Origin of the sequence: Streptomyces sp. NPDC008313 (assembly GCF_042956125.1) — a bacterium.
Lineage (GTDB): Bacteria > Actinomycetota > Actinomycetes > Streptomycetales > Streptomycetaceae > Streptomyces.
The window spans coordinates 1-56,398 of record NZ_JBIBFR010000004.1; the positions used below are offsets into that span (position 1 = coordinate 1).

Consider the following 56,398-nt stretch of genomic DNA (forward strand, 5'->3'; position numbering starts at 1 on the left):
CGGCGAACTCACCCTCACCCAGCACACCGCCAACCGGGCCCTGGCCGCAGCCCGGGCACCGGTCGAACGCGGCATGGCACGGCTGAAGTCCTGGCAGATCTTCCGCAGATCCCGCATCAGCCCCAACCGCATGACCGTCATCGCCAAAGCCGTCCTCACCCTGGAGAGGCAACGCTGAAAGACCTCATTGTCCGCCTCGACCTTCAGAGGGGACACGGCGCTGCCGGTCAGATGCAGATATTTGGTGTGTCCGGTGAGGAACACCCGGCCGCCGGTTCCCTGCTCGAGGGCGATGTCGCCGACCTTGCCAGAAGCCAGCGTTGACGGCGTGCCGTGCCCAGTCCACAGCTTCGCACGGGCGGTGTCGCCGGTGCGGTCGAGGAACGCTACTCCGTCAGAGGCGGGGCGTATCTGGAACGGAACACTGCCTGCCGAGGCCAGGGTGCGGGCTTTGCCGGCAGAGCCGAGGTGAATGAGGTTCCTTCCTCGTGCGGCGACAATGCCGTCGTCGACGGGTACAGCGGAGGTCACCTGCCCGTCCACGGTGGTGTCCGCGGTCGTCCTGCCGCTGGTGGAAACGGTGACCAGCCGACTCTTGTTGTCACGGAACGCTGTGAACGCGGCGGTAGCGGTCTCGGGGTTGCAGGTGGGATCGAAGTAGGCCAGCGATGCCGTGAACGGCAGTTTCGCCACCGTGCCGGTCTTCACGTCGACAACGGCAGTGAACGCGCCACCCTGCATGAGATCGGGCTTGTTGGTGAACGTGCGCGGCGCGTAGACGGCGGCCACGTGGTCGCGGTCCATCGCGCAGGCATTCCCGATCCATGCGTCTGCGGGCATGGCGGGTTCCGCGAGGGTGGCGACCGTCCTCCATTCGTACGCGTCCTTGCTGTCCGCGACGAGGATCTTCAGCCCTCCGGCATCCGCCGCAGTGGTCACCGCCCGGTCGGCGGACTTCTTCCAGTTTTTACCGAGTCTCTTGCCTGGGTTCTCCACACGAGCAGGCGGCACCGACGACTGCTCACTGCCGGAACTGGGCGCAGGTGGCGTGGGCGCTGCCATGGCCGGCACAGCCGCCTGTAAGAGGCCTGTCAGGACCGCGGCGGCCGCCAGACCGGCCACCCCTTTCCCAGCGCATCTCAGTACTCTCAAATGCTCGCTCCCGTCTTGTTTTTGAGCATGGCTACGCAGCCGCAGGACCTGGATAATGGCGTCACCCACATCGCCACGTTGGAAGCTGGCGTTGTCATACCTCCGCCTGAAAGTCACGACGTTGCCAACAGACGGGGGCATTCGGAATGGAGGCCGATTTCGGAGATATCGTGTCCCTCCCGCACTCCGGAGGGTTGGAGGCAACCGGCCGGCCGCGCGGCGTAGAAGCGCACACGGGCAGACCGGCGTTCGTGCAGATCACGCCAAGGGGATCCTCGTCACCATGAGAGTGACCTTGAGGCTCTCGACGTCCCCGCCACCGATGGCTATTCCTCGGGCCTCGAAATCTTGGTGTTCTTCGGTCCGACCGTGTCACCGCTGGGCGCGCTCTTGGCGCGCCTTTTGGTCTCGTCCTTTATGAGGGCCTCGTTCTGCTGGACCAGAGTCCCGCCGTGTGGGCCGTCGTCGCGTGAAGGCGCTGCGGGATCCTCGGCTGCCGTGGTGGAAGCCTTGAGGGTTGACGCACCAGCCGGGCTGGATGCCGGCTGCGCACCACAACCGACCAGCGTGTAGGCGGCGATGAGGCAGACGCCGCCGAATATCACCCGGCTTCCGGCCGACGTCCTGTCAGCCACAGGGGAACAGCCGTTCACTCGTGTACGTGAAATAGAGGCTCGACGAACTCGTCCCCATCTTGGCCGTTACTGGCGCGCAGGCGAAGCTGTTGACGTAGTTGGGGCCAGCGTAGGAGGTGAAGTTCCCCGAGTCCGTGTCGCAGTTGGTGCCGCCAACCTCGCAGATCTTCAGGTACATGTACTTCGCGCCACTGGTGTTGTTGTCCATGATGGCGCAGCCTGAGCCCCCGTTCTCGTAGACGAACAGGGTGCCCAAGCGGTTGGTGGCGCTGGGCAGGGCTACGGCGTTCCGGAACGCGTAACCTGAACCGCAGACGGTCGCCGCAGCCGAGACCGCAGCTGTGTTCTTTCCGGCGAAAGCTCGCGCCGACGGGCTGGCACTGTCGGCTGTGCGGAGTTCCGGCTTTTCGGCAGCGACAGCCTGAGGCCCGGACGGGGCCTCAATGGCGAGTACGGCACCGGTGACCGCTGTGCGTAACGGCGTCGTGGTTCTGGCCATGAGTAACTACCCTTTCCGCAAAAGGCATTCAGTGTTCACGGTCATGGAGAAGCGCAGTTGCGAGCCCGTCTGAGGAGTGGCGGTACAGCGCTCTCTCCGGGCCACCGTCCCGCAGATCGAGAGCACCATAGGTCATCGTCTAGTCCGGAGATTGCGTCCACTTCGTTCCGTCGAGCAGCAGTGGCCTGAAGCAACCCACTGGTGGAACCCAGGATTCCGGCGTCGTAACTGCTCGCGGCAGAGGAGAGGTTGTGTGGCAATGTAGAAGCGGAAGTATGAATGCCCTCTTCCGGTTCGAACGGATTGGCTAGTTTTCGTCAGCCGACAGTCGGCTCACGCTCGGCCGTGCGCCCCTCCCCCTCGAGACGGGCAGCCATGCATCCGACCCAGCCCTTCCTATGCAGGATTACTGCAGTACGCGGTGCCATCAGACCGCCCACCGGCAGCGTCCCGCCGCGGCCCCGCCCGATACTGAGGAGTTCAACCAGGCTGCGTAGGCCGGTGGTCGGCTGCCAACGCGATGCGTCGGTCTGCCTCCACCTCACCGATCATGTTGCCGCGTGCGGCGAACCAGGCGCTGGCGCGGACGGCAAGGGCCTGAAGCACTGAGTAGTGATTTCACACTGCACGCGCGACGCTCCGTCCAAAGCGCGCAGCAAACGATCCCGCTCGTCAGCAGGGAGATGCTCCAGCATCTGGACCATCTCCCTGCGCTCGTCCGCGGTCACCGCTCCCCCGCGAGGTCGAGATCGCCCTTGCTCGTCCCAGCCAGGCCTTCGACGATCCGGGGACGGCGCCACGGGTGCGCGATAGGACCGGAGACCGCCCGCCACCACGCCTCGCCCGGCAGTGCCCCCGCCGGCTCGAACGGCTCCCCCGGCCGCGGGAACGCCACCGCCTGCCCGACCTCCTCGGCCGCATCCTTCGTCCACTCCCCCGGCTCCACCCACGGGTGGGGCGCCAGGTTGAAGGTGGCCCAGTGGATCGGCAGCATCACGCCGTCGGCGCGGTCGCCCTGGAGGTCCAGGTGGGCGCGCACGCCCTCCTCGGGAGTCATGTGGATGTCGGGCCAGTACTCGGAGTAGGCGCCGATCTGGATCATCGTGGCGTCGAACGGCCCGTGCTGCGCACCGATCTCCGCGAACCCCTCGAAGTAGCCGGTGTCGCCGCTGTGGTAGATCCGGTGCTCGTCACCGGCGACGGCCCAGGAGGCCCAGAGGGTGTGCTGGGTGTTGCGCAGACCCCGGCCGCAGAAGTGCCGGGCGGGCGTGGCGGTGAGCCGGAGGCCGCCGACCTTCGTCGACTCGTGCCAGTCCAGCTCGCGCAGCCGGTCCGCGGGGACGCCCCAGCGCTCCAGGTGGGCGCCGACGCCGAGCGGCACCGCGAACACCGTGTCCGTACCGGCCAGCGCCTTGATCGTGGGCATGTCCAGGTGGTCGTAGTGGTCGTGCGAGATGACGACCACGTCCACCGGCCCCAGCGCGGCCAGCGGCAGGGGCACGGGGTGCAGCCGCTTGGGTCCCGCGAAGTCGAACGGGGAGCAGCGGTCGCCCCAGACCGGGTCGAAGAGCACGCGGTGCCCGTCGATCTCGGCGAGGACGCTGGAATGTCCCATCCAGGTCAGCCGCAGCCCGCCGGCCGGAGGCCTGGCGAGATCGGCGAACGTCGTGGGGTGCACCGGGACCGTGCCCACCGGGGTGCGGTGGACACGCTCCTCCTTGCGGAAGTAGACCTTCGCGAACTCGATCATCGAGCCGTCGGGTCTGATCCGGGCGCTCACGGGATTCTGGAAGACCCCGTCGGCGAAGTGGGGCGACCTGCGTATGCGCTCCAGACGCTCACCTCCCGGGTCCGCGCCGAAGGCGGCGGGCCGCAGCGCGCGGAGCCCGGAGCTCAGGGAACGGAAACCGGTCACAGTGCCTCCTGAAGGAGTCGTCGGACATCTCATTATGGTCGTCCCCGCGACATCCCCGGGCACGGCCTGCGCGGGGCCCGGGCCGCGTGGGCCCGGGCCGCGTGGGCCCGGGCCGCGTGGGCCCGGGCCGCGTGGGCCCGGGCCGCGAAGGCTTGTCGGTCCGCGGGACGGCCCCGATGTCACGTCTCGGCCGCCCGGTCCGTCGTACCTGTGAAAGGCGCGAGAACCAGGCGCCCGCTACGACGCACCGGAGGTGGCCCCGATGGCCCGTGTTTCCTCAACCCAGCCGCGCACGTTCTTCTTCCGCTTCGTGGAGTGGTACTCGAAGCGGACGTACGGAAAGGTCCTGGAACCCGCCAGGGTGCTCGCCCACAACCCGCGCGTCCTGCGGACCGACCTGCGCTTCGAGCAGGCGGTGGCCAAGTGGGACAAGCTCGACCCGGAGCTGAGGAAACTCGCCGAGATGGCGTCGGCCGCCTCGATCGGCTGCGCCTGGTGCATGGACTTCGGCTACTGGGTCGGCCGGGAGAGCGGCATGGCGCGGGAGAAGCTGCTCGACGTCCCGCGGTGGCGCGAGAGCGACGTGTACACGCCACTGGAGCGCGACGTGCTGGAGTACGCGGAGGCGATGACGGCCACCCCGCCGACGGTCGGGGACGAGCTGGCCGGCCGGCTGCGCGACCGGCTGGGCGAGCCCGCGTTCGTGGAACTCACGGCGATGGTCGCGGTGGAGAACTTCCGCTCGCGCGTCAACTCCGCGCTGGGGCTGACCAGTCAGGGGTTCAAGGACTCCTGCGACCTCCGGGACGCCCGGGCGGCCGGGAGCACCGGCACGGCGGCACGATGAACCCGCCTCGCCGGACCCCGTCGGCGTCCCTGCCACCGCTGGAGGGTTTTCCGCGTGTCCAGAGCGCGGTTGAGTGGACCGGCGGTGGAAGGCCGCGATCACCGAGGTGATCGCGGAGGGCGTGGCGGCGGGGGAGTTCGCCTGCCCCGATCCGGCGGGGGCGGCGCTGCGGCTGACAGCGCTGCCGGACGGGCCGGCCGTGCGGATGAGGGCATATCCCGGGGCGGTGTCGCGAGCGCGCACCCGGGAGTGGGTGGACCTGGCGCCGACGCGCGAACTGGGGCTGGAGCAGGCGGAGTTGTCCGGGGTGACGGGTCAGCCGCACGGCGGTGCGGAAATCCCCCCAACCCCGGACCCGTCCGGACCCCTTCGGCCCCGACCCGGTCTCGCCCCGGACCTGCTCCCCCCGCCCCTGACCTACGCCGTCGGTCCGATGCGGAGGCGGATGTCGCTCGGGGAGAGGGGGCCCTTGGCGGTGACGTGGTCGCCCGAGGACTCCCCTCGCAGGCGGCGGCCGATCCAGGGCACCAGGTATTCGCGGGCCCACTGGATGTCGTCGCGCCGGACGTCGAGGGTGCCGCGCGGCGGCAGCGGGGGCCACGGCTGGTCCGGGTCGGCCGGGACCTCGATGCCGAGAAGCTGGCCGGCCCGCAGGGCGACCCGGGTGTGCCCCTCGGGCGAGAGGTGCAGCCGGTCGTGGTCCCAGGCGCGCCGGTCCTGGATCGTCTTCAGCGACCAGAGGTCGAGCACGGGGCAGCCGTAGCGGTCGGCGATGGCCCGCACATGCCCGTTGTACGTGGCGATCTTGCCACGCAGCCGCTGGAGCACCGGGATGCCGCGGGTGTCGAACCCCGTGGTCACCATGACGGTCCCGACGGCGGAGGTCAGGTCGGCGACCGCGCGCTCGAATCGCTCCGCGACCTCGTCGGGGTCGGTGCCCGGCCGGATGATGTCGTTGCCGCCCGCGCAGAAGGAGACCATGTCCGGGGCGAGTTCCCTGGCGCGCGGGAGCTGGTCCGCGACCACCTGGTCGAGGAGCTTTCCGCGCACGGCCAGATTGATGTAGGTGAAGTCCCCCTCGGGACGCCGGTCCGCGAGGAGTACCGCGAACCGGTCGGCCCAGCCCAGGTAGGACCCGTCGGGGCCCGGATCGCCGACGCCCTCGGTGAAGCTGTCCCCCACCGCCACGTACGACCCGATCACCGCTGTGCTGTCACTCTTCGAATCGTCTGCCACGTCGGTCCATGATTCACCTTCCGATGTGAGCTACGCGACCGTAGGGAGGGGTTGACGGACGGTGAGATAAGCCACGCGTCAAGTGTTGGTCAACTCGGAATAAGGCCCCCACGGCCGATGGCGGCCGACCGGCTCCCGGCCACCGCGGGTTCAGGTGCGGGTGCGGGATGGGGGTACGGCTGCGGGTACGGGGTGAGCGGACGACGGAAGGCCGAAGGCCGGACCCCGGGCGGGGGTCCGGCCTTCGGCCGTGTCACCGACGCGTCAGCCGACGGTGACGCCGTGGGAGCGCAGGTACGCCACCGGGTCCACGTCCGAGCCGTAGCTCGGCGTGGTGCGGATCTCGAAGTGCAGGTGGGGGCCCGTGACGTTGCCGGTCGCACCGGAGAGGCCGAGCTGCTGCCCCTCGGTCACGGTCTGGCCGGCCGAGACGGACAACTGCGACAGGTGGGCGTACTGCGAGTACTTGCCGTCCGCGTGCTGGACGATGACCTCGTTGCCGTACGCGCCGCCCCAGCCGGCCGAGACGACGGTGCCCGCCGCGATCGACTTGATGGTGGTGCCGGTCGGAACCACGAAGTCGACGCCGGTGTGGTAGCCGCTGGACCACATGCTGCCCGCGGTCTTGTAGGCGGTGCCGACGGAGGAGCTCTGGACCGGCAGGGTGTAGCCGGAGTCGGTGGCCGTGTCGGCGGCGGGGGCGGGCTTCGCGGCGGGGGCCGGGGCCGAGGTCTTCTCGGCGGGCTGAGCGGCCTTGCTCGGCGCCGCCGCCTTCTTGCCGAGCGTCAGCTTCAGACCCGGGTGGATCAGCGACGGGTCGTCGCCGACGGCCGCGCGGTTGTCCGAGTACAGCTTCTTCCAGCCGCCGTCGACGTTCTGCTCGTCGGCGATCTTCGACAGGTAGTCGCCTGCCTCGACCGTGTACGTCTTCGTCCCGGCCTTGTGAGCGGCGGCGGGGGCGGCGGCGACCTTCCCCGTGACCGAGGAGACGGCCGCCGAGGGGGTCGCGGCGTGAGCGCCGGCGGCACCCATCAGCGGCAGCGCGAGCGCCGCGCCACCGGTGGTGGCGACTGCGATCGAGCGGGTGAAGAAGGCGGACTTGGGACGGCGGTGCTTACCCTTCGCGGGCATGGCGAATTCCTCTCCGGCGCCTGCGAGGTGAGCTGTCGGGTTCGGACTGGAGATGTCCGGCCACGTATGCCACGCGGCTTTACCCCTAGCCGTTCCGGGAACCGGAACAGGCGTTTTACCTGTGGGTCCCCCGCTCCTGCCGTGTACGGGTGAGTGTGCGGATTCCGGGCGGCGGCAGGATTGGGCGTCCGTCCGGATTGAGGCTGAACGTAAGCGAACGGGACGCGCCGCGACAAGCAGCGGATTTCCCCGGGGCCCATTTCTCTTGATCCATCGGCCAATTCGCGGTCACCCTGCGTGGATCAGTGATCTTTCCCTTTCCCTGAAAGGCTGGAGAACAAAGGGGAATTACGCACGGGCGGCCACGACGCACCGTCACGGTTATGACGCTGCTCACGCGCAACGGGATCACGGGGCCTTATCCCAGGGCCAGTTGTGACCAATCCTGCTATTTAGGATCAGTCAGCATAAAAGCGCTAATCAGAAGAGAAGTACCAGTGCGGCCATACCGGACAGATCACCCGTAACGGAGCGACCTGGACTCCGTCGGCGGCGCCACCGCCACCCCTGCCGCCGCCACTGCCGTCACCGCCACCGCCACTGCCCGCGATGGTCCCGTGGACAACTGATTGCCCCGGGAACCCATGTCGTATCGTCGGGAGGCACCCGTCGGCGAGCGATGCCGAGCAGCGTCGGCGGCCGATTGGGAGGAGCCCCCATGACGCAGCAGGTCCCGTCGACCGAGCCCGAGCTGGCCGGCGTGCGCAACTTCCGTGACGTGGGCGGACTGCCGACCGTGGACGGTCGCCGGATACGCCACGGGCGGCTGTTCCGCAGCGGTCATCTCGCGCACGCGACGCGGGAGGACGCGGCGTTCCTCGCCTCCCTCGGCCTGCACACGATCTTCGACTTCCGCAACGCGGCCGACCGCAAGCTGGACGGCCTGGACGTCGAGCTGCCGGGCGTGCGCAACGTGAACCTGCCGCTGAGCGACCCGGCGCACGGTGTCGAGTTCTGGAAGATGGTCCGCGAGGGCGATCTCGGCCGGCTGCGCTCCCTGCTGGCGGACGGCAAGGGCGCGGACCGGATGATCAACTCGTACCGCTCCATCATCACGGACCGCACCGCCGAGCACTCCCAGGTGCTGCGGGCACTCGCCGAGGACAGCGTGCCCGCGCTGATGCACTGCGCGGCCGGCAAGGACCGCGCGGGCCTGTCGGTCGCCGTGACGCTTCTCGCCGTAGGAGTGGAGCGGGACGCCATCGTCACGGACTACCTGCAGTCCAACGCCACGCACCGCCGGTACAAGGTACGGCGCAGCAACACGTCGCCCGACGCGTACTCGCCCGAGGTGATGGAGCTGCTCAGCCCGCTCTTCGACGCGCGCGCCGAGTACCTCGCGGCGGCCTTCGACACGATCGAGGGGACCTGGGGCGGTGTCGACACCTATCTGCGGGAGGGCCTGAAGCTCACCCCCGAGGTGCGGGAACAGCTGCGCGCGCGCCTGCTGGACTGAAGCGGGCGCGCGCGGAGGGGCCGGTCGTGAGGGCCGGCACCGGACGGCTACTGGTTCTGTGCTCCCAGAGTGAACAGCAGGTAGACGAAGGCGGCGAAGAGGTGGCCGACGGCGACGTAGATGACCAGCCGCACCCACAGCGACCTCGGGAACTTCTCTTCCATGGACCTGCGGCGGGGGGCGGGTTCCGGCGGCTGTGTCATGACGTCTCTCCGTGGGTGTGATGGCCCGCCGCCGGGCCGAGGCACAGGGCGGCGGTGGGGCTCTGCAGCAGGGTGTGGACGAAGAGGAGGTCGGCTCCGTCCTGGTCCGCGGCGGCGATGCGGTGCGGGGTGAGCGAGTCGAAGTGCGCGCTGTCGCCGGGCGCGAGCAGGTGCGCGGTGTCCCCGAGCCGTAGTCGCAGCCGCCCGCGCAGGACGTGCAGCCACTCCTCCCCGGGGTGGACGCGCACGATGTCGCCCTGCGCGCCGTACGGGACGTGCACCCGCAGGGCCTGCATCCCGCGTCCCGGCGAGCCGGCCTGCCAGTAGGTCCAGCCGCCCGCGCGGGTCGGTTCCATGCCGGCGGCGCGGACGACCGCGTCCCGTTCGGCGGCCGTCTCGCCGAGCAGGTCCGAGACGGTGGTGCCGTAGACCCGGGCCAGCGTGAGCAGCATCGGCAGGGAGGGCTGGCGCTGTCCCGTCTCCAGGCGGGAGAGGTGCGCGGGCGAGAGGCCGGCGGAGCGGGCGGCGGCCTCCAGGGTCAGCGAGGCGTGCCGGCGCAGGTCGCGCAGGCGGGGGGCGACGGCGGGGAGCGTCCCGGCACCGCGCTCACCGGCGTCCGGTTCCGCCGGGGCGGGCGGCCCGGCAGGCGGCGAGGGCGCGGGGCGCGTCGGCGGCGGCTCGGCCGGCGAGGCGTCCTCGGACGACGGCTCGGGCGGGACAGGGCTCATACCCTCGATTCAGCCAGCGCCTTTCCTCTGAGGCAAATTACTTGCCCCAGAGGCAAAAGGCGCCGGGCCGCAGGCGAGGCCGGTCCGGCCGGGCGTCTCAGCGGTTGGCCACCGCCTGCTTGACCAGTGTCCTGCCGAAGTCCCACACGAGGCCACCCCCGCTGTGCGCGTCGTCCATCACAGCGGCGAACGCCTCCACGAACCGGTCGACGTCGCCCTCGTCGACGACCAGCGGGGGAATCAGCTTGATCACCTCCAGGTGGTCGCCGGAGACCTGGGTGAGGATGCGGTGCCGCTGCAGCAGCGGGACGACGACCATCTGGGCGAACAGTCCCTTGCGGGCCGCCTGGAGCATCGTCCAGCGGCTGCGCAGCTTCAGCGACCTGGGCCTGCCGAACTCGATGCCGATCATCAGCCCCCGGCCGCGTACGTCGCTCAGCAGCTCGTACCGGTCGACGAGGGCCGCGAGCCGGGACTTCAACCGCTCCCCCATGGCCCGGGCGTGCTCGACGGTCCGCTCGTTCTCCATGACGGACAGGACCGCCAGCCCCGCCGCCATGGCCTGCGCGTTCGCACCGAAGCTCGCCGAGTGCACGAGGACCCGGTCCATCGACGAGTAGACCTTCTTGAAGATCCAGTCCCTGCCGAGGGTCGCGCCGACCGGGACGTAGCCGCCGGAGAGGGCCTTCGCCACACAGACCAGGTCCGGCTCCACCCCGTCCTCGTGCTGGTAGGCGTAGAAGTCCCCGGTCCGGCCGAGGCCGGTCTGCACCTCGTCGGCGATGAGCAGCGCCTTGTGCCGGCGCAGCAGGTCCTGGGCGGCGCGCAGATAGCCGGGCGGGGGCTCGTGCACCCCCTTGCCCTGGATGGGCTCGACGATGAGTGCGGCGACGTCCCCCTTCCTCAGCTCGCGCGCCAGGGCGTCGAGGTCCCCCAGCGGCACGGCCGTGTCGGGCAGCAGCGGGGCGAATCCGTCACGGAACCCGTCCTCACCGTTGACGGAGAGCGATCCGGTGGTCAGTCCGTGGAAGGCGTGCGCGCAGTAGAGGACGCGCGGTCTCCCGGTGGCGTAGCGGGCGAACTTCAGCGCGGTCTCCACTGCCTCGGTGCCGCTGTTGCCGAAGAACACCCGGTCCAGGTGCGGGCTGTGGGTCAGCAGCTTCTCGGCGAGCAGGCCGGGCAGCGGCTGGCAGTCGAAGCGGGTGAGGTCGGCGAGCCGGGCGTCGAGGACGTCGTGCAGCGCCTGCCGGACGACGGGGTGGTGGCGGCCCAGGCCCATCACGCCGAACCCGGCGAGCATGTCCAGGTAGTCGTTGCCGTCCGCGTCCCAGAAGTGGGCCCCCTCGGCCCGCTCGTAGACCTTGTCGAAGCCGATGGTGTGCAGCATGCGCGGGAGCTGGTGGTTCAGGTGCTTCGCGTGCAGGTCGTAGCGCTCGGCCCCCCGCTCGGCCAGGAGCGCGCGGAGGTCGAAGTCACGCCTGCCGGTGCCGGCGCGCGCTCCCGCGGCGGGGGTGTCCTCGGCGGGGCGCACGGAGGAGGTCTCCTCGCACGGTGCCTGCCCTGAAGGGATGGTCATTCCTGCGTCTCCTCGGGCACGGGCTGCCGGGTGGCGAGGCCGGCGCTGATCCGCCCGGCGATCTCGACGGGCGTGAGACCGATGTCGGCGAGCACCTCGGCGCGTCTGGCGTGCGCGAGGAACTGCTCCGGGATGCCGAAGCGCCGTACGGGCACGTCGACGTCGGCGTCACCGAGCGCCAGCGCGACCGCCGCGCCGACCCCGGCGGCCCTGCTGTTGTCCTCCACGACCGCGACGAGTCGGTGTCCGGCGGCGAGCTCCGGGAGCGCCGGGTCCACGGGCTTGACCCAGCGCGGGTCCACCACGGTGCAGCCGATGCCGCGGGCCTCCAGCAGCTCGGCGGCCCGCAGGCAGACCGAGGCCATCACACCGACGGCGACCAGCAGCACCCGGGGCCGCTCGGCGCGGTGCAGGACGTCCATGCCGCCGACGTGGTCCACGGCCGGGAGGACGGGCCCGACCGACTCCTTGGGGAAGCGGATCAGGGTCGGCGCGTCGTCGACGGCGACCGCCTCGCGCAGCTGGGCTCGCAACTGGTCGGCGTCGCGCGGCGCGGCGATTCTCAGGCCGGGCACGACCTGGAGGATCGACATGTCCCACATGCCGTTGTGGGACGCGCCGTCGACACCCGTGACCCCGGCCCGGTCGAGGACGAAGGTGACCCCGCAGCGGTGCAGGGCGACGTCCATCAGGAGCTGGTCGAAGGCCCGGTTGAGGAAGGTGGCGTAGACGGCGACGACCGGGTGGAGGCCGCCGGTCGCGAGTCCGGCCGCCGACACCGCGGCGTGCTGTTCGGCGATCCCGACGTCCCAGACCCGGCCGGGGAAGCGCTCGGCGAATCCGGCCAGCCCCACCGGGTGGAGCATGGCCGCGGTGATCGCCACGACGTCGTCGCGCTCCTCGCCGATCCGGACCATCTCGTCGCCGAACACGGAGGTCCACGAGGGGCCGCCGGGCGGGGCGAGGGGTGCGCAGGTGAGCGGGTCCATCACGCCGACCGTGTGGAAGTGGTCCTCCTCGTGCGCGAGGGCGGGCTCGTATCCGCGGCCCTTCTCGGTGAGGCAGTGGACCAGTACGGGTCCGTGGAAGCGTTTCGCGCGTCGCAGCGCCGACTCGACGGCCGCCGTGTCGTGCCCGTCGATCGGCCCCACGTACTTCAGGCCCAGGTCCTCGAACATGCCCTGCGGGGCGAAGGCGTCCTTGAAGCCCTTCTTCGCCCCGTGCAGCGACTCGTACAGGGTGCTGCCGACGACCGGGGTCCGCAGCAGCGCGTCCTTGCCCCAGGCGAGGACCTTCTCGTAGCCGTCGGTGGTGCGCAGGGCCGCCAGGTGGTTGGCGAGGCCGCCTGTCGTCGGCGCGTAGGAGCGTTCGTTGTCGTTGACGACGATGATCAGCGGCCGGTCCCTGGCGGCCGCGATGTTGTTCAGCGCCTCCCAGGCCATGCCGCCGGTGAGCGCGCCGTCGCCGACGACCGCGACGACGTGGCCCTCCTCCCCCCGGACCTGCCGGGCCTTGGCCAGCCCGTCCGCCCAGCCGAGCGCGGTGGAGGCGTGGCTGTTCTCGATGACGTCGTGCTCGGACTCCTCGCGCGAGGGGTAGCCGGACAGGCCGCCCTTGCCGCGGAGCTTGGAGAAGTCCTGACGTCCGGTCAGCAGCTTGTGCACATAGCTCTGATGGCCGGTGTCCCACAGGATGCGGTCGACGGGCGACTCGAAGACCCGGTGGAGCGCGACGGTCAGTTCCACCACCCCGAGATTGGGCCCGAGGTGACCGCCTGTCCTGGCCACGGCGTGCACCAGGAACTCCCTGATCTCATGAGCCAGTTCACCGAGTTCCGCCTCGGCCAGCGCCTTCAGGTCGCGTGGTCCCCTGATGTTCTCCAGAATCGTCACGCTCGGGCCCCCTCTCGGTCCGTTGCTTCGTCAGCTCACGTGAACAACCGCTGTCCCGGCGCCCGAGTCGATGCCGTCCTCCTCCATCTCGGCGGCGATCTTCATCGCCTCCTCGATCAGGGTCTCCACGATCTTCGACTCGGGCACCGTCTTGATGACCTCGCCCTTCACGAAGATCTGCCCCTTGCCGTTGCCCGAGGCGACACCCAGGTCCGCCTCACGCGCCTCCCCCGGCCCGTTCACCACACAGCCCATCACCGCCACCCGCAACGGCACCTCCATGCCCTCGAGGCCCGCCGTGACCTCCTCCGCCAGCTTGTACACATCCACCTGCGCACGACCGCACGACGGACACGACACGATCTCCAGACCCCGCTGCTTCAGGTTCAGCGACTCCAGGATCTGGATGCCGACCTTGACCTCCTCGGCGGGCGGCGCCGACAGCGAGACACGGATCGTGTCCCCGATGCCCTCGCTCAGCAGCGCACCGAAAGCCACCGCCGACTTGATCGTCCCCTGGAACGCCGGACCCGCCTCCGTCACCCCCAGATGCAGCGGATAGTCACACGCCGCGGCCAACTGCCGGTACGCGTTCACCATGACCACCGGATCGTTGTGCTTCACCGAGATCTTGATGTCCCGGAAATCGTGCTCCTCGAACAGCGACGCCTCCCACAGCGCCGACTCCACCAGCGCCTCCGGCGTCGCCTTCCCGTACTTCCGCAACAGCCGCTTGTCCAGCGAACCCGCGTTGACCCCGATCCGGATCGGCGTACCCGTGTCCTTCGCCGCCCGCGCGATCTCCTTCACCTGATCGTCGAACTGCTTGATGTTGCCCGGATTCACCCGCACCGCCGCACAGCCCGCGTCGATCGCCGCGAACACATACTTCGGCTGGAAGTGAATGTCCGCGATCACCGGAATCTGCGACTTCCGCGCGATCGTCGCCAACGCGTCCGCGTCGTCCTGCGTCGGACACGCCACCCGCACGATCTGACACCCCGACGCCGTCAGCTCCGCGATCTGCTGCAACGTCGCACCGATGTCCGACGTACGCGTCGTCGTCATCGACTGCACCGACACGGGCGCCCCACCGCCCACGGCGACGGTTCCGACCTGGATCCGCCGCGAGACGCGGCGCTCCGCGACCGGCCGGGCCGGCAGCTCGGGCAGGCCCAGGGAAACGGCGGTCACGGCGTCACCCCCGGCTCTCGGTGAACGTCTCGCGGGCGGCGCGCAGGGACTCCTTGAGGGAGCCCATGGTGGCGAGGACGGCGGTCGGCTCGTAGCCGCAGTGCGCCATGCAGTTCGCGCACCGTTCGTCCCTGCCGCGCCCGTAGGAGTCCCAGTCGGTCTCCTCCAGCAGCTGCCTGTACGTCTGCACGTACCCGTCGCTCATCAGATAGCAGGGCCGCTGCCAGCCGAAGAGCGAGTAGCTGGGGATCGCCCAGGCCGTGCACGGGAAGTCGACCTTGCCCTCCAGGAAATCCAGGAAGAGCGGGCTCTGGTTGAGCCGCCAGCGGCGCCGGTTGCCGCCCGCGAACGCCTTCTTGAACAGTTCCCGGGTCTGCTGGACGCCGAGGAAGTGCTCCTGGTCCGGAGCCTTCTCGTAGGCGTAGGCGGGCGAGAGCATCATCTCGTCCACCTTCAGGTCGTCGTTGAGGAAGTTGAGCACCTCGATGACGGTCTGCGGGGTGTCGGTGTTGAAGAAGGTCGAGTTGGTGGTGACCCGGAATCCGCGCCGCTTGGCCTCCTTGATGGCCTCGACCGCCTCGTCGAAGACGCCTTCCTTGGCCACCGACTCGTCGTGGCGCTCGCGCAGTCCGTCGACGTGCACGGCCCAGGCGAAATACGGCGAGGGCTTGAACTTGTCCATCTTCTTGCGCATCAGCATGGCGTTGGTGCACAGGAAGACGAACTTCTTCCTGGCCACCAACTGCCGCACGATCTCGTCGATCTGCGGGTGCATCAGCGGTTCGCCACCCGCGATGGACACCATGGGCGCACCGGATTCGAGCACCGCGCCCACGGCCTGTGCCACGGGCATCCGCTGCTTCAGCACACCGGCGGGGTGCTGGATCTTTCCGCAGCCCTCGCAGGCGAGGTTGCACGCGAAGAGCGGTTCCAATTCGACCAGGAGCGCGAACTTGTCCCGCTTCCTGAGCTTCTGTTCAAACAGGTATGCAGCGACCTTCATGGACTGCCGAAGCGGCATGGCCATCTGGCTCACCTCCGAGGGAGCGGCAAAGAACGGTGCCATTCATAAAACGCGGGAAGCACGGCACGAAGAACACGGAAAGCTGATATTCCACCGCGCACTGTGCCGATACGGACGAGTTCATGTTCCGGAGCGTCCACGACCACCCGGACGGCCGCAACGGGGCGCGGGCCCGCGCGGACGGCGCTGTGCAGCGTGGCCGCCGACTCCATGTCGACCGCGATCGCGCCGGTCGCGCGCAGATCCGACCGTTCGTGACCGCGGACGACGTGATCGGAGCCGGTGAGGGGGCCGGTGTGCACGGTGCGGCCGGGCACGGACCGGGACAGTTCCTTGACGAGCAGACCGGAGCCGACACACCGGGTGGTGCCGCGCGGGTCCCGGGTCTCCTCGGCGACGACGAGGTCACCCGGGTGCATGCCCGGGGCGAGCCCCGCGCAGAACCCGGTGGCCAGGACCGCCGCCTCGCGCAGCACGGGATCGCCGAGCAGCCGGGTGACCGAGCGCTCGGCGGCCCTGGGGCCCATCCCGGTGCGGAACACGGTGACGGGCCCCCCGGCGCCGCCGCGGCCGCCGCTGCGCAGGGCGAGGTGCTCGATGCCGAGCGCGCAGGCGATCAGCAGCGGTGCCCGGTCGGGGGTTCCGCTCATCAACTCCCCTTGCCGTGCTGGTCGGCGAAGGGTTCCCCGTGCACATACCGGCCGAGCGCGGTGAGCGGGAACACCTGCCGGTAGAGGTGGTAGTTGATCGAGAAGTCCCACGGGAAGCCGGTGCCGGTGAAGTACGGCTCGTCCCAGGAACCGTCCTCCCGCTGGGTGGCGGCGAGCCAGGCGACGCCGCGCTCGACGGCCTTGGACTCCCGCTCCCCCGCCGCCAGCAGTCCGAGCAGCGCCCATCCGGTCTGGGAGGCGGTCGAGGCGCCGCGTCCGCTCCATCCGGCGACGTCGTGGTAGGAGCGCAGGTCCTCGCCCCAGCCGCCGTCGTCGTTCTGCACGGTCTCCAGCCAGGCGACGGCGCGGCGGATCGCCGGATGCGAGACGGGGAGGCCGGCGGTGACCAGCGCCGGGACGACCGCTCCGGTCCCGTACACGTAGTTGACTCCCCAGCGGCCGAACCAGGAGCCGTCGGTCTCCTGTTCGGCGAGCAGCCAGTCGATCCCGCGGCGGGTGCGCGGGTCGTGGGCGAGGCCCTCGACCGCGAGCATCTCCACCACGTGGGCGGTGACGTCGGCGGACGGCGGGTCGATCACCTCGCCGAAGTCGCAGAACGGCAGCCGGTTGGGGAAGGCACTGGTGTTGTCGACGTCGAACGCGCCCCAGCCGCCGTTCTTCGACTGCATGCCGAGGTTCCAGCGCAGTGCGCGGCCGATGGCGTTGTCGACGCGCTCCGGGTCGTGGTGCTTGACGCGGCGCAGCGCGAGGGCGACCTCGGCGGTGTCGTCGATGTCGGGATAGTTGTCGTTGTGGAACTCGAAGGCCCAGCCGCCGGGCGGGAGTCCCGGCCGCTTCACCGCCCAGTCGCCGGGACGGACGATCTCCTCCCCGAGCATCCAGTCCGCGGCCTTGACGAGCTGCGGATGGTCGGCGGGCACCCCGGCGTCGGCGAGGGCGATCGCCGCCAGGCAGGTGTCCCACACGGGTGACTGGCAGGCCTCGATCATCCGGGCGCCGTCCTCGCGCCACACCGCGAACCGGTCGAGGGATTCCAGGCCCGCCCGCATCACCGGATGCCGGAGGTCGAAGCCGAGCAGGTGCAGGGCGATCACCGAGTAGACGGCGGGCGGCTGGATGCCGCCCCAGCAGCCGTCGTTCTCCTGACGTTCGATGATCCAGCGGGCGGCGGTGTTCATCGCCGCCCTGCGCAGTCTGCGGGGGGCGACCCTGCGGTAGCCGTGCAGGGCCTTGTCGAGGCGCTGGAAGACTCCGTCCCAACTGGCCACCGGCGCAAGTGGCTTGGCCGGGTTGGGGTCGCGGGCGTCCGTGTGGAGCTCGTCGAGCGGGAAGGGGGCCGGCCGCACCGGGCGCTTGGCCGAGACGATGGTCAGCGGCACGATGGTCTGCCGGGCCCAGCAGCCGAAGTCGTAGATGTTCAGCGGCAGCCACTTCGGGAACCAGATCAGCTCCGGCGGGAGTTCGGGCAGGTCCTCCCACTTCCACCAGCCGAACAGGGCGAGCCAGATACGGGTGAAGACCCGGGCCGAGGCGATGCCGCCGTGCTCGCGGACCCAGGCGGACGCCCGTGCCATGTGCGGCTCGCCGGGGCCGTCCCCGGCGAGGCGCAGGGCGACGTACGCCTCGACGGTGGTGGAGAGTTCGCCGGGGCCTCCGTGGAAGGTGGCCCAGGCGCCGTCCGCGCGCTGTTCGCCCCGGATGTGGAGCGCGGCGGCGTGACTGGTCGGCTCGTCGAGGATGTTCAGGAACTGGCGGAGCAGCAGGTCCTCGGCGTCCATCGTCACATTGGTCTCGAGGTCGCCCTTCCACCAACCCTCGTCGTCCTGACGGGAGAGCAGGAAGTCGGTGGCACGCCGCATGGCGTGCGCGGCGGCGTGCTGGGGCGATGCCGTCTCCGCCACCACGGAGACGGTGTCGCGTGTTTCGCTGGCCGAGGCCGCCCGGGGCGGGAGCGCCCCGGTGCTTCCGTCGGTCGTCGCTGTCATGGCTTCCCCTTCGTGCAGTGGTCCGTCTGCTGTGGGTCCGCCGTCGGCCGGTGCGCGTGCTCCCGCACACCCGGCCGGCGACTACGCGAGGTTCGTTCGACCGATAGTGATCATCTCTTCCGTACGACGACGAAGTCGGCGAGGGCCACCAGCTGGGCCCGCACCTGGTCGGGCATGGGCACGGTGTCCAGGGCCTCGATGGCGACGGTGTGCTGGCGCCGTGCCTCCTGGGCGGTCCACTCGCGGCCGCCGGCCTCCTCGATGAGCGCGGCGCGCACGGCGAACTCCTCCTCGGAGAAGTTCTCGAAGTCGCTGCTCTTGGCGTCGGCGGCGAGCAGTTCTCCCAGGCGCCGTGCGGCGGGGCCCTGTGCGGCGAGCGCGGCGACGACCGGCAGGGACTTCTTGCGCTGGCGCAGATCGCTCCAGGTCTGCTTCCCGGTGGCCTCCGGGTCGCCCCAGATGCCGAGGAGGTCGTCGACGGCCTGGAACGCGAGGCCGAGGTGGTACCCGTACCGCTCCAGGGTGTCGGCGGTCGCGTCGTCCGCGCCGCCGAGGACGGCGCCGATGGAGCAGGCGCAGGCGAGCAGGGCGCCCGTCTTGTTGCCCTCCATCTCCAGGCACTCCTCGACGGTGACCCGCTCGCGGTGCTCGTAGGAGATGTCCTGCGCCTGGCCGTCGATGAGGGAGCGGGAGGCGGTGGTCAGCCGGCGGGCGGCGCGGCCGGCCTCGACGGTGCCGAGCTCCAGGAGGACCTCGTTGGCCAGCGCGAAGAGTGCGTCGCCGACGAGGATGGCCTGGGCGGGTCCGTGCACCTTCCAGACGGTGTCGCGGTGGCGGCGCTGCTCGTCGCCGTCCATGAGGTCGTCGTGCAGCAGCGAGAAGTTGTGCACCAGTTCGACCGCGACCGCGCCGGGCACGCCGACCTCGGGGGCGGAACCGGCGGCCTGCGCGGAGAGCAGGGCGAGTGCGGGGCGGACGGCCTTGCCTCCGTCGCCGTCGGCGGGGTTGCCCGAGGCGTCGATCCAGCCGAAGTGGTAGGCGGCGACGGTGTCCATGGGCGGTGCCAGGCGGTCGACGGCCGCCCGCAGCACCGGAGCGGCCAGGGTCCGGCCGCGCTCCAGAAGCGCGGCCACGTCCACCGCGGTCTCTCGAGCGGCCTTCTCGGCCGGGGGCACAGTGGGCACAGTCTCTCCTCTTGTCGCGGTACTGGGGGTGCGGGGACCAGTCCCGTGCAGATCGAGTTTCACCGGGCGTCACCTCGTGGGGAGACGACACCCGTCGCTTCATGGGTGCGACCGGGGATCCGTCCCGGCGCGAAGCCGTCGCGCGGGGCCGCGGTCCCGGCGGGGACGCGGCGCCCGGTCTCCTCGAAGACGTCGAGGAGGTGGTCGTGGGGCCGGTCGAGCGCGGCCAGTGCGGCGCCCGCCGCACTGACGCCGCTGCGGACCGCGCCCTCCATGGTCGCGGGCCACCCGGTGGCGGTCCACGCTCCGGCCAGGCAGAGGCCGGGGGCCTTGGTGCGGGCGCCGGGGCGGAGCCGGCCGACGCCGGGAGCGGGCGCGAAGGTCGCCGTGCGCTCCCGGGTCACGAAGAAGTCCTTCACCCCGGCGCCGCGGGCGCCGGGCAGCAGCCGTTCCAGTTCCGGCAGGTAGCGCTCGCGCAGGACGGCGACGGGCTCGTCGATCTCGCCGTGCGCCGCCGACTGGGACACCGCGAGGTACTGGCCCCCGGTGAGACCGGAGGCCTCGGTCCGGTCGAAGACCCACTGCACCGGGGAGCCGATCGCGGCGAAGAACGGCCGGGCGAGCACCTTGCGGTCGTAGACGACGTGAACGTTGAGGATCGGCGCGGTGCCGATCTCCAGCAGCCGCCCGGGGTGGTCGAGCGCGCCGTCGGGCAGCAGGCCGTGCGCCTCGCGCTGCGGGACGGCGAGGACGACGGCGTCGGCCTCCAGCGTCCCGCCGGGAACGGATACGCCCCAACGTCCGTTCCCGTAGGGGGAGAGGGAGGTGACTCGTGTACGGACCTCGGTGCGGACGCCCGCGGAGTCGAGCGCCCTGCGGGTGAGACGGTCGTGCAGTTCGCCCAGCGGGACGTGCGCCCAGCCGATGTCGGCGGCTCCCGGGTCGGACAGCAGACCGGTCTTGAACACCATCGCGGCGAGCGCGAGCGAGGCGTCGCCCGCCACCGCGTTGAGGGTGGCGACCCCCACCAGGTCCCACAGTGCCTCGATAGCACGCGCCGACTGGCCGTGTTCGGCGAGCCAGCCGCCGAAGTCCCGCGCGTCCAGTGCCGGGTCGGTGAGGTCGAGGCCGCGCAGCGCCAGTGCGGCACGGCCGACCCTGGCGCGCTCGGCGAGCGACAGGTGCGGATACGCGGCGAGGCTTCTCGCGAGATGCAGCGGCACCGGCAGGGCGGTGCGGCCGATTCTGCCCAGCCGCCGGCCGGGCCTGCCCGCGGCGTCGAGGACGGGCACGTCGAGCCGGTCCTGCAGCGGGGCGAGCGCGGACGCCCCGACGCGGTTGAGGAACCACCGGTAGGCGGTGCAGCAGCGCAGGTACACGTGCTGGCCGTTGTCGACGGTGAGCTCGCCGCGCCGGAAGGAGAAGGCGAGTCCGCCCAGTCGCGGCCGTCCTTCGAGCAGGGTGACGCGCACCCCGGCGTCGGCGAGCGCGAGGGCGGCGGTGGTGCCGGCGAGTCCTCCGCCGACGACCACGGCGCTCGCCGGGCCCGGGCGGCCCGGACCGCGCGCGGCCGGCCCGGCGGACCGCGTGCCGTCGCTCATGGCGCCCCCTCCCCCGCGGCCGTGCCCCGGTACGCGAACGGCGTACGGCAGGCCGTCGCAGTCAGGGACGCCGGCCGGCGCCCGAGGGTTGCGCGCGATCTCCGCCCGGCACGGCCGCCCGGGCGCGATGAGCCGGTCACACGCGCCTCCTGACGGTCCTGCGGGTGACGTGGCGGGCGTCGAGGCCGGACAGCCCGCGCACGGCGACGTACGCCTTCTCGCGTCCGGGCAGCGAGACCCGTCCGCGCAGCACCGCCTCGGGCTCGCGCTCGATGCGGTCGAGCAGACGGCGGTAGATGCCGGCCATCGCGGCCACGCACGCACCGCTGCGCCGGTCGAGCATCGGCAGCAGCCGGTAGCCCTCCGCGAACAGGGCGCGGGCCCGGCGCACTTCGAAGTGCACGAGGCCCGCGAAGTCGGAGCCCTCGGGTGGCGTCGGCCCGTCGAAGCCGGCCGCGCAGCCGAACTTGGCGAGGTCGTCGGAGGGCAGGTAGGTACGCCCGCCCTCGGCGTCCTCGCGCACGTCCCGCAGGATGTTGGTGAGCTGCAGCGCGAGCCCCAGCGTGTCGGCGTACTCGGGTGCCCGTTCGGCGCCGCGCGCCCCCGGCTCCGTACCGAACACGCCGAGCGAGAGCCGGCCGATGGCTCCCGCGACACAGCGGCAGTAGACCTTGAGGTCGTCCCAGGTCTCGTAGGTCTCGCCGCGTACGTCCATGAGGACGCCGTCGATGAGTTCGTCGAGGCCGCCGAGCGGGATCGGGAAGGCGGTGGCCGCGTGGCTGAGGGCGACGCCGACCGGGTCGGTGTCGTCCTCAGCCAGCGATCCCTCCCTGACCCGGGTGAGCAGCGCCCGGGTGTCCTCCAGGCGGGCCGTCTTCACGTCCGCCGGGAGCGCCCCGTCACCGATGTCGTCGACGCGCCGTGAAAGCGCGTACAGCGCCGACATCGCACGGCGCTTCGGCGTCGGCAGCAGCCTGATGCCGTACGCGAAGTTGCGTGCCTGTTGTCCGGTGACTGCCTCGCAGTAGCTGTACGCGGCGAGTACCGGCGGGGACACGTGTGGTTGCGACTCCACGGTCCGGATCACCCCTTTCCTCGCAGAGTCACTCCCACCTCGCGCAGCAGCTGGAGCCTGCCGGGCTTGGGCGGGCCGGGAAGTACGTCGAATCCGGCGGCGGTGATCGCGCGGACCGCCGCCCGTCCCCCCGCCACGAACCCCGCCAGCAGCAGCCGCAGCCTGCCGTGGACGCTGCCCACCAGGGGGGTGCCTTCGTCCAGGAGGTCCAGCGCGCGCCGCGCCTCGTAGGCGATCAGCGCGCGCACCGACGCGCCCGCTGTGGGCGCGGCGAGGTCCGCCTCCTGGACGTGGAAGCGCTTCATGTCCTCGGCGGGCAGGTAGACACGGTCGCGGCCCAGGTCCTCGGCGACGTCCTGGAGGTGCTCGACGATCTGCAGTGCCGTGCACACGGCGTCGGAGCGGCGGACGCGCTCGGGGGTCGAGGTGCCGGTGACGGAGAGGACCAGCCGGCCGACGGGGTTGGCGGACAGCTCGCAGTAGGCGAGGAGGTCGTCGTAGGTCTCGTAGCGCGTGACGAGCTGGTCCTGGCGGTTGGCGGCGATCAGGCCGAGGAAGGGCTCGGGGGTGAGGCCGGCGCGGCGGACGGTGGGCTGCAGCCGGCGCAGCAGGGGGTGACGGGGCGTCGATGCGAACACCCTGTGCAGGTCGGCCTCGAAGGCGTCCAGCAGGAGCAGGCGGTCCCCGGCGTCGTCGGGCGACACGCCCAGCAGCCGGGCGTCGGCGCCCCCGGGGGCGAGGTCGCCGTCGCCGATGTCGTCGACGAGGCGGGCGAATCCGTAGACCGCCATGAGGTCGTCACGCCAGACCCTGGGCAGGAAGAAGGGCGCCACGGGGAAGTTCTCGTCCGCGGCCTTGTCGAGGGTGCCGCCCTCGATGGAGCCGGGGCGGGTCGTCCCGGCTTCGGTCACCGCTCGCCGCCCGGCACGGAAACGGCACGAGCATCGCGGAGCCGGAGAGTTTCCGTAGCCATTGCCGTCACATCTCCCGTTCTACACTGTCGACTCAATACTGCCCATTTCGGACACGCCGCCCGGGGATCCGCACGGCGGACCGGTGCCTGGTGTCGCGCATTATCGCCCCACTTGCCGCGAATCAGCACCGGTACAGCTTACGTTGTACAACGCCGCGCGCCCCGTGGGGGTGTCCCAGCCCATCACAAGAACACACCGATTGGCATCAAGATTCCTAAGAGGCACGCGAGTTGGGGCGGACTTTGCCCGTATGGATCTTTCTCCGCCGGGGCGGCGGACACCGTGCGCGCGCGACGGGACCCCGCCGCAGACGCTGCGGCGGGGTCCGCTTCCTCGGGTGCGCCCGGTCGGGGGACCGGGCGGCGCGGGCGCTACTTGCCCGTGAACTTCTCGTACTCCTTGAGGACCTCGTCGGTCGGTCCGTCCATGCGCAGCTCGCCGCGCTCCAGCCACAGGACCCGGTCGCAGGTGTCGCGGATCGACTTGTTGTTGTGGCTGACCAGGAAGACCGTGCCGGCCTCCTTGCGCAGCTCGCGGATGCGGGCCTCGGAGCGCTTCTGGAACTTGCGGTCGCCGGTCGCCAGCGCCTCGTCGATCATGAGCACGTCGTGGTCCTTGGCGGCCGCGATGGAGAACCGCAGCCGCGCCGCCATGCCGGAGGAGTAGGTGCGCATCGGCAGGGTGATGAAGTCGCCCTTCTCGTTGATGCCCGAGAAGTCGACGATCTCCTGGTAGCGCTCCCGGATCTGCTCGCGGGACATGCCCATCGCGAGCCCGCCCAGGATCACGTTGCGCTCGCCGGTCAGGTCGTTCATCAGGGCCGCGTTGACGCCGAGCAGCGAGGGCTGGCCGTCGGTGTAGACCTTGCCCTTCTCGGCGGGCAGCAGCCCGGCGATGGCACGCAGCAGCGTGGACTTGCCGGAACCGTTCGAGCCGATCAGGCCGATGGCCTCGCCGCGGTACGCGGTGAAGGAGACGCCCCTGACGGCGTGCACCTTGCGGACGCCGCGCTCCTCGCCGCGCTTGACGATGCGGCTGAGGGCGGAGGTGGCGCTGCCCTTTCCGGTCTTGGCACCGTTGACCCGGTAGACGATGTGCAGCTCGTCCGCGATGACGGTGGGAACGTGCGAGCGCTGCTCAGCCACGGCCGTACCTCTCTTCCGCCTTCCAGAAGTACACGAACCCGCCGAGCGCCACGAGGACGGCCCAGCCGCACGCGACCCCCCAGACGTGCGGGGGCAGGTTCTGCGAGCCGTAGCCGTCGATGAGCGCGAAGCGCATCAGGTCCATGTAGATGGCGGCCGGGTTCCACTGGAGCACGTCGGCGATCCAGTCGGGCTGGTCGGCCAGCATCACCGGGATGGAGAACATCACGCCGGACGCGTACATCCACGTACGCATCACGAACGGCATCAGCTGGGCGAGGTCCGGCGTCTTCGAACCGAGCCGGGCCATGATCAGCGCGAGCCCGGTGTTGAAGAGGAACTGCAGCACCAGGACGGGCACGATCAGCAGCCAGGACATGCCCGGGTAGCTGCCGAACCCGATCGCCACCAGGAACAGCACGATCATCGAGAAGAGCAGCTGCTGGAGCTGCTGCAGCGCGAAGGAGACGGGCAGCGCGGCGCGCGGGAAGTGCAGCGCCCGGACCAGGCCGAGGTTCCCGGAGATCGCCCGGACGCCGGCCATGACCGAGCTCTGGGTGAAGGTGAAGGTGAAGACGCCCGTCACGAGGAACGGGATGTAGACCTCACGGGACATGCCGCGGTCGGCCTTGAGGATCAGGCCGAAGATCAGGAAGTACACGGCCGCGTTCAGCAGCGGTGTGGCCACCTGCCACAGCTGGCCGAGCTTGGCCTGGCTGTACTGGGCGGTCAGCTTCGCCTGCGAGAAGGCGAGGATGAAGTGACGGCGCCCCCAGAGCCGGCGCACGTACTCGACGAGCCCGGGCCGGGCACCGCTCACCGCCAGCCCGTACTTGGCGGCGATCTGGGCCGGGGGGAGCCCTTCGTCGGGCGACGGAGGGGCGCTCACCGCGACTCCGCCGTCATGCGTTGTCTCACTCACAAGTGGAAACTTTCGTCCTCAAAAGTGCGCAGCCTGGTCGGGCCCGGTCGGTAACCGGGGACCGGGGTACGGTACGGCCGAATGCTCTCAGATATCGAGCTTGTCAGATGACGGGAGGTCGGCCCAGTCGGGTCAGCCGCCACACCGTACGCCACTTCATCGGGCGCCGGCGGCCGCACGGACTCGTCCAGCCCTCCCTGAAACCGCCGAACCACGCCTTCAGGGCCGGCCCCGAGGGGCGGCGGGCCAGCGTCAGGAGCATCCAGACGCCGAGGTAGACGGGGACGAGCAGCGCGGGGAGGTTGCGGCGGGCGAGCCAGACGCGGTTGCGGGCGACCATGCGGTGGTAGACCGCGTGCCGCGAGGGCGCGGTCGTCGGGTGGTACAGCACCATGTCGGAGCGGTAGTCGATCATCCAGCCCGCGTCGAGTGCGCGCCAGGCCAGGTCGGTCTCCTCGTGGGCGTAGAAGAACTCGTCGGGCAGCCCGCCGACCTCGGCGAACACCTTCGTGCGGACGGCGTTGGCGCCGCCGAGGAACGTGGTGACGCGGGAGTCGCGCAGCGGGTCGGAGGCCCGCAGCCGCGGTACGTGGCGGCGCTGGGTGACGCCGGTCTCCGGGTCGGCGATGCGGAAGCTGATGATGCCGAGCTCCGGATCGGCCTCGAACGCCGTGCGGCACAGCTCGGCGGTGTCGCCGCGCGCGAGGAGTCCGTCGTCGTCGAGGAAGAGCAGGACGTCGACGTCGGTGCCGCCGGGGCCGAAGGCCTCGATGCCGACGTTGCGGCCGCCGGGGATGCCGAGGTTCTCCGGCAGCTCGACGGTGCGGACGCCCGCGGGGACGTCCGGTACGGGTGAGCCGTTGCCGACGACGACGACCTCCACGGGGTCGCCGTCCTGCTTGGCCACCGAGTCGAGGAGCGCCCGGAGCTCCTCGGGGCGGTTGCCCATGGTGATGATCACCGCGCCGACCTTCATGGGGGCACTCACTTCAGTCTGCTGGAGGCGAGGATGGACACGAGGTGGAGCAGGGTCTGCAGGATCGCGATGCCGGCCAGGACCGCGATGCCGAGGCGGGTCCAGAACAGGTCGCCGCCGATCAGGTCGAGGACGGCCACCGCCAGGATGAACAGGCTGGCCTCGACACCGCCGACCAGACGGTGGAACTTGAGGGCCGCCGCGGCCCTGCGGGCCAGCGCGAGGCCCGAGGAGCGGGGCGTGGACGCCTCGTCCTTGACCGCGGGCAGGCCGCTGCGGGCTCGCGCCACGTCGACCAGGTCGGTCTCCGCCTTGATGAGGATCGCGCCGAGCGCGGCCAGGGTGCCGAGGAAGGCCCACAGCCACTCGGGGCTCTCGGAGCCGTCGAACAGGTCGGCGCCGCGCAGGCCGAAGCCGACGAGCAGGGCCGCCTCGGACAGGTAGTGGCCGATCCGGTCCAGGTAGACCCCGGTGATCGAGGTCTGCTTGCGCCAGCGGGCGATCTCGCCGTCGACGCAGTCCAGCAGCAGGTAGACCTGGATGAGGACGGCGCCGGCGAGCGCCCCGGCGAGGCCCGGCACGAGCAGTGCCGCGCCCGCCAGGACACCCGCGACGACCATCAGATAGGTGAGCTGGTTGGGCGTGATCCTGGAGTTGGCCAGGTACGGGTCGATGTGCAGCGAGATCTCTCGCATGTACAGGCGTCCCGCCCAGTGCTCACCGCTGCGCCGGTCCTTGACCCCTTCGGGGTGAACGACGGGGCGGAGTTCAGCTACCGATGGCCTTGGCATAGTCGGCGTATGCGTCCTTGATCTGGTCGGTGGTCAGGTCGAGGTGTTCGAGGATCGTGTACCGGCCGGGGCGGGTCTGCGGAGCGAACTCCACGACCTGGACGAACTCGTCCACCGTGAAGCCGATCTCGTCCGGCGTCACCGGCAGACCGTGCCGGCGCAGCACCTCGGCCATGCCCACGGACTCCTCGACGGCACCGCGCAGGAACATCGCGAAGCCCGCGCCCATGCCGCACTGCTCGCCGTGGCTCGCCGCGCGCTTGGGGAAGAGGAGGTCGAAGGCGTGGTTGATCTCGTGACAGGCGCCGGAGGCGGGGCGGGAGTCGCCCGCGACCGACATGGAGATGCCGGTCAGCACCAGTCCCTCGGCGAGCACCTGGAGGAAGGCGTCGTCGCCGACGCCGCCCGGGTGCCGCAGTACGGCCTCGCCGGCCTGACGGGCCATCGCGGCCGCGAGGCCGTCGATCTGCTCGCCCTTCTCGCGGTGGGCGAGCTCCCAGTCCGCGACCGCGGAGATGTTGGACAGGGCGTCGCCGATGCCGGAGCGCACGAAGCGGACCGGGGCCTCACGGATGACGTCGAGGTCGATGACGACGGCGATCGGGTTGGGCACCCCGTAGGAGCCGCGGCCCGCGTCGTTGTCGAGGGTGGCGACCGGTGAGCACAGTCCGTCGTGCGAGAGGTTCGTCGCGACGGCGACCAGCGGGAGGCCGACGCGTGCCGCGGCGAACTTCGCACAGTCGATGATCTTGCCGCCGCCCAGGCCCACGACCGCGTCGTAGTGCCCGGACTTCATGGCGTCGGCGAGCTTGATCGCGTCGTCCAGCGTGCCGCCGCCGACCTCGTACCAGGTCGCGCCCGGCAGCGCCGGGGCCAGCCGCTCGCGCAGCCGGGCCCCGGAGCCGCCGCTGATCGCGACGGCGAGCTTGCCGGAGTGCGAGATCCGCTGGTCGGCGAGGACACTCGCCAGGTCGTCCAGGGCTCCCGGACGGATGTCGACGACGACCGGCGAGGGGATGAGCCTCGTCAGTACTGGCACGCGATCTCACGTCCCTTGGCGAGGTCGTCGTGGTTGTCGATCTCGACCCACTTGACGTCACCGATGGGCGCGACGTCGATCCGGAAGCCGCGGTTGACGAGCTCCTGGTAGCCGTGCTCGTAGAACTGCTGCGGGTCCGTCTCGAAGACGGTCTTCAGGGCGTCGGCGAGCTCGTCGGCGGCCTCGCCCTCGATGAGGGTGACGCCGATGTACTCACCGGTGGCCTCGGCGGGGTCCATCAGCTTGGTGATCTTGGTCATGCCGCCCTCGGGGCCGACGACGACCTTCATCTCCTCGTCGGCGAGGGACTTCACCGTGTCCAGGGCGAGGATGATCTTCTTGCCGTCGCCGCGGGCGGCGAGCAGCGTCTTCTCGACGGAGACCGGGTGGACGGTGTCGCCGTTGGCGAGGATCACCGAGTGCTTGATGGCGTCACGGCCGCACCACAGGGAGTAGGCGTTGTTCCACTCCTCGGCCTTGTCGTTGTCGATCAGCGTGATCTTGACGCCGTACTTCTGCTCGAGGGCCTCGCGGCGCTCGTAGATGGCCTCCTTGGCGTACCCGACGATGATCGCGACCTCGGTCAGGCCGATCTCGGCGAAGTTGCCGAGGGTCAGGTCCAGGACCGTGAGGCTGTCCTCCGCGCCCTCGGGGCCGACCGGCACCAGCGCCTTGGGCAGGGTGTCGGTGTAGGGGCGAAGACGGCGTCCGGCGCCGGCCGCCAGCACGAGGCCGATCATGCGGGTTCTCCTTCATCGTGTACGGCGGGCGCCCCGGAGGACACCCAGAAGCGGATGCTCTCGAAGAGCACCACCAGCGCCGCGGCCACGGCGAGGACCGTGAGCGCGACCTTGAAATCTGTGGCCGCGAGCAGTGCGGCCAGGACGGTGACCAGCAGCGTCCTGCCCTCGTGCCCGCCGAGTGCCCGCACCAGCCAGTGCGGCGGCGCGCCGGCGTCGCCGCGGATGCGGTACACCGTGTCGTAGTGATGGTAGGCGACCGCGGACACCAGTCCGAAAGCCGCCGGAAGTGCCCCGTTCACGTCGGCCTTGGCGGCCAGTACCAGCACGGTGCCGTATTCGGCGGCCCGGAAGAACGGCGGAACCAGCCAGTCCAGGGCTCCCTTGAGGGGCCGGGCCAGGGCCGGCGGAGACAGGAGCACGTAGAGCGCGGCGCCGAGGACCGGCCACCAGCTCCCGTACGGGGAGAGCCAGGCGCCGAGGACCACGACGGCACCGGCGACCAGGGCGACGGCGGCCGGGCCGCGGGCCGCCCCCGGCGGGGTGACGCGGGTGAGCAGCTCGGCGAGGGGCCCCGAGTCGGTGAGGTCGGCGAGGGCCCCCGCCGCACGGTCCGTGCGCCGGGCCCTGCGGGTCAGCGACCGCAGCACGCGGCCCGCCGTGGTGTACGTGGCGGCCAGCGCGCAGCCGGCGAGCAGCGCGTAGAAGGTGATGCGGGGCGTCGTGAGGGCGGTGAGGACGGCGATCATCGCCCACCGCTCGCCGATGGGCAGGACGATCATCCGGCGCAGCCACACGGTCCAGCCGACGCTGTCCAGTCTGTCGGAGAGCGCGGCGGTGGGGCTGGTGTTGGCGGTGGCGTCGTGGTTCGCCTCGTTGAAGGAGAAGTCGACGACGTGCCGGCAGGTCTGCAGGACCATCGCGCCGAGCGCCAGCGCCCACACGTCGTCACCGCCGCGGGCCGCTCCGAGGGCGAGGCCCGCGTAGTAGGCGTACTCCTTGGCGCGGTCGAAGGTGGCGTCCAGCCAGGCGCCGAGCGTCGAGTACTGCAGCGAGTAGCGGGCGAGCTGCCCGTCGGTGCAGTCCAGCACGAAGGAGGCGAGGAGCAGGACGCCGGCGGCGACGAAGCCGGGGCGGGTGCCGGTGGCCGCGCAGCCGGCCGCGATCAGCGCGGTGATCAGCGAGGCGGTGGTGACCTGGTTCGGGGTGAGGCCCCGGCGGGCGCACCAGCGGGCGATGTAGCGCGAGTACGGGCTGATGCAGTACGTGGTGAAGAACCCGTCCCGGGACTTCACCGCGGTGCGCAGCCGTACGGCCTCGTCGTCGACGTTCGTGACGGCCTGCCGGGCCTCGTTGCGGGCCTGCGGGTCGGCGGGGACGACGGCGACGAGGGTGCCGAGTTCGGGGCGGTGCACGGGGACGCCGTCCGCGTCGAGGGCGGCGGTGACCCGGTCGGCGAGGTCGTCCGCGACGAGCGTCGCCGTGCCGTTGCCGGCGGCGGAGCTCGTGCGGGCCACGGCCCGGGTCAGGGCCTGGCGGGCCTCGGGCTGGACGGTGACGGCGCCGGGGACGGCGGCGGCCGGGAAGCGGGGGTCGGTGAGTCCGAGGCGCAGCGCGTGCAGGTGCCCGACGAAGCGGGCGTCGACGACGGCCACGCGCTGGTCGGACGGCACGGCGGCGAGCAGGGTCTCGGCTTCACCCGCGTCCGAGGCGACCCGCACGTCGAAACCGAGCGACCGCAGATCGCCCTCGAGCGACGATCCGAGGCCCGGCTGACCGGTGAGGATGGCGGTCGACAGACGAACTCACTCCCTGGGTGCCGACGTGGGAACGCCGGGCGTGCGCGTGGTGGGGGCGCCAGCGGCCGACGTGGCCGGGCGGCATGTCGGCAGAGGCTATCGGATGGACGGAAGCGGGCGTTCATCGCCCGTTCACGGCCCGATCAGCCGTTGCCGGCGGCGCCTTTGCCACGATCATCATTGTGGATCGCGCCCCGTGGACCAAACCCGCGGGCACAGATGCGCACATTCGCGGCATCGGCGCGGGGGCGGGTCACGGCGCGGGCTCAGGGGGTGTCCGGCCGACCATGTCGCGGGACGTCGGCGGCGACCGGTCGGCGTGCGTGCCGGGCCCCGTGCCGTGGGGCAGAGGGGAGCTTGAGGACAGGGCCTAGGGTTGGCGTCCATGACATGGCTGATCACAGGTGGAGCTGGATACATCGGGGCGCATGTGGCGCGGGCGATGACCGAGGCCGGAGAGCGGGTCGTCGCGCTCGACGACCTGTCGACGGGGGTGCCGGACCGGCTGCCCGCGAGCATTCCGCTGGTCCAGGGTTCCTCGCTGGACGGGGAGTTGCTGAAGCGCGTCCTGGCCGAGCACGCGGTGACCGGCGTGGTGCATCTCGCGGCGCGCAAGCAGGTCGGTGAGTCGGTGGAGCAGCCGGTGCGCTACTACCAGGAGAACGTGGGCGGTCTCGCGACGCTCCTGGAGGCGGTCGCCGGAGCCGGGATCGAGCGGTTCGTGTTCTCCTCGTCCGCCGCCGTCTACGGCAATCCGGATGTGGACCTGATCACAGAGGACACCCCGTGCGTCCCGATGAGCCCGTACGGCGAGACGAAGCTCGCCGGCGAGTGGCTGGTGCGGGCGGCCGGGCGGGCGCACGGCATCGCGACCGTGTGCCTGCGCTACTTCAACGTGGCGGGGGCGGCGGCCCCCGAGCTGGCCGACACGGGAGTCTTCAACGTGGTCCCGATGGCCTTCGACCGGCTCACGCGCGGCGAGTCCCCGCGTGTCTTCGGCGACGACTACCCGACCCCGGACGGCACCGGTGTACGGGACTACATCCACGTCGCCGACCTCGCGGACGCGCACCTCGCGGCCGCGCGGCGGCTCGCCGAGGGCCGGGTCACCGGTGACCTGACCGTGAACATCGGACGCGGCGAAGGTGTTTCCGTGCGCGAACTGTTCACCCTGATCGGCGAGGTCAGCGGGGACACCCGGCCGGCGGTCGTCGAGGCGCGGCGCCCCGGTGACGCCCCGCGCGCGGTCGCCTCGGCGCGGCTGGCCGGGGAGAGGCTCGGCTGGAGCGCGCGGCGCGGGATGCGGGAGATGGTCGAGTCGGCGTGGCAGGGGTGGCTGCTGCACCATCCCGAGGCGGCGGCGCGGGGCGCGGGCGCCTGACGGCGGCGACGCGCTGACCTGCGCGGACCCGCGCGGGGCCCTGCCCGTCGCCCCGCGCCGGTCGCGCGGGCCGGCGCGGACGGTCCCGTCACGGACGGCGGGCGCCGCCCCTGCCCGCCCGTCACGGTTCGTTTACGCAGGTCAGAGCATATGACAACGGTGTTCGGTGTCGCGTTGCCCGATACCCCCGGACCGTAGTTGACTGGGCCCCGGCAGAGGATCAGGCAGCGCGCGGGAGGCGGCTTCCATGGGGGCTGGGCACGACCACGGGCACGCGCACGGCGCCCCCGTCACCGGCACGGCGGCGGCCGCGTACCGGGGACGGCTGCGGGTAGCGCTGTCGATCACGCTCACCGTCATGGTGGTCGAGATCGTCGGCGGTGTCCTCGCCGACTCGCTCGCCCTGGTCGCGGACGCCGCGCACATGGCGACGGACGCGCTGGGGCTCGGCATGTCCCTGCTGGCGATCCACTTCGCGAACCTCCCACCCTCCGGCAACCGTACGTTCGGTTACGCGCGCGCCGAGATCCTCGCGGCCCTCGCCAACTGCCTGCTCCTGCTCGGGGTCGGCGGGTACGTGCTGTACGAGGCGGTCCAGCGGTTCATGACGCCCGCCGGCACGTCGGGCGGCCTCACCGTCGTGTTCGGCCTGATCGGTCTGGTCGCGAACATGGTGTCGCTCACGCTGCTGATGCGGGGCCAGAAGGACAGCCTCAACGTGCGCGGCGCGTTCCTGGAGGTCGCCGCGGACGCGCTGGGGTCCGTGGCGGTGCTGATCTCGGCGGCGGTCATCCTGACCACCGGCTGGCAGCCCGCCGACCCGGCCGCCTCGCTCGTCATCGCCCTGATGATCGTGCCGCGCACCTGGAAGCTGCTGCGCGAGACCCTCGACGTGCTGCTGGAGGCGGCCCCCAAGGGCGTCGACATGGCCCAGGTGCGGGCGCACATCCTGGAGCTGCCCGGCGTCGAGGACGTCCACGACCTGCACGCCTGGACCATCACGTCCGGTATGCCGGTCCTCTCCGCGCACGTGGTCGTCAGCACCGACACGCTGAACGCCATCGGCCACGAGAAGATGCTCCACGAGCTGCAGGGCTGCATCGGCCACCACTTCGACGTCGAGCACTGCACGTTCCAGCTGGAACCGAGCGGTCACGCCGAGCACGAGGCGAGACTCTGCCACTGACCACGGTCGGAGTCCCTCCGCCCGGTCCCGCGCAGCCGGAACCGGGACATGCGGGAAGCCGGGAAGTGTCGGGAGGGCCGGTTCCGTACGGCAGACTTGGGGCTCGTAGACCGATGCGAAGGATGGGTATGCCGATCACACCTGCCACCGCGACGCCCAGTTCGTCGAACGGCACCGCCGAAGTGATCCTGCTGGAGCTGGTCGACGAGGACGGCACCACGATCGGTACGGCGGAGAAGCTCGCCGCCCACCAGCCGCCAGGCCAACTGCACCGGGCCTTCTCCGTCTTCCTCTTCGACGAGCGCGGACGGCTGCTGCTCCAGCAGCGCGCCCAGGGCAAGTACCACTCCCCCGGCGTGTGGTCCAACACCTGCTGCGGCCATCCCTACCCCGGTGAGGCGCCGTTCGCGGCGGCGGCCCGGCGGACCTACGAGGAACTGGGGGTCTCCCCCTCGCTGCTGGCCGAGGCGGGCACCGTCCGCTACAACCACCCCGACCCGGACTCGGGGCTGGTGGAGCAGGAGTACAACCACCTCTTCGTCGGGATGGTGCAGGCCACGCCGCGGCCGGACGCGGACGAGATCGGCTCGACGGCGTTCGTGACCGCCGCGGAACTGCGCCGGCGGCACGCCGAGGACCCCTTCTCGTCCTGGTTCATGACGGTCCTGGACGCGGCGCGCCCGGCGGTCAGGGAGCTGACGGGGCCGTCGGCCGGCTGGTGACGGGCGGCGCCACGGGACCGTGGCGCCCGGTCCCGCGCGCGGCATGGCGTGATCCGGACGCGAGATCCTAAGGGGTGTACCGGGGTTTGAGCGGCAGGGCGGCCCAGATCACCTTGCCGCCGCTCGCCGTGTGCTCGACGTCGCACGCCCCGCCCGACTCCCTGGTGATCTCGCGCACCAGCAGCAGCCCGCGCCCGCCGGTCCGTCCGTGGTCGGTCTCCAGGGCCGTCGGCCGGTAGGGGTGGTTGTCCTCGACCGCGACGCGCACCCACTCGGCGCCCACGGCGACCTCGACGGCGAGCGTCGGTGACAGCAGCGCGGCGTGCCGGACCACGTTGGTGACCAACTCGGAGACGATCAGCAGCAGTCCCTGGACGGTGTCGTCCGCGGCCGGGACCCCCTGGCGGGCGAGCAGGTCACGGACGGCGTGCCGGGCCTGCGGCACCGAGGCCTCCACGGCGGGTGCGGTGAACCGCCAGACGCCCTCGTACGGCAGCGGCGCGGAGGGTCTCGGGCCGGGCTGCTCCTCCCCGCCGGCTGCGGGGCGCGGGTCGGACCCTCGCCCGGGGCTGTCCATCGTCAGGTCGCCACCCTTGCGCTCGATTGTCACCACACGTCGAGTGTTGGGAACGCACCGGTCCACCCCGGAGGACTGAACAGAAGTCAGCGGTTATCGGCGCTTCACGACCGTCCGTGCACGACAACGCCGTATATCCGACCGCCTTTGGCCTTTTGAAGTCGCTGTGAGCCACTCTTCGGGTTGTACGGGTTCCGAGTTCCGACGACCGGCCCCTGCCGGGCACCCGTCCGGCGGGGCCCGGATAGCATCCGGGACATGGAGCCGCACCTTCCGCACAGCGTCGCCGACGGGGTCGCCACCGTCGTCGTCCACCACCCGGCCAAGCGCAACGCCATGACGGCCGGCATGTGGCGCGCGCTGCCCCCACTGCTCGCCGGGCTGGCCCGCGACGACGCGGTTCGGGCGCTGGTGCTCACCGGGGAGGGCGACACGTTCTGCGCGGGCGCCGACATCTCGACGCTGCGGGAGTCGCCGGCCGAGGCGCAGGGGCTCGCCGTACTCGCCGAGGAGGCGCTGGCGGCGTTCCCGAAGCCGACGCTGGCGGCGGTCCGCGGCTACTGCGTCGGCGGCGGCTGCCAGCTCGCCGCCGCCTGCGACCTGCGGTTCGCCGAGGACGGCGCGATGTTCGGGGTCACGCCGGCGAAGCTCGGCATCGTCTATCCGGCGTCCTCCACCCGGCGGCTGGTGTCGCTGGTGGGCCCTGCGACGACCAAGTACCTGCTCTTCTCCGGGGAGTTGATCGGCACCGGGCGCGCGCTGCGGACGGGACTGGTGGACGAGGTGCTCCCGGAGGGCGGACTCGACCGGCGCGTGGCCGAGTTCACGCGGGTCCTGGTGGGGCGTTCGCAGCTGACGCAGGCGGCGGCGAAGGAGTTCGCGGACGGCCGCCTGGACCGGGACGCCCACTGGGCGGAGCAGGCGCGCGCCGGCGGCGACACCGCGGAGGGTGTCGCCGCCTTCCTGGAACGCCGGACGCCGCGCTTCGGCTGGACCGCTACGCGAACGTGAACCGGCTCTTCGCGCGCATCGCCTCGACGATGCGCGCCGGTGCCTTCTCCGGGGACCCCGCGTCGTAGGGCGGCTGCGGGTCGTACTCGGTCAGCAGCTGTACGGCCATGGCGTGGTCGGCGCCCGCGATCGTGCCGAGCAGGGTGAGCCCCATGTCGATGCCGGACGAGACACCGGCCGCCGTGACGTACTTGCCGTCGGTGACCACCCGCTCTCCCGTCGCCTCGGCGCCGAACCGCCCGAGCACGTCGTACGCCAGCCAGTGCGAGGTGGCCCGGCGCCCTTCGAGAAGCCCGGCGGCGGCGAGCAGCAGCGAGCCGGTGCACACGGAGGTCGTCCAGGTGGTGGTGGCGTCGGCGGCGCGCAGCCAGTCGAGCAGCACGCCGTTGTCCATCTGCGCCGTCTGACCGGGGCCGCCGGGGACGACGACGATGTCAGGGCGGGTGACCTCGGCGAACGTGCGGTCCGCGACGAGTGCCAGGTTCCCCGTGTCGGTGCGGACGGGGCCGGCCTGCTCGGCGACGAAGACGGTCTCGGAGTCGGGCAGGCGGCCGAGGGTCTCGTAGGGTCCGACGGCGTCGAGGGCGGTGAAGCGGTCGAAGAGGACGATCGCGATCTGCATGGTCTTCCTTCCGGTGGGTGTGGTGCGCACGGGCCGTGGGGCACGCCGGCGGGAGCGCGGGCGCACACGGCGGCTCGCGCCCTGCGCCGCGGACCCCGGGCTCCGGGGCTGGTCCGGGTGCTGGTTCCGGTTCGGGTACTGGTTCCGGTGGGCCCGTCAGAGGGCGGGGGCGGGGCGGAAGCGGCGCCGGTACTCGGCGGGCGACGAGCCGAGCGTCCGGACGAAGGCGCGGCGCATCGCCTCGGGGGTGCCGTAGCCGCTGGCGCGCGAGATCACCTCGACGCCGTCGGCGGTGTCCTCCAGGAGACGCCGCGCGTGTTCGAGGCGGACCCGGTCGACGTAGCGGCCCGGGGTCATGCCGGTCTCGGCCTGGAAGGCGCGGGCGAAGTGGCGGGGCGAGAGCCGGGCGCGGCAGGCGAGGGACTCGACCGACAGGTCGTCGCCGGGGTGTTCGGTGATCCACAGCTGGACCTCGCGCAGCGGCTCGCGCTGCGCGGTCTGCGCGGCCAGCTGGGCGCTGAACTGGGCCTGGTTGCCCGGGCGCAGCAGGAAGACGACGAGGTGGCGTGCGATCGCGAGGGCGGCCTCGCGTCCCAGGTCCTCCTCGACGAGGGCGAGCGACAGGTCGATGCCGGAGGTGACGCCGGCCGAGGTGGACACCTGTCCGTCGCGTATGTAGATGGGGTCGGCGTCGACCTCGATCTCCGGGTGGTCGCGGGCGAGCTTGTCGCAGTAGGCCCAGTGGGTCGTCGCGCGGCGGCCGTCCAGGAGGCCGGCCCGGGCGAGCGCGAGTGCGCCGGTGCAGACCGAGACCAGGCGTTCGGCCCGGGGTCCGTGGACGCGCAGCCAGTCGACGAGCCGCGGGGCCAGGTCCCGGGTGCCCCGGCCGCCGGGGACGATCAGGGTGTGCGGGGCGGGGGCGTCGGCGAGGGCGTGGTCCGGGGCGAGGCGCAGACCGCTGGAGGTGCGGACCGGGGAGCCGTCGAGGGAGGCGGTGCGGATGCGGTAGGTGCCGGCCGCCCGCAGCTCGGCCCCGTTGAAGACCTCCACGGGCCCGGTGACGTCGAGGCTCTGTACGTCGTCGAAGAGGACGACCAGCACGGTTCGCGTGACGTCGATTCTTCGCGGGACGGCGGCCGTCCGCAATGACGAACACCCCTCCTTTCCTGCCATGACGCGGCTCTCATTCCCCTCCCGGCCGTTCCCCCCGTACTGACCAGTCGGTAACGTGCCGGTGCATGACCACTCCTCTGCCGGAGCGCGCCGGCCGGCGCTGCCACAACGTCCTCAACTCGCTGCACTCGACGCACTACTTCTCGCCCGACCTCGGCCGGGAGCTGGCCGCCGTGGGAGTGGAGGACCCACGGGGCGCCTACTTCGCCGTGCGGGCCGCCGCCATGGGCCCGGTGGGCGCGGGCGTGGTGACGGCGACGTTCTACAACTTCCGCCACGAACTCGTGGCGGAGCACGTCCCGCACGTGTGGTCGCTCGCGTCCGCGCAGACCGTCCTCGCGGCACGCGCGCGCGTGGTCGACGCGACCCTGCGCCGGCTGCTCGGCGAGGACGTCCTCGTCTCCCCCGGGCTGGCCGAGGCCGCCGAGCTGGCGCTGCGGGCCACCGAGGCCTGCACCCGCACCGCCCGCCCGCTGTACGCCGCGCACGCCGACCTGCCCGTGCCCGAGGCGCCGCACCTGCGGCTGTGGCACGCGGCGACCCTGCTGCGGGAGCACCGCGGCGACGGCCATCTCGCCGTCCTGCTCGGCGCCGGGCTCGACCCGCTGGAGGCACTGGTCAGCCACACCGCGACCGGCAAGGGCATGTCCCCCAGGTGGGCCCTGGGCACGCGCGGCTGGTCCCGTACCGACTGGGACGCCGCGGCCGGCCGGCTGCGGGAGCGCGGACTGCTCGACGGCGAGGGTGAGTTGACCGAGGCCGGGGTGGAGCTGCGCCGCCGGGTCGAGACCGAGACCGACCGGCTCGACCGGGCACCGTACGAGCACCTCGGCGCGCCCGGCGTCGAGCGGCTCACGGAACTCGCCATGGGCCTGATGACGAAGGCGTTCGCCGCGGGTGCCTTCCCGGAGGGCATGATCGGCAAGAACTGAGGTACCTGGAAAGGCCCCGGGCGGACAGGCCGGGGAGAGGAAAGGGGACCCACGTGTTCCGTGCCATCGCAGACGTGCTGCGACAGATCGGCGGGGCGATCGCCACCGTCGTGACCCTGCCGTTCCGGGCCGTGGCCCGGCTGTTCGGCGGCGCCTCGGACTCCACGCGCCGCGGCGGACGGGCCCGCAGGGCCTGACCCGCACCGTCACCGGAGCCGGACACGCCGAGGCGTGTCCGGCTCCGGTGTGCCGGGATTCGTCCGGGCCCGGCCGCGCCGCCGGGCGCCCTGATCCCCCGTTGTCGGCGTCACCTGCCACAATTGCCGCGCAACCCAGTGAAGAAGGCGGTACGGGATCGTGACGACACCCGGGTCCATCCAAGTAGGGTCCGTCGAAAGCAGGATCGCCGAGGAGCTCGGCGTACGGGAGCGGCAGGTCAAGGCCGCCGTGGACTTGCTCGACGGCGGGTCCACGGTGCCCTTCATCGCCCGCTACCGCAAGGAAGCGACCGAGATGCTCGACGACGCGCAGCTGCGCGCGCTCGAGGAGCGGCTGAGGTATCTGCGGGAGCTGGAGGAGCGGCGCGCCGCGATCCTCGACTCCGTGCGCGAGCAGGGCAAGCTCACCGCCGAGGTCGAGGAGCGGATCCGGGGCGCGGAGACCAAGGCGCGCCTGGAGGACATCTACCTGCCGTTCAAGCCCAAGCGGCGCACGAAGGCGCAGATCGCCCGCGAGGCGGGCCTGGAGCCGCTGGCCGACGGACTGCTCGCCGACCCCTCGGTGGACCCGCTCGCCGCCGCCGCGGCCTTCGTCGACGCCGGCAAGGGCGTCGCCGATCCGCAGGCCGCGCTCGACGGCGCCCGCTCGATCCTCACCGAGCGGTTCTCCGAGGACGCCGACCTGATCGGCGAGCTGCGCGAGCGCATGTGGGTGAAGGGACGGCTGGCCGCCCGGGTGCGCGAGGGCAAGGAGGAGGCGGGCGCGAAGTTCTCCGACTACTTCGACTTCTCCGAGCCGTTCACCGAGCTGCCCTCGCACCGGATCCTGGCCATGCTGCGCGGCGAGAAGGAGGACGTCCTCGACCTCGTCCTGGAGCCGGAGGAGGCCACCGACGGCCCGTCGTCGTACGAGGCGACGATCGCCCACCGCTTCGGGATCGTCCAGCGGGGCCGCCCCGCCGACAAGTGGCTCGCGGACACCGTCCGCTGGGCCTGGCGCACCCGCGTCCTGGTGCACCTCGGCATCGACCTGCGGCTGCGGCTGCGCACGGCCGCCGAGGACGAGGCGGTCGACGTGTTCGCGGCGAACCTGCGTGACCTGCTGCTCGCCGCCCCCGCGGGCACCCGGGCGACGCTGGGCCTCGACCCGGGTTTCCGTACGGGCGTCAAGGTCGCCGTGATCGACGCGACCGGCAAGGCCGTCGCCACGGACGTGATCCACCCGCACGTCCCCGCCAACCGGTGGGACGAGGCGATCGCGAAGCTGGCCCGGCTGTCGGCGGCGCACGCGGTCGAGCTGATCGCGATCGGCAACGGCACGGCTTCCCGCGAGACCGACAAGCTCGCCGGTGAACTGATCACCAGGCACCCGGAGTTGAACCTCACCAAGGTGATGGTCTCCGAGGCGGGCGCCTCCGTGTACTCGGCGTCGGCGTTCGCCTCTCAGGAGCTGCCCGGCATGGACGTGTCGCTGCGCGGCGCGGTCTCCATCGCCCGGCGGCTCCAGGACCCGCTGGCCGAGCTGGTGAAGATCGACCCGAAGTCCATCGGGGTCGGGCAGTATCAGCACGACCTGTCCGAGGTGAAGCTGTCCCGTTCCCTGGACGCGGTCGTCGAGGACTGTGTGAACGGCGTCGGTGTCGACGTCAACACCGCCTCCGCGCCACTGCTCTCCCGCGTCTCCGGGATCTCCTCCGGGCTCGCCGAGAACATCGTGGCCCACCGCGACGCGAACGGCCCGTTCCGTTCCCGCACCGCGCTCAAGGACGTGGCCCGCCTCGGCCCCAAGGCGTACGAGCAGTGCGCGGGCTTCCTGCGCATCCGCGGCGGCACGGACCCGCTGGACACGTCCAGCGTGCACCCCGAGGCGTACCCCGTGGTGCGCCGGATGGTGAAGAAGGCCGGGGGCGAGGTCGCCTCGCTCGTGGGCAACACGGCGGTGCTGCGCTCCCTGCGGGCGGACGACTTCGTGGACGAGAAGTTCGGCCTGCCGACCGTGACGGACATCCTGAAGGAGCTGGAGAAGCCGGGGCGCGACCCGCGTCCCGCGTTCAAGACGGCCACCTTCAAGGAGGGCGTCGAGAAGATCGGCGACCTCGCGCCCGGGATGGTCCTGGAGGGGGTCGTCACCAACGTCGCCGCGTTCGGGGCGTTCGTGGACGTCGGTGTCCACCAGGACGGGCTCGTGCACGTCTCCGCGATGTCGCGGACGTTCGTCAAGGACCCGCGTGAGGTCGTGAAGCCCGGCGACATCGTCAAGGTGAAGGTGATGGACGTCGACATCCCCCGCAAGCGGATCTCGTTGACGCTGCGGCTGGACGACGAGGCGGGTGCCAAGGGACGGGACGAGGAGGGACGCTCTCCGCGCGGGGGACGGCCTCCGGCGCCTCGCCAGGGGCAGCGGTCCAGGGGGCAGCAGGGTCAGGGGCAGGGCCGGCAGGGGCGTGGGGGCGGCGCCCGGCAGGGCACTCCCGCGTCGCCCGCGCCCGCCAACGGGGCCATGGCCGACGCGCTGCGGCGGGCGGGGCTGGCCGACCCGAAGCGGGGACGGGGCTGAGAGCGATGCCGGGGCCCCTGGTCGGAGGGGCCCCGTCGGCGGGGTGGGCGTGACTGCGGTGGGATGACGGACCGGCGCCTGACCGGGTGCCGCCTGCGCCCACCCGTGCCGCCAGGGCGGCAGGGGTGGGCGCAGGCTGAGCTACTGCTCCTTCACCTGGCCGTTCGCCACCTCCAGGCGGCGGGTGGTGTGGACCGCGTCGAGCATGCGGCGGTCGTGGGTCACCAGGAGGAGGGTGCCCTCGTAGGTGGAGAGGGCGGACTCCAGCTGCTCGATGGCCGGCAGGTCGAGGTGGTTGGTCGGCTCGTCGAGGACGAGCAGGTTCACGCCGCGCCCCTGGAGCAGGGCGAGGGCCGCGCGGGTGCGCTCGCCCGGTGACAGCGTCGCCGCGGAGCGCAGGACGTGGTCCGCGGTGAGCCCGAACTTGGCCAGCAGGGTTCGCACGTCGGCGGGCTCGGTGTCGGGCACCGCCGCGCCGAACGCGTCCAGCAGCGATTCCGAGCCGTGGAACAGCTTGCGGGCCTGGTCGACCTCGCCGACGACCACCCCCGAGCCCAGGGACGCGTGCCCGGCGTCCAGCGGGACCCGGCCGAGCAGCGCGGCCAGCAGCGTCGACTTGCCGGCGCCGTTCGCGCCCGTGACGGCGACCCGGTCCGCCCAGTCGATCTGCAGGGTCACGGGGCCCAGGGTGAAGCCGCCGCGGCGCACCTCGGCGTCGCGCAGAGCGGCGACGACGGCGCCGGAGCGGGGGGCCGCCGCGATCTCCATGCGCAGCTCCCACTCCTTGCGCGGTTCCTCGACCGTGTCCAGCCGCTCGATCATGCGCTGGGTCTGGCGTGCCTTGGCGGCCTGCTTCTCGCTGGCCTCGCTGCGGAACTTGCGGCCGATCTTGTCGTTGTCGTTGCTCGCCTTGCGCCGGGCGTTCTTGACGCCCTTGTCCATCCAGGAGCGCTGCATCTGGGCGCGTCCTTCGAGGGCGGAGCGCTTGTCGGCGTACTCCTCGTAGTCCTCGCGGGCGTGCCGGCGCGCGGTCTCGCGCTCCTCCAGATAGGCCTCGTAGCCGCCGCCGTACAAGGTGATCTGCCGCTGGGCGAGGTCGAGTTCGAGGACCTTGGTGACCGTGCGGGTGAGGAACTCGCGGTCGTGGCTGACGACGACGGTGCCCGCGCGCAGCCCGGACACGAAGCGTTCGAGGCGCTCCAGGCCGTCCAGGTCGAGGTCGTTGGTCGGCTCGTCGAGCAGGAACACGTCGTAGCGGGAGAGCAGCAGCGAGGCGAGCGAGGCGCGGGCCGCCTGGCCGCCGGACAGCGACGTCATCGGCTGGTCGAGGCCGACGGCGAGTCCGAGGGAGCCGGCGACCTGTTCGGCGCGCTCGTCGAGGTCCGCGCCGCCCAGGGCGAGCCACCGCTCCAGACTCGTCGCGTAGGCGTCGTCGGCGCCCGGTGCGCCGTCCACCAGGGCCTGCGTCGCCTCGTCCATGAGCCGCTGGGCCTCGGCGACGCCCGTGCGGCGGGCGAGGAAGTGCCGCACGCTCTCGTCGTCGCGCCGCTCCGGTTCCTGCGGCAGATGGCCGACCGTGGCGGTCGGCGGGGAGAGCCGGCGCTCCCCCTCCTCCGGGGCGAGGAGCCCGGCGAGCAGCCGCAGCAGGGTGGACTTGCCCGCGCCGTTGGCACCGACGAGGCCGATCACGTCCCCGGGGGCGACGACGAGGTCGAGCCCGGAGAAGAGCGAGCGGTCGCCGTGTCCGGCGGCGAGGTTCTTGGCGACGAGAGTGGCAGTCATCAGGAGGCCGATCCTAACGGCCCCGCGGCGGGCCCCCGTACCGGCTTTTCAGCGGGCCACCGGCTCGACCAGCACGGCCTCCGCCGTGCGGGCCACCAGGAAGGACGTCCCTGCGACGGCCTTCGGGTCCAGCGGGATCCGGTGCCGGTACGGCGTTCGCCGAGGTGCGGTCACTTGTGTTCGTGGCCGAGCGGGTCGCCCTCCGTGTCCAGGCCCTGGCCGGGGCCGATGCGGATCTCGAAGTCGCCCTCGTAGCGCTTGTGCCCCTCGATCACCGCGAGTTCGACGGCCTCCGAGGCCATCTCGCCGCGCACGATGAGCGGGTCCCTGCGCAGGTCGCGCATGAGGGCCACGCACATGCCGACCATGACGAGCACGAACGGCGCCGCGGCGAGGATCGTGAGGTTCTGCAGGCCCGTCAGGGCGTCGCCCTCGCCGCTGCCGACCAGCAGCATGATGGCGGCGACGGCGCCGGTCACGACGCCCCAGAACACCACGACGAGACGGGCCGGTTCCATGGCGCCCTTCTGGGAGAGGGTGCCCATCACGATGGAGGCGGCGTCCGCTCCGGAGACGAAGAAGATGCCGACCAGGATCATCACGAGCAGGCTGGTCGCGGTGGCGACGGGGAACTCGTGCAGGACGCCGAAGAGTTGTCCCTCGGGGGTGGACTCGGCGCCGAGCCGGCCGCCCTCCTTCATCTTCATCGCCGAACCGCCGAAGACGGCGAACCAGACGAGGCTGACGGTGCTCGGGACGAGGATGACGCCGCCGACGAACTGCCGGATGGTGCGGCCGCGGCTGATCCGGGCGATGAACATGCCGACGAACGGCGTCCAGGAGATCCACCAGGCCCAGTAGAAGACGGTCCAGTTGCTCAGCCACTCGGCGACGCCCTTGCCGGTGCTGGCCTCGGTGCGGCCGGCCAGCTGGGGCAGGTCGCCGAGGTAGGAGAAGATCGAGGTGGGCAGCAGGTCGAGGACGATGATGGTGGGGCCCGCGATGAACACGAACACCGCGAGGGCGAGCGCCAGCACCATGTTGATGTTGGACAGCCACTGGATGCCCTTCTCGACGCCCGAGATGGCGGAGGCGACGAAGGCCGCGGTCAGCACGGCGATGATCGTGACGAGCAGGCCGGTGCTCACGTCGTCCATCCAGTCCAGCACCTTGAAGCCGGAGCCGATCTGCAGGGCGCCGAGGCCCAGCGAGGCGGCGGAGCCGAAGACGGTGGCGACGATCGCGAGGATGTCGATCACCCTGCCCCAGTGCCCGTTGGCGTGCTTCTCGCCGATGAGCGGGGTGAAGACCGCGCTGATCGTCTGCCGCCTGCGCTTGCGGTAGGTGCTGTAGGCGATGGCGAGGCCGACCACCGCGTAGATCGCCCAGGGGTGGAGCGTCCAGTGGAAGAGGGTCGTGGCCATCGCCGTCTGCATGCGTTCGGCGGAGTCGGAGGGGCTGGTGCCCGGCGGGGGGTCGGTGTAGTGGGCGAGCGGCTCGCTGACTCCGTAGAACATCAGGCCGATGCCCATGCCGGCGCTGAACATCATCGCGACCCAGGAGACGGTGCGGAACTCGGGTTCCTCGCCCTCGGCGCCGAGGTAGATCTTGCCGTAGCGGCTCGCGGCGAGCCAGAGGGCGAAGACGACGAAGCCGGAGGCGGCGAGCATGAAGGCCCAGCCGCCGTTGTGGATCAGCCCGTGCAGCAGGGTGCCGGACGCGCTCTCCAGGGAGTCGGTCCAGGCGGCTCCCCAGACCACGAAGGCCACGGTCAGTGCGGCGGTCACGCCGAAGACCACCCGGTCGGTACGGTGTGCGGAGCCGTCCGGGAGATCCGGTGCACCGCCCGCCGCCCCTCTCTTCTTCAGGTCGTCTGTCATGCGCGGCACCTTCCCCTGGAGGGCGGACGGACACGTGTTTCCCGTATGCCCCAGGAAGTACCACAGGCACCGCGCCTCGCCCTTCTCCGCGGCGCCGGTGTCCCGTCCGATGTGGGTCCCATGTCGGCCGAATGGCGATCGTGTGACAGGGGTGGCCATGGACATGACCGTGGCCGGAGGGGCTGAATAGGCTCGAACGGACCACGGGCCCCTACCACTTGGAGCTTCAGTGCACCGCAGACTCATCGCCCCGGGCGCGCTCGCGGCCTCCCTGATGCTGGCGATCCCGGCATCGGCGGCGGACTTCCGGCCCGGGGCGCCGGGCATCGGCGACCCCTACTACCCGGACTACGGCAACGGCGGATACGACGTCTCGCACTACGACCTGCGGCTGAAGTACCAGCCGCGGACGGACGAACTGGAGGGCACGGCGACCCTCTCGGCCACCGCCCGGCAGGACCTCTCCCGGTTCGACCTCGACTTCCTGCTCGACGTGAGCGAGGTGCGGGTCAACGGCGCCAGGGCGTCCTTCACCCACTCGGGCGAGCACGAGCTGGAGATCACCCCGAAGACCCCGCTGCCAGAGGGCGCCCCCATGACCGTGGTCGTCCGCTACCGCGGCGTGCCCTCGTCCGAGCAGGCGTACGGCTTCACCAGCTGGCACCGCACCCCGGACGGCGGTGTCGGGGCCAACGAGCCCGAGGCCGCCTGGTGGTGGTTCCCCAGCAACGACCACCCCCTCGACAAGGCCACGTACGACGTCTCGGTGGCCGTGCCGGACGGGACGCAGGCGATCTCGAACGGCACCCTGCAGTCGACCTCCTCCCGCCTCGGCTGGACCCGCTACAACTGGCGCTCCCGCAAGCCGCAGGCGACGTATCTCGCCACGCTCGCGATCGGCAGGTTCGACCTCACGACCGGCACCTCGGACAGCGGCATCCCCGTCGTGAACGCCTACAGCAAGGACCTGGGCGACAACGACGGGGCGGCGCGGGCGAGCGTCGAGCGCACGGGCGAGATCGCCGACTGGCTGAGCGGGTATTTCGGGCCGTATCCGTTCGACGCGCTCGGCGGGTACGTCCCGAACACGAACACCGGCTACGCCCTGGAGACGCAGACCCGGCCGTTCTACAGCCCCCGCCAGTTCGCGTCCGGCTCGAACGTCTCCGTCGTCGTCCACGAGCTGGCCCACCAGTGGTACGGCGACGACGTGTCCGTCGCCGGATGGAAGGACATCTGGATCAACGAGGGCTTCGCGCGCTACGCGCAGTGGCTGTGGTCCGAGCACGAGGGCGAGGGAACGGCGCAGGAACTCGCGGACTACGTGTACGCGTCGCATCCGGCCGGCGACGCGTTCTGGACGGTCGCGCCGGGTGACCCCGGCCCGGAGAACCAGTTCGACATCGCCGTCTACGACCGGGGCGCGCTGGCCATCCAGGCGCTGCGGAACGAGATCGGCGACGACGCGTTCTTCGCCGTGCTGAAGGGCTGGCCGAAGGAGCACGCGTACGGCAACGCGACGGTCGGCGACTTCCTGAAGTACGCCGAGCGGATCTCGGGCCGGCCGCTCGCCGCGCTCTTCGACACCTGGCTGTACCAGCCGTCGAGGCCGGACGCGTCCGCGGCGAAGGGCGCGGCGCTCACCCGCGCGGCGGCGCCGCCCCTCCGGCCGAGGTCGTGGAAGGCGATCGCGGCGACGAACGCGGTCCACGCGCGCTGATCCCGCGGCAGCACGGGAGCCCCGGCGGGCCGCCGGGGCTCCCCCGTCCGGGTCAGCCGGGGCGCCTGGCCCGGGCGCGGGCGCGCCTCGCCAGCGGGAGGTAGCGCAGCCGCTCCGGGAGGAGGGGGACGACGACGCGGACGACCCGGCCCAGGGCGCGCAGACGGCGTTCCTGGGCGTCCGTCCAGGGCAGTCCGATCGCCTCCCGCGCGTCGGGCGGCATCAGACCGATCGTGGCGAACCTGCGGAACCGGGCGATCGGGGGGAACAGCACCGGCCACAGCAGGCGCAGCGGCAGCCTCAGCGCGAGGGGGCCGCGGTCCGGGGGCGGCACCGGCCGGTCCACCGAGGTCAGCTCGTCGGCGACCGCGGTCAGCTCCAGCTCCTCGGCGAGCATCCTGCGGTAGTAGGGCCAGAACTCCTCGAGCGTCTGCGGCATGTCGCGGTCGTGGATGCCGAGGATCCGGCCGACGCGGAGCCACTCGGCGTACAGCTGCCGCTCCTCGGCCGGGGTGTACGGGCGGCGCTGGAGGTAGGCGCTCGCGTGCCGGAAGACCGGGAAGCCGGTCGCGTGCACCCAGGCGTAGTTGGCCGGCATGAGCGCGTGGTACGGGCGCCCGCGGGTGTCGGTGCCCTGGATGGTGCGGTGCAGGCGGCGCAGCCGGCGCCCCTCCTCGGCGGCTTCCTCGCCCCCGTACACCCACAGCTGCGCCGAGCGCAGGGACCGCTCGCCGCGGCCCCAGGGGTCGGTGCGGAACACCGAGTACGTGTCGACGCCCGCGCCGACGGCGGGGTGCGCGACCTGCATGGTGAGCGCGGAGGGGAGGGTGAGCAGCACCCGGATGTCCCCGGCGACGCTCCAGAGGATTCCGCCGACGGGCGGCGGGGCGGGGTCCCGCCGCCCCGCCCCGTCCGGCTCTTCGGACTTCCCCCCGGTCTCCCACGTCATCTTTTCATCGTAGGAGACCGGAGGACCCGGACCGGGACCGGGCCTAGCCGTTCGTGAGCCGGGTCAGCTCCCGGTCCTCGGCGGCGCTGACGCGGCGGCGGACGACGAACCAGCCCGCGGTGAGCAGGACGGCGAGGAGCGGGACGAGGTAGAGGGTCTTGCGGCCCACCTCGGGGTCGTTCCCCATCAGGCCGAGGACGGCGAGCAGGAACGCGATGGTGACGATCTCGGTGACCGGGCTGCCGGGGAGCCGGAAGGACGGCCGGCTGAGCAGGCCCTCCCTGGCGCGGCGGACGAACGCCAGGTGGCAGACCATGATGATCACCCAGGTGCTGATGATGCCGAGGGACGCCACGTTCAGGACGATCTCGAAGGCACGGTTGGGCATCAGGTAGTTGAGGCCGACGCCCAGGACGCACACGGCGGAGGTCAGCAGGATGCCGCCGTAGGGGACCTGGCTGCGGTTCATCCGTGCCGTGAACCGGGGCGCGGAGCCGGCGGTCGCCATCGAGCGCAGGATGCGGCCGGTGGAGTACAGGCCGGAGTTCAGCGACGACATGGCGGCCGTCAGCACGACCAGGTTCATCACGTCGCCGGCCGCCGGGACGCCGATGCGCGACAGGACCGTCACGAACGGGGACTCGTCGGCCGAGTACACCGAGCCGGGCAGCAGCAGCGCCAGCAGGACGACCGAGCCGACGTAGAAGAGGCCCACGCGCCACATGATGGAGTTCACCGCGCGCGGCACGACCTTGTGCGGCTCGGCCGTCTCGCCGGCCGCGACGCCCACCAGTTCGAGGGACGCGTAGGCGAAGACGACGCCCTGCATGACGATGACGACGGGCATCAGCCCGTGCGGGAGGAGGCCGCCGTTGTCCGTGACGGCGCCGAGCCCCGGCGTCCGGCCGCCCACGTCGTGCTGGGTGACCAGCAGGAACACGCCGACGCACATGAAGGCCACGAGGGCCGCCACCTTGACGACGGAGAACCAGAACTCCATCTCGCCGAAGATCTTCACCGAGATCAGGTTCACGGTCAGGACCACCGCGAGGGCGATCAGGGCCAGCACCCACTGGGGGATGTCGGTGAACAGGCTCCAGTAGTGGGTGTAGAGGGCGATCGCCGTGATGTCGGCGATGCCGGTCGTCGACCAGTTGAGGAAGTACATCCAGCCGGCGACGTAGGCGCCCTTCTCCCCCAGGAACTCGCGCGCGTACGACACGAAGGAACCCGACGAGGGCCGGTAGAGGACCAGCTCACCGAGGGCGCGTACGACGAAGAAGGCGAAGACGCCGCAGACGAGGTAGGCGAGGGCCAGCGCGGGGCCGGCGGAGTGGAGGCGGCCGCCCGCCCCCAGGAAGAGTCCGGTGCCGATCGCGCCGCCGATCGCGATCATGTTGACGTGGCGGGCCTTGAGGTCCTTGCTGTAACCGGCGTCGCCCGCGTCCGCGGGCGTCGTGGTCGCGACGGTGGGGGACGCGACCGCGGCCGTGTCTACGGCGTCCTTGCTCACGGGTGGATCTACTCTCTGGTGCGCCCGACGCACTGCGTGCTCGGGTGTCCCGGTGGGGGGTGGGTCCGGCCCGTCCCGCTTCGCGGGCGGCACGGACCAGTGCGCCACCTTCCCCGAAGCTCTCCCGGCATGCGGTGGCACGCCTCACACCGCGGCGCATCTCACACGGTGGGGGCGGGTCGGGAGGGCGATCGGGAGGGTGGTTTCACAACACTGGTGAGACAGCAATACTGTGCCACCTGATCGATGTGACACCGAGAGGTGAGGGGCTGCGATGGCGACGGACACCGGGGAGCCTGCGGCGCGGGACGGACGGACCGCCGAGGACGACGGGGAGCCGGACCTCACGGTGGACGAACTGGCCGCGCGTGCGGGCGTCACCGTCCGCACGGTCCGCTTCTACGGCACCAAGGGCCTGCTGCCCCCGCCCGTGCTCGGCCCGAGGCGGGTGGGTCTCTACGGGCAGCGGCACCTGTCCCGGCTGGCGCTCATCGAGGAACTGCAGCACCAGGGCATGACGCTCGCCGCGATCGAGCGGTATCTGCACCAGCTGCCCGCCGATCTCAGCGCCCGCGACCTCGCCATCCACCGCGCCGTCGTGGCCTCCTGGGCCCCGGACGCGGCGGAGGACATGTCCCGGGCCGAGCTGGAGCGGCGCGCCGGGCGGCCGCTGACCGGGGAGGACCTGGACCGGCTCGCCGCGATGAACGTCGTGGTGCGCACGGCGGCCCCCGGCGTCTTCAGCGTGGACCCGGGGCTGCTGCGGCTCGGCGTGCAGCTCCTGGACGTGCCGATCGCGCACGAGACGATCCTGGCGGCACGCACCGTCCTGATGGAGCACGCGCGGGAGGCGGCCCACGAACTGGCGCGGATGTTCCGCGAGGAGGTGTGGGAGCCTCGCCGGGAGCAGGAGCCGGACGCGGAGCACGTCGCGGCCATGAAGTCCCTGTCGGCGCACATGCAGCCGATGGTGGTGCAGGCGCTGCTCACCACCTTCCAGCGCTCCCTCAAGGAGGAGCTGAGGCAGCGGCTCAAGGACTCCTGAGCCGCTCGCCCCGGCGGCGGCGGCTCGGGACACCCCGGGCCGCCGCCGTCCGCCGCGCGTCAGCGCGCGTCGCTGAACCGCTCGCCCTTCTCCGCCTTCCCGACGAGCAGCGCCGGCGGCTCGAACCGCTCCCCGTAGCGCTCGGCGAGCTCACGCGCGCGTGCCGCGAATCCGGGCAGTCCGCCCTCGTAGCCGTTGATGTACTGCAGGACGCCGCCGGTCCAGCCGGGGAAGCCGATCCCGAAGACCGAACCGATGTTGGCGTCGGCGACGGACGTCAGGACGCCCTCCTCCAGCAGCCGGACGGTGTCCAGCGCCTCGGAGAACAGCATCCGCTCCCGCATGTCCTCGAACGGGATCTCGTACCCGGGCTTGGTGAAGTGCTCGCGCAGGCCGGGCCAGAGCCTTCCGCGGGCGCCGTCCTCGCCGTACTCGTAGAACCCCGCACCGCCGCTGCGCCCGGGCCGGCCGAACTCGTCGACCATGCGGTCGATGACCGTCTCCGCGGGGTGCGGGGTCCAGGTGCCGCCCGCCTCCTCGACGGCCCGCCGGGACTCGGCGCGGATCTTGCGGGGCAGGGTGAGCGTCAACTCGTCCATCAGGGAGAGGACCTTGGCCGGGTAGCCGGCCTGGGCGGCCGCCTGTTCGACGGAGGCGGGCTCGATGCCCTCGGCGACCATCGCGACACCCTCGTTGATGAAGTGGCCGATGACCCGGGAGGTGAAGAAGCCGCGCGAGTCGTTGACGACGATCGGTGTCTTGTCGATCTGCCGTACGAGGTCGAAGGCGCGGGCCAGCGCCTCGTCGCCGCTGCGCTCGCCCCTGATGATCTCGACCAGCGGCATCCTGTCCACGGGTGAGAAGAAGTGCAGGCCGATGAAGTCGGCCTGGCGCTCCACGCCCTCGGCGAGCGCGGTGATGGGCAGGGTGGAGGTGTTGGAGCACAGCAGCGCGTCGGGCTCGACGAGGTGCTGGATCTCCTGGAACACCTTGTGCTTGAGCGCGGTGTCCTCGAAGACGGCCTCGATGACGGCGTCGCAGCCCGCGACGTCGCGCGGGTCGGCGGTGGGGGTGATGCGGGCGAGCAGCGCGTCCGCCTTCTCCTGGGTGGTGCGTCCCCGGGAGACCGCCTTGGCGCACAGCTTCTCGGAGTAGCCCTTGCCCTTGACGGCGGCCTCCAGGGCGACGTCCTTGAGGACGACGTCGATGCCGGCGCGGGCGCACGAGTAGGCGATACCCGCGCCCATCATCCCGGCGCCGAGCACCGCGACGCGGCGGACCTCACGCTTCGGCACGTCCTTCGGCCGGTTGGCCCCGGAGTTGACGGCCTGGAGGTCGAAGAAGAACGCCTGGATCATGTTCTTCGCGGTCTGCCCGGTGACCAGCTCGGTGAAGTAGCGGGCCTCGATGACCAGGGCGGTCTCGAAGTCGACCTGGGAGCCCTCGACGGCGGCCGCGAGGATGTTGCGCGGGGCCGGGTAGGGGGCACCGTTCAGCTGCTTCCTCAGGTTGGCCGGGAAGGCGGGCAGGTTGGCGGCGAACTTCGGGCTGGCCGGGGTGCCGCCGGGGATGCGGTAGCCGGGCCTGTCCCAGGGCTGCTGCGACTCGGGGTGGGCGTCGATGAAGGCGCGCGCCTTGGCCAGCATGTCCTCGGGGGTGGCGGCCACCTCGTGGACGAGGCCGTTCTCCAGGGCCCGCTTCGGGGAGTACTGGGTGCCCTGGAGCAGCACCTTCAGCAGGGCGTCGGCGATGCCCATGAGGCGGACGGTGCGGGTGACGCCGCCGCCGGCCGGCAGCAGACCGAGGGTGACCTCGGGCAGGCCGATCTTGGAGCCGGGGGCGTCGAGGGCGACGCGGTGGTGGGAGGCGAGGGCGATCTCGTAGCCGCCGCCGAGGGCCGCGCCGTTGATCGCGGCGACGACGGGCTTGCCGAGGGTCTCGATGCGGCGCAGGGAGGACTTGATGGCCGTACCGGTCTCGAAGGCCTGCTGGGCCTGTCCGGGGCCGACCTTCATCATGTCCTTGAGGTCGCCTCCCGCGAAGAAGGTCTTCTTGGCGGAGGTGTAGATGATGCCGCGGATGGAGTCCTTCTCGGTCTCGGCGCGTTCGGCGATCGCCGCGATCGAGTCCCTGAAAGCCTGGTTCATGGTGTTGGCGGACTGGTCGGGGTCGTCGAGGACGAGCGTGACGACGCCGGTCTCGTCCTGTTCCCAGCGGATGGTGGTGCTCTCGGTCATGACGAAGGTCTCCGGTCTCCGTAGAGGGGTGGTGGTCCGCTGGGGTGCTAGAGGCGCTCGACGACGGTCGCGATGCCCATGCCGCCGCCGACGCAGAGGGTGGCGAGGCCGTAGCGCTTGTCCTGGCGCTCCAGCTCGTCGATCAGGGTGCCGAGGATCATCGCGCCGGTGGCGCCGAGCGGGTGGCCGAGCGCGATGGCGCCGCCGTTGACGTTGACCTTGTCCAGGGACAGGCCCATGTCCTTGACGAAGCGCAGGACGACGGCGGCGAACGCCTCGTTGATCTCGACGAGGTCGATGTCGTCGATGGTCAGACCGGCCTTGGCGAGCGCCTTGCGGGTGGCGGGCGCGGGACCGGTGAGCATGATGGTGGGCTCCGAGCCGGAGACGGCGGCGGAGACGATCCGGGCGCGCGGGGTGAGCCCGTGGCGCTCGCCGACCTCCTTGGAGCCGACCGCGACGAGGGAGGCGCCGTCGACGATGCCGGAGGAGTTGCCCGCGTGGTGGACGTGGTCGATGGCCTCGACCCAGTGGTACTTCTGCAGGGCCACCGCGTCGAAGCCGCCGAGGTCGCCGATGTCCGCGAAGGACGGCTTGAGCCGGGCGAGGGAGTCGGCGGTGGTGCCGGGGCGCAGGTGCTCGTCGTGGTCCAGGACGACGAGGCCGCTGCGGTCCTTCACCGGGACCACGGACCGGCCGAAGCGGCCGTCCTTCCAGGCCGCGGCGGCCCGCTCCTGGGAGAGGGCCGCGTACTCGTCGACGTCGCGGCGGCTGAAGCCCTCGATGGTCGCGATGAGGTCGGCGCCGATGCCCTGGGGGACGAAGTTGGTGGCCAGGTTGGTCATCGGGTCGGCGAACCAGGCGCCGCCGTCGGACGCCATCGGCACCCGGGACATGGACTCGACGCCGCCCGCGAGCACCAGGTCCTCCCAGCCGGAGCGGACCTTCATCGCGGCGAGGTTGACGGCCTCGAGGCCGGAGGCGCAGAAGCGGTTCTCCTGGACGCCCGCGACGGTGTCGGGCAGACCGGCGGCGATGGCGGCGATCCGGGCGATGTCGGAGCCCTGGTCGCCGACCGGGCCGACGACGCCGAGGACGACGTCGTCGATGGCGGCGGGGTCGAGGCCGGGGAACCGGGTCTGGATCTCGTGGATGAGGCCGACGACGAGGTCGATGGGCTTGGTGCCGTGCAGGGCGCCGCCCGCCTTGCCACGGCCGCGCGGGGTGCGGATCGCGTCGTACACGTACGCTTCGGTACTCACTGGTGAGCCTTTCGGGAGGGGCGGGGCGGGGGCGGGGTCAGCCGAGCAGGGACCGGCCGATGATCTCCTTCATGATCTCGGTGGTCCCGCCGTAGATGGTCTGGATGCGGCCGTCGGTGAAGGCCCTGGCGACGGCGTACTCGGTCATGTAGCCGTATCCGCCGTGGAGTTGCAGGCAGCGGTCGGCGACGCGCTTCTGCAGCTCGGTCGCCCACCACTTGGCCATCGAGGCGTGCACCGCGTCGAGCCGCCCCTCGGAGTGGTCGACGACGCAGCGGTCGACGAAGGTGCGGGTCACGGCGCACTCGGTGGCCATCTCGGCTATCTCGAACCGGATGTGCTGGAGCCTGGAGAGCGGGCGCCCGAAGGCCTCGCGCTCCTTCACGTACCGGGTGGTGATCTCCAGGAGGTGCTCGGCGGTGGCGATCCCGGCGACGGCGATGGCCAGGCGCTCCTGGGCGAGGTTGGTCATCAGGTGGACGAAGGCGCCGTCGAGCTGTCCGAGCAGGTTCTCCTTGGGCACGCGGACGTCGTGGAAGAACAGCTCGGCGGTGTCCTGGGCCTTCTGGCCGATCTTGTCGAGGTTGCGGCCGCGCTCGAAGCCGTCCATGCCGCGCTCGACGACCAGCAGGGACAGGCCCTTCGCGCCGCCCTCGGGCGTGGTCCGCGCGACCACGACGACGAGGTCGGCGAGGATCCCGTTGGAGATGAAGGTCTTGGAGCCGTTGAGCAGCCAGTGGTCGCCCTTGTCCTCGGCGTGCGTCCGGATGCCCTGGAGGTCGGATCCGGCGCCGGGTTCGGTCATCGCGATGGCCGTGATCAGGGAGCCGTCGCAGAAGCCCGGCAGCCAGCGCCGCTTCTGCTCGTCGGTGCCGAGTCCGGTCAGGTACGGCCCGATGATGTCGTTGTGCAGCCCGATCGCGAGCCCCGGCGCCCCGGCGCGGGTGAGCTCCTCGGCGAGGACGGCGCTGTAGCGGAAGTCTGGCTCGCCGCCGCCTCCGTACTCCTCGGGGACCGCGAGGCCGAGCAGGCCCTGCTCGCCGGCGGCGCGCCAGGCGGCGCGGGAGGTGATGCCGTCCTTCTCCCACTGGTCGTAGTGCGGCCGCACCTCCTTGGCGAGGAAGGTGCGCACGGTCTCGCGGAACGCGTCGTGGTCCGCGGTGAAGATCTGCCGTTCCATCGGTCAGTCGCCGTCCTTGGTCAGCCGGGGTACGTCCCAGTCGCGGGCCACGTCCGCCGTGTCGGCGCCGGGCCGGGCGGGCCCGCTCCGGACGGTGGTGGGCGTCGTGGAGAAGCGGGGTGCCGGGGCGGGCTGGGTGATGCCGCCGTGGCCGGTGAAGGTGGAGCGGGCCGCCAGGTGCGGGTGGTCCGGCGCCTCGCGCAGGGTGAGCACCGGCGCCACGCAGGCGTCGGTGCCCTCGAAGACGGCGGTCCACTCGGCGCGGGTACGGGTCCGGAAGCGGGCGGCGACCCGCTCGCGCAGCTCGTCCCAGCGGGCCGGGTCCGCCCGCAGCGGTGCCGCGTCGTCCAGGCCGAGCAGGGCGGCGAACTCGTCGTAGAACCTCTGTTCGAGGGCGCCGACCGCCATGTGCCGGCCGTCGGACGTCGCGTAGGTGCCGTAGAACGGGCAGCCGCCGTCGAGGAGGTTGGCGCCCCGGCGGTCCTGCCAGGCACCGGCCGCGACCATGCCGTGGATCATCGAGGCGAGGTGCGCGGCGCCGTCGACGATCGCCGCGTCCACGACCTGGCCGGTGCCGCTCGCGCGGGCGTGGTGGAGCGCGGCGAGGATGCCGACGACCAGGTAGAGGGAGCCGCCCGCGTAGTCGCCGACGAGGTTGGCGGGGACGACGGGCGGCTCGCCGGGCGGGCCGATCATGCCGAGGGTGCCGGTCACGGCGATGTAGCCGATGTCGTGGCCGGCGCGCGGGGCGAGCGGGCCGTCCTGCCCCCAGCCGGTCATCCTGCCGTAGACGAGCCGGGGGTTGCGGGCGTGGCAGGCGCCGGGGCCGACGCCGAGGCGTTCGGCGACGCCAGGGCGGTACCCCTCGACCAGTACGTCGGCCCGTTCCACCAGGTCGAGGACGCGGGCGGGCCCGTCCGCGTCCTTCAGGTCGACGAGGACCGAGCGCTTGTTGCGGTTGGTGATGTCGTACTCGGGGTCGATGCCGAGCCCGGCGCCGCCCGGCCGGTCCACCCGGACCACGTCGGCGCCGAGGTCGGCGAGCAGCATGGCGGCGAACGGGCCGGGGCCGATCCCGGCCAGCTCCACCACGCGCACCCCGGTGAGCGGCCCGTTCCCCGCCGTTCCCGACGCTGCCATGGAACCCCCAGCACTGTGACACAACCGATGTAACATCAGCGATGTTAGGAACGGGGTCCTGCGTGCACAACCCCGGGCGAGCAAGCGCTTGGCCAATTGTGACCGACCTCGGGCGCCCGCGCCCGGGGACACACGCCGGTCACACCGGGGTGGCCTCCGCGAGGGCGCGCCGGCACAGGGCGTCGGCCCTGCGGGTCGTCTCCGGGAGGCGGTATCTCGGAGTGAGCGCCAGCGTGTGCGCGCACGCCGTGTCGAGGCTCACCCGGTGGCCGGCGGAGACGAACACCGGCTTGACGCCGTCCCGGGTGCGCAGGGCACGGCCCACCTCCTCCTCGCCCGCCAGCAGCGGGGACGCCGAGCCCCGCGAGGCGCCCGGCTCTTCGTGGGAGAAGACGAAGGGGTTCTTGGCGACGCCGATCGTGGCCAGTCCGGTGAGCACGCCCAGGTGGCAGGCGAGACCGAAGCGGCGCGGGTGGGCCAGGCCGTAGCCGTCGCACACCACGGTGCCCGGCGGGCACGGCAGCGCGTCGAGCGCGGCCAGCACGGTGGGCAGCTCCCGGAAGGCGAGCAGACCGGGCACGTACGGGAACGAGATCCGACCCACGGCCGTGGTCTCGGCGACGACGTCGAGGCTCGCCGCGTCCAGGACGACGGCGGCGGCCGCGACGAGGTCGCGCGCGTCGTCGTAGGCCACGTCGACCCCGGTCACCCGTCCGGTGCCGGGCGGCGGGCCCGGCTCGCCGAGGATCAGCCGGTCCCTCAACTCGTCCTGGACGGCGCGGGCTTGCTCTTCGGTTGCGGGCCATCCCGCGGGAACAGGTACGTTCGTCATGATGGGGACGAGCGTACGGACCCGTCGGC

Annotated in this window: 49 protein-coding genes, 1 pseudogene and 1 riboswitch; of the genes and pseudogenes, 13 read left to right on the forward strand and 37 right to left on the reverse strand. The window is 71.7% G+C overall.

From position 1 onward, the window contains the following. A partial coding sequence (locus ACFY93_RS06615) for a transposase family protein (protein WP_391354772.1) occupies positions 1 to 178 on the forward strand: 178 nt, incomplete at its 5' end. A 1,601-nt stretch (positions 179 to 1,779) separates the two neighbouring features. Here ACFY93_RS06615 and ACFY93_RS06620 read toward each other — a convergent pair. Both ACFY93_RS06620 and ACFY93_RS06625 read right to left on the reverse strand, forming a co-directional pair. Then, a complete protein-coding gene (locus ACFY93_RS06620; RefSeq protein ID WP_391354179.1) occupies positions 1,780 to 2,286 on the reverse strand; it encodes a hypothetical protein in 507 nt (168 codons plus the stop codon). A gap of 724 nt (positions 2,287 to 3,010) precedes the next feature. After that, positions 3,011 to 4,201, reverse strand: a complete 1,191-nt coding sequence (locus ACFY93_RS06625) for an MBL fold metallo-hydrolase (protein WP_391354181.1) — start codon at positions 4,199 to 4,201, stop codon at positions 3,011 to 3,013. A gap of 262 nt (positions 4,202 to 4,463) precedes the next feature. Here ACFY93_RS06625 and ACFY93_RS06630 point away from each other — a divergent pair, with 262 nt between their 5' ends. Next, positions 4,464 to 5,048 (forward strand): carboxymuconolactone decarboxylase family protein, encoded by a 585-nt coding sequence (locus ACFY93_RS06630; protein ID WP_391354183.1) that lies wholly within the window; start codon positions 4,464 to 4,466, stop codon positions 5,046 to 5,048. A gap of 73 nt (positions 5,049 to 5,121) precedes the next feature. Next, positions 5,122 to 5,352 (forward strand): annotated as a pseudogene (locus ACFY93_RS06635) (TetR family transcriptional regulator C-terminal domain-containing protein); the annotation flags it as partial. A gap of 113 nt (positions 5,353 to 5,465) precedes the next feature. Here the strand turns inward: ACFY93_RS06635 and ACFY93_RS06640 are convergent. Beyond that, entirely contained in the window at positions 5,466 to 6,251 is a 786-nt protein-coding gene (locus ACFY93_RS06640; RefSeq protein ID WP_391354774.1) for a GDSL-type esterase/lipase family protein, read from the reverse strand. Positions 6,252 to 6,548: 297 nt separating this feature from the next. Next, positions 6,549 to 7,415, reverse strand: a complete 867-nt coding sequence (locus ACFY93_RS06645; RefSeq protein ID WP_391354185.1) for a peptidoglycan DD-metalloendopeptidase family protein — start codon at positions 7,413 to 7,415, stop codon at positions 6,549 to 6,551. Positions 7,416 to 7,419: 4 nt separating this feature from the next. Further along, a riboswitch (cyclic di-AMP (ydaO/yuaA leader) is annotated at positions 7,420 to 7,596 on the reverse strand. A 537-nt stretch (positions 7,597 to 8,133) separates the two neighbouring features. Here ACFY93_RS06645 and ACFY93_RS06650 point away from each other — a divergent pair. Beyond that, positions 8,134 to 8,931 (forward strand): tyrosine-protein phosphatase, encoded by a 798-nt coding sequence (locus tag ACFY93_RS06650; protein WP_391354187.1) that lies wholly within the window; start codon positions 8,134 to 8,136, stop codon positions 8,929 to 8,931. Between the two features lie 47 nt (positions 8,932 to 8,978). Here the strand turns inward: ACFY93_RS06650 and ACFY93_RS06655 are convergent, their stop codons facing one another. From ACFY93_RS06655 to ACFY93_RS06750, 20 genes are all read right to left on the reverse strand, one after another. Continuing rightward, entirely contained in the window at positions 8,979 to 9,134 is a 156-nt protein-coding gene (locus tag ACFY93_RS06655) for a DUF6126 family protein (RefSeq protein ID WP_391354189.1), read from the reverse strand. Next, positions 9,131 to 9,862 (reverse strand): helix-turn-helix domain-containing protein, encoded by a 732-nt coding sequence (locus tag ACFY93_RS06660; RefSeq protein ID WP_391354191.1) that lies wholly within the window; start codon positions 9,860 to 9,862, stop codon positions 9,131 to 9,133. The genes ACFY93_RS06655 and ACFY93_RS06660 overlap by 4 nt, the downstream gene beginning before the upstream one ends. 97 nt (positions 9,863 to 9,959) lie before the next feature. After that, positions 9,960 to 11,438: an aminotransferase class III-fold pyridoxal phosphate-dependent enzyme gene (locus ACFY93_RS06665; RefSeq protein WP_391354193.1), complete on the reverse strand. Its 1,479-nt coding sequence runs from the start codon at positions 11,436 to 11,438 to the stop codon at positions 9,960 to 9,962. Further along, positions 11,435 to 13,330, reverse strand: a complete 1,896-nt coding sequence (dxs, locus tag ACFY93_RS06670) for a 1-deoxy-D-xylulose-5-phosphate synthase (protein ID WP_391354195.1) — start codon at positions 13,328 to 13,330, stop codon at positions 11,435 to 11,437. Before dxs ends, ACFY93_RS06665 begins: the two co-directional genes overlap by 4 nt. 30 nt (positions 13,331 to 13,360) lie before the next feature. Next, on the reverse strand, positions 13,361 to 14,524 hold the full coding sequence (ispG, locus tag ACFY93_RS06675) for a flavodoxin-dependent (E)-4-hydroxy-3-methylbut-2-enyl-diphosphate synthase (RefSeq protein WP_391354198.1): 1,164 nt from the start codon (positions 14,522 to 14,524) through the stop codon (positions 13,361 to 13,363). A 4-nt stretch (positions 14,525 to 14,528) separates the two neighbouring features. After that, positions 14,529 to 15,551 carry an adenosyl-hopene transferase HpnH gene (hpnH, locus tag ACFY93_RS06680; RefSeq protein WP_391354200.1) on the reverse strand — a complete coding sequence of 341 codons (1,023 nt, stop codon included), beginning with the start codon at positions 15,549 to 15,551 and terminating at the stop codon, positions 14,529 to 14,531. 5 nt (positions 15,552 to 15,556) lie between these two features. Further along, a complete protein-coding gene (locus tag ACFY93_RS06685; RefSeq protein WP_391354202.1) occupies positions 15,557 to 16,198 on the reverse strand; it encodes a 1-hydroxy-2-methyl-2-butenyl 4-diphosphate reductase in 642 nt (213 codons plus the stop codon). After that, on the reverse strand, positions 16,198 to 18,204 hold the full coding sequence (shc, locus tag ACFY93_RS06690) for a squalene--hopene cyclase (RefSeq protein WP_391354204.1): 2,007 nt from the start codon (positions 18,202 to 18,204) through the stop codon (positions 16,198 to 16,200). Before shc ends, ACFY93_RS06685 begins: the two co-directional genes overlap by 1 nt. 110 nt (positions 18,205 to 18,314) lie before the next feature. Continuing rightward, entirely contained in the window at positions 18,315 to 19,451 is a 1,137-nt protein-coding gene (locus ACFY93_RS06695) for a polyprenyl synthetase family protein (protein ID WP_391354206.1), read from the reverse strand. Beyond that, a complete protein-coding gene (gene hpnE, locus ACFY93_RS06700) occupies positions 19,448 to 20,989 on the reverse strand; it encodes a hydroxysqualene dehydroxylase HpnE (protein ID WP_391354208.1) in 1,542 nt (513 codons plus the stop codon). Before hpnE ends, ACFY93_RS06695 begins: the two co-directional genes overlap by 4 nt. Next, a complete protein-coding gene (locus ACFY93_RS06705) occupies positions 20,986 to 21,129 on the reverse strand; it encodes a DUF6380 family protein (RefSeq protein ID WP_391354210.1) in 144 nt (47 codons plus the stop codon). Before ACFY93_RS06705 ends, hpnE begins: the two co-directional genes overlap by 4 nt. After that, a complete protein-coding gene (hpnD, locus tag ACFY93_RS06710) occupies positions 21,126 to 22,076 on the reverse strand; it encodes a presqualene diphosphate synthase HpnD (protein WP_391354212.1) in 951 nt (316 codons plus the stop codon). The genes ACFY93_RS06705 and hpnD overlap by 4 nt, the downstream gene beginning before the upstream one ends. Then, on the reverse strand, positions 22,073 to 22,975 hold the full coding sequence (gene hpnC, locus ACFY93_RS06715; RefSeq protein WP_391354214.1) for a squalene synthase HpnC: 903 nt from the start codon (positions 22,973 to 22,975) through the stop codon (positions 22,073 to 22,075). Before hpnC ends, hpnD begins: the two co-directional genes overlap by 4 nt. A gap of 434 nt (positions 22,976 to 23,409) precedes the next feature. Further along, positions 23,410 to 24,183 carry an ATP-binding cassette domain-containing protein gene (locus ACFY93_RS06720; protein ID WP_391354216.1) on the reverse strand — a complete coding sequence of 258 codons (774 nt, stop codon included), beginning with the start codon at positions 24,181 to 24,183 and terminating at the stop codon, positions 23,410 to 23,412. Next, positions 24,176 to 25,105, reverse strand: a complete 930-nt coding sequence (locus tag ACFY93_RS06725; RefSeq protein WP_391354218.1) for an ABC transporter permease — start codon at positions 25,103 to 25,105, stop codon at positions 24,176 to 24,178. Before ACFY93_RS06725 ends, ACFY93_RS06720 begins: the two co-directional genes overlap by 8 nt. Positions 25,106 to 25,208: 103 nt before the next feature. After that, the gene (locus ACFY93_RS06730) at positions 25,209 to 26,081 is read right to left on the reverse strand and encodes a glycosyltransferase (protein ID WP_391354220.1); all 873 of its coding nucleotides are present in this window, start codon (positions 26,079 to 26,081) and stop codon (positions 25,209 to 25,211) included. A gap of 8 nt (positions 26,082 to 26,089) precedes the next feature. Further along, positions 26,090 to 26,872, reverse strand: coding sequence for a CDP-alcohol phosphatidyltransferase family protein (locus tag ACFY93_RS06735; protein WP_391354222.1), 783 nt, complete (start codon positions 26,870 to 26,872; stop codon positions 26,090 to 26,092). Then, positions 26,850 to 27,911 carry an iron-containing alcohol dehydrogenase gene (locus ACFY93_RS06740; protein ID WP_391354224.1) on the reverse strand — a complete coding sequence of 354 codons (1,062 nt, stop codon included), beginning with the start codon at positions 27,909 to 27,911 and terminating at the stop codon, positions 26,850 to 26,852. Before ACFY93_RS06740 ends, ACFY93_RS06735 begins: the two co-directional genes overlap by 23 nt. Beyond that, positions 27,899 to 28,651 carry a sugar phosphate nucleotidyltransferase gene (locus ACFY93_RS06745; protein WP_391354226.1) on the reverse strand — a complete coding sequence of 251 codons (753 nt, stop codon included), beginning with the start codon at positions 28,649 to 28,651 and terminating at the stop codon, positions 27,899 to 27,901. The genes ACFY93_RS06740 and ACFY93_RS06745 overlap by 13 nt, the downstream gene beginning before the upstream one ends. Beyond that, positions 28,648 to 30,450, reverse strand: a complete 1,803-nt coding sequence (locus tag ACFY93_RS06750) for a DUF5941 domain-containing protein (RefSeq protein ID WP_391354777.1) — start codon at positions 30,448 to 30,450, stop codon at positions 28,648 to 28,650. Before ACFY93_RS06750 ends, ACFY93_RS06745 begins: the two co-directional genes overlap by 4 nt. A gap of 385 nt (positions 30,451 to 30,835) precedes the next feature. On the opposite strand from ACFY93_RS06750, the gene galE reads away from it, so the two are divergent. The 3 genes from galE to idi all read left to right on the forward strand — a co-directional run bounded on the left by galE (position 30,836) and on the right by idi (position 33,739). Next, positions 30,836 to 31,831: a UDP-glucose 4-epimerase GalE gene (galE, locus tag ACFY93_RS06755; RefSeq protein WP_391354227.1), complete on the forward strand. Its 996-nt coding sequence runs from the start codon at positions 30,836 to 30,838 to the stop codon at positions 31,829 to 31,831. A 247-nt stretch (positions 31,832 to 32,078) separates the two neighbouring features. Next, entirely contained in the window at positions 32,079 to 33,017 is a 939-nt protein-coding gene (locus ACFY93_RS06760) for a cation diffusion facilitator family transporter (protein WP_391354228.1), read from the forward strand. A 128-nt stretch (positions 33,018 to 33,145) separates the two neighbouring features. After that, the gene (idi, locus tag ACFY93_RS06765) at positions 33,146 to 33,739 is read left to right on the forward strand and encodes an isopentenyl-diphosphate Delta-isomerase (protein ID WP_391354230.1); all 594 of its coding nucleotides are present in this window, start codon (positions 33,146 to 33,148) and stop codon (positions 33,737 to 33,739) included. A gap of 67 nt (positions 33,740 to 33,806) precedes the next feature. Here idi and ACFY93_RS06770 read toward each other — a convergent pair whose 3' ends face one another. Next, positions 33,807 to 34,316 (reverse strand): ATP-binding protein, encoded by a 510-nt coding sequence (locus ACFY93_RS06770; protein WP_391354779.1) that lies wholly within the window; start codon positions 34,314 to 34,316, stop codon positions 33,807 to 33,809. 258 nt (positions 34,317 to 34,574) lie between these two features. Here ACFY93_RS06770 and ACFY93_RS06775 point away from each other — a divergent pair, with 258 nt between their 5' ends. After that, the gene (locus tag ACFY93_RS06775; RefSeq protein ID WP_391354232.1) at positions 34,575 to 35,327 is read left to right on the forward strand and encodes an enoyl-CoA hydratase-related protein; all 753 of its coding nucleotides are present in this window, start codon (positions 34,575 to 34,577) and stop codon (positions 35,325 to 35,327) included. Here the strand turns inward: ACFY93_RS06775 and ACFY93_RS06780 are convergent. Both ACFY93_RS06780 and ACFY93_RS06785 read right to left on the reverse strand, forming a co-directional pair. Then, a complete protein-coding gene (locus ACFY93_RS06780; RefSeq protein ID WP_391354234.1) occupies positions 35,314 to 35,949 on the reverse strand; it encodes a DJ-1/PfpI family protein in 636 nt (211 codons plus the stop codon). The genes ACFY93_RS06775 and ACFY93_RS06780 overlap by 14 nt on opposite strands. A 156-nt stretch (positions 35,950 to 36,105) precedes the next feature. Next, on the reverse strand, positions 36,106 to 37,122 hold the full coding sequence (locus ACFY93_RS06785; protein ID WP_391354235.1) for a DJ-1/PfpI family protein: 1,017 nt from the start codon (positions 37,120 to 37,122) through the stop codon (positions 36,106 to 36,108). A gap of 65 nt (positions 37,123 to 37,187) precedes the next feature. On the opposite strand from ACFY93_RS06785, the gene ACFY93_RS06790 reads away from it, so the two are divergent. From ACFY93_RS06790 to ACFY93_RS06800, 3 genes are all read left to right on the forward strand, one after another. Continuing rightward, on the forward strand, positions 37,188 to 38,054 hold the full coding sequence (locus tag ACFY93_RS06790; protein ID WP_391354236.1) for a hypothetical protein: 867 nt from the start codon (positions 37,188 to 37,190) through the stop codon (positions 38,052 to 38,054). Between the two features lie 53 nt (positions 38,055 to 38,107). Then, positions 38,108 to 38,251, forward strand: coding sequence for an LPFR motif small protein (locus tag ACFY93_RS06795; protein WP_391354237.1), 144 nt, complete (start codon positions 38,108 to 38,110; stop codon positions 38,249 to 38,251). 160 nt (positions 38,252 to 38,411) lie between these two features. Next, complete coding sequence (locus ACFY93_RS06800; RefSeq protein ID WP_391354238.1) at positions 38,412 to 40,829, forward strand: helix-hairpin-helix domain-containing protein; 2,418 nt, start codon at positions 38,412 to 38,414, stop codon at positions 40,827 to 40,829. Positions 40,830 to 40,970: 141 nt separating this feature from the next. Here ACFY93_RS06800 and ACFY93_RS06805 read toward each other — a convergent pair whose 3' ends face one another. The 3 genes from ACFY93_RS06805 to ACFY93_RS06815 are packed head-to-tail and all read right to left on the reverse strand — an operon-like array spanning position 40,971 to position 44,491. Then, entirely contained in the window at positions 40,971 to 42,611 is a 1,641-nt protein-coding gene (locus ACFY93_RS06805) for an ATP-binding cassette domain-containing protein (protein WP_391354239.1), read from the reverse strand. 48 nt (positions 42,612 to 42,659) lie between these two features. Further along, positions 42,660 to 42,785, reverse strand: coding sequence for a hypothetical protein (locus ACFY93_RS06810; protein WP_391354240.1), 126 nt, complete (start codon positions 42,783 to 42,785; stop codon positions 42,660 to 42,662). Then, a complete protein-coding gene (locus ACFY93_RS06815; protein ID WP_391354241.1) occupies positions 42,782 to 44,491 on the reverse strand; it encodes a BCCT family transporter in 1,710 nt (569 codons plus the stop codon). Before ACFY93_RS06815 ends, ACFY93_RS06810 begins: the two co-directional genes overlap by 4 nt. Positions 44,492 to 44,720: 229 nt before the next feature. Here ACFY93_RS06815 and ACFY93_RS06820 point away from each other — a divergent pair, with 229 nt between their 5' ends. Beyond that, complete coding sequence (locus ACFY93_RS06820; protein WP_391354243.1) at positions 44,721 to 46,211, forward strand: M1 family aminopeptidase; 1,491 nt, start codon at positions 44,721 to 44,723, stop codon at positions 46,209 to 46,211. Positions 46,212 to 46,263: 52 nt separating this feature from the next. Here the strand turns inward: ACFY93_RS06820 and ACFY93_RS06825 are convergent, their stop codons facing one another. After that, entirely contained in the window at positions 46,264 to 47,160 is an 897-nt protein-coding gene (locus ACFY93_RS06825; RefSeq protein WP_391354245.1) for an oxygenase MpaB family protein, read from the reverse strand. Between the two features lie 43 nt (positions 47,161 to 47,203). Continuing rightward, the gene (locus tag ACFY93_RS06830; protein WP_391354246.1) at positions 47,204 to 48,673 is read right to left on the reverse strand and encodes an amino acid permease; all 1,470 of its coding nucleotides are present in this window, start codon (positions 48,671 to 48,673) and stop codon (positions 47,204 to 47,206) included. Positions 48,674 to 48,947: 274 nt separating this feature from the next. Between ACFY93_RS06830 and ACFY93_RS06835 the strand changes: the two genes are divergently transcribed. Continuing rightward, the gene (locus tag ACFY93_RS06835; protein ID WP_391354248.1) at positions 48,948 to 49,718 is read left to right on the forward strand and encodes a MerR family transcriptional regulator; all 771 of its coding nucleotides are present in this window, start codon (positions 48,948 to 48,950) and stop codon (positions 49,716 to 49,718) included. Between the two features lie 59 nt (positions 49,719 to 49,777). Here ACFY93_RS06835 and ACFY93_RS06840 read toward each other — a convergent pair whose 3' ends face one another. The 5 genes from ACFY93_RS06840 to ACFY93_RS06860 form a co-directional block, all read right to left on the reverse strand. Further along, entirely contained in the window at positions 49,778 to 51,955 is a 2,178-nt protein-coding gene (locus tag ACFY93_RS06840; RefSeq protein WP_391354249.1) for a 3-hydroxyacyl-CoA dehydrogenase NAD-binding domain-containing protein, read from the reverse strand. Between the two features lie 47 nt (positions 51,956 to 52,002). After that, positions 52,003 to 53,217 (reverse strand): acetyl-CoA C-acetyltransferase, encoded by a 1,215-nt coding sequence (locus ACFY93_RS06845; protein WP_391354250.1) that lies wholly within the window; start codon positions 53,215 to 53,217, stop codon positions 52,003 to 52,005. 37 nt (positions 53,218 to 53,254) lie between these two features. Beyond that, on the reverse strand, positions 53,255 to 54,397 hold the full coding sequence (locus ACFY93_RS06850; RefSeq protein WP_391354251.1) for an acyl-CoA dehydrogenase family protein: 1,143 nt from the start codon (positions 54,395 to 54,397) through the stop codon (positions 53,255 to 53,257). Between the two features lie 3 nt (positions 54,398 to 54,400). Then, positions 54,401 to 55,537, reverse strand: a complete 1,137-nt coding sequence (locus ACFY93_RS06855) for a CoA transferase (protein ID WP_391354253.1) — start codon at positions 55,535 to 55,537, stop codon at positions 54,401 to 54,403. 139 nt (positions 55,538 to 55,676) lie between these two features. Continuing rightward, on the reverse strand, positions 55,677 to 56,369 hold the full coding sequence (locus ACFY93_RS06860; RefSeq protein WP_391354254.1) for an endonuclease V: 693 nt from the start codon (positions 56,367 to 56,369) through the stop codon (positions 55,677 to 55,679). Positions 56,370 to 56,398 lie beyond the last annotated feature (29 nt).

Bases quoted from the DNA above. Each gene is read 5' to 3' on its own strand.
- ACFY93_RS06805 (WP_391354239.1), bottom strand. From the start codon at position 42,611: ATGACTGCCACTCTCGTCGCCAAGAACCTCGCCGCCGGACACGGCGAC.
- ACFY93_RS06665 (WP_391354193.1), bottom strand. From the start codon at position 11,438: ATGACCATCCCTTCAGGGCAGGCACCGTGCGAGGAGACCTCCTCCGTG.
- ACFY93_RS06770 (WP_391354779.1), bottom strand. From the start codon at position 34,316: ATGGACAGCCCCGGGCGAGGGTCCGACCCGCGCCCCGCAGCCGGCGGG.
- shc (WP_391354204.1), bottom strand. From the start codon at position 18,204: ATGACAGCGACGACCGACGGAAGCACCGGGGCGCTCCCGCCCCGGGCG.
- idi (WP_391354230.1), top strand. From the start codon at position 33,146: ATGCCGATCACACCTGCCACCGCGACGCCCAGTTCGTCGAACGGCACC.
- ACFY93_RS06760 (WP_391354228.1), top strand. From the start codon at position 32,079: ATGGGGGCTGGGCACGACCACGGGCACGCGCACGGCGCCCCCGTCACC.
- ACFY93_RS06850 (WP_391354251.1), bottom strand. From the start codon at position 54,397: ATGGAACGGCAGATCTTCACCGCGGACCACGACGCGTTCCGCGAGACC.
- ACFY93_RS06645 (WP_391354185.1), bottom strand. From the start codon at position 7,415: ATGCCCGCGAAGGGTAAGCACCGCCGTCCCAAGTCCGCCTTCTTCACC.
- ACFY93_RS06735 (WP_391354222.1), bottom strand. From the start codon at position 26,872: ATGCCAAGGCCATCGGTAGCTGAACTCCGCCCCGTCGTTCACCCCGAA.
- ACFY93_RS06825 (WP_391354245.1), bottom strand. From the start codon at position 47,160: ATGACGTGGGAGACCGGGGGGAAGTCCGAAGAGCCGGACGGGGCGGGG.
- ACFY93_RS06745 (WP_391354226.1), bottom strand. From the start codon at position 28,651: ATGATCGGCCTCGTGCTGGCGGCCGGCGCCGGACGCCGTCTTCGCCCC.
- ACFY93_RS06790 (WP_391354236.1), top strand. From the start codon at position 37,188: ATGACCACTCCTCTGCCGGAGCGCGCCGGCCGGCGCTGCCACAACGTC.
- galE (WP_391354227.1), top strand. From the start codon at position 30,836: ATGACATGGCTGATCACAGGTGGAGCTGGATACATCGGGGCGCATGTG.
- ACFY93_RS06620 (WP_391354179.1), bottom strand. From the start codon at position 2,286: ATGGCCAGAACCACGACGCCGTTACGCACAGCGGTCACCGGTGCCGTA.
- ACFY93_RS06840 (WP_391354249.1), bottom strand. From the start codon at position 51,955: ATGACCGAGAGCACCACCATCCGCTGGGAACAGGACGAGACCGGCGTC.
- ACFY93_RS06775 (WP_391354232.1), top strand. From the start codon at position 34,575: ATGGAGCCGCACCTTCCGCACAGCGTCGCCGACGGGGTCGCCACCGTC.
- ACFY93_RS06685 (WP_391354202.1), bottom strand. From the start codon at position 16,198: ATGAGCGGAACCCCCGACCGGGCACCGCTGCTGATCGCCTGCGCGCTC.
- ACFY93_RS06730 (WP_391354220.1), bottom strand. From the start codon at position 26,081: ATGAAGGTCGGCGCGGTGATCATCACCATGGGCAACCGCCCCGAGGAG.
- hpnE (WP_391354208.1), bottom strand. From the start codon at position 20,989: ATGAGCGACGGCACGCGGTCCGCCGGGCCGGCCGCGCGCGGTCCGGGC.
- ACFY93_RS06630 (WP_391354183.1), top strand. From the start codon at position 4,464: ATGGCCCGTGTTTCCTCAACCCAGCCGCGCACGTTCTTCTTCCGCTTC.
- ACFY93_RS06650 (WP_391354187.1), top strand. From the start codon at position 8,134: ATGACGCAGCAGGTCCCGTCGACCGAGCCCGAGCTGGCCGGCGTGCGC.
- ACFY93_RS06780 (WP_391354234.1), bottom strand. From the start codon at position 35,949: ATGCAGATCGCGATCGTCCTCTTCGACCGCTTCACCGCCCTCGACGCC.
- ACFY93_RS06660 (WP_391354191.1), bottom strand. From the start codon at position 9,862: ATGAGCCCTGTCCCGCCCGAGCCGTCGTCCGAGGACGCCTCGCCGGCC.
- ACFY93_RS06855 (WP_391354253.1), bottom strand. From the start codon at position 55,537: ATGGCAGCGTCGGGAACGGCGGGGAACGGGCCGCTCACCGGGGTGCGC.
- ACFY93_RS06655 (WP_391354189.1), bottom strand. From the start codon at position 9,134: ATGACACAGCCGCCGGAACCCGCCCCCCGCCGCAGGTCCATGGAAGAG.
- ACFY93_RS06835 (WP_391354248.1), top strand. From the start codon at position 48,948: ATGGCGACGGACACCGGGGAGCCTGCGGCGCGGGACGGACGGACCGCC.
- ACFY93_RS06860 (WP_391354254.1), bottom strand. From the start codon at position 56,369: ATGACGAACGTACCTGTTCCCGCGGGATGGCCCGCAACCGAAGAGCAA.
- ACFY93_RS06785 (WP_391354235.1), bottom strand. From the start codon at position 37,122: ATGGCAGGAAAGGAGGGGTGTTCGTCATTGCGGACGGCCGCCGTCCCG.
- hpnH (WP_391354200.1), bottom strand. From the start codon at position 15,551: ATGGCCATGCCGCTTCGGCAGTCCATGAAGGTCGCTGCATACCTGTTT.
- ACFY93_RS06815 (WP_391354241.1), bottom strand. From the start codon at position 44,491: ATGACAGACGACCTGAAGAAGAGAGGGGCGGCGGGCGGTGCACCGGAT.